Source organism: Micromonospora sp. DT43 (genome assembly GCF_049841645.1).
Classification (GTDB): domain Bacteria; phylum Actinomycetota; class Actinomycetes; order Mycobacteriales; family Micromonosporaceae; genus Micromonospora.
Genome location: NZ_JBNCKR010000001.1, coordinates 546,189 through 602,703 on the forward strand (window position 1 = coordinate 546,189; position 56,515 = coordinate 602,703).

The window sequence follows — 56,515 nt, forward strand, 5'->3', positions numbered from 1 at the left end:
CGCGCAGGGCGAAGCCCTGGGATCCTCGGCCGGCCTGCGGCCACAGCGCGGGAAGCCGGCTGCCGTGGTCGACGCCGACCACCCGCCAGCCACTGCGCACCATGGCGAGCACGGCAGCGCCGTGTGCGTGCTCCGCCTCGGCACGGGCCTTCTCCGGGAGGCTCAACCAGGTGGAGCTGTCCAACAGGAAACCGACGCAGGTCGCGCCGTTGCCCCGCAGCCCGGCCAGCAACTCGGCCTCCGCGACGCTCACCGTGCCGAACAGCCCGATGATCAGGCCGCCGTCGGCGCGCTGCCGGACCCGCTGCACCAGCTCGGCCAGCTCGGCCCGCTGGTCCAGCCGCACCTCGGCCAGGTGGTCGAGCAGCACACCGTCGCCGCCACCCTCGGAGGCGTCCACGTCGGCGCCCGAACCGGTGACCAGACGCAGCTTGTAGCCGGCCTGCCGCAGGTGCACGGCGACGCTCGCGGCGGCGGAGACCGCCCACTCGAAACTCGCCGTCGGGCCGTCGCCCCGGTGGCCGTACGCGCGGGTGTCCAGGACGACTGTGGCCCGACTCTCCCAGGGCTGTTCCTCCCGGCGCACCATCAGCTCGCCGGTGCGCGCCGTGGACTTCCAGTGCACCCGGCGCAGGTCGTCGCCGCGGCGGTACTCCCGGGTCGCCGCGTCGTCCTCACCGTGCACGGCCACCGACCGCGCCCGGCTGTCGCCGCTGCCCGCGTACTCCCCGGGGAGCCGGACCGACGGCAGGGGAGTGACCTGCGGGATGACCGTCAGGTGGTCGGTGCTGGGGAAGGCCCGGGTGAGCTCGCAGAGACCGAACGGGTCGGTCATCCGGACCACCAGCGGGCCCACGTCGTACCGGCCCCGCACGTCGGCGCGGACCGTGTACGCCACGGAGCTGGCCTGGTGCGCGCCGAGCCGCTCCAGTACGACCCGGGGCCGGCTGCCCAACGCGTAGGGCAGCCGGTCCTCCAGCAGCAGGGTGCCGGTGGGCAGCCGGGAGAGGTTCTGCAGGCGCAGGACCACCCGGGAGTTGGCCCCGACCGGAACCCGGTGCGGGTCCAGCGACCGGTTGCAGGCCAGCTTGTAACGGCTGCGACCCACGTAGGCGGCGGCCAGCAACGGCAGGATGGCCAGCAGTACGGCCACCCGGAGCAGGTCCTTCTCGCCCAGGATGACGGCCGAGATCGCCGCCGCGATCGCGGCCGCCAGGAACGAGCGCCCGCGGGTGGTCAGCCCGCGCAGCCCGGCACGCACGTCACGGCCTCCGCGGCTCGTAGGGCGCGCGACCGTTTCCGGTGGCGGGCCGGGTGTCGTAGGGGTTGCGTTGCCTGTCGTGCGGCAACGGCAGTCGGTGCACCAGCTCGGAGACGATCGCGTCGGTGGTGCGTCGCGCGAGCTGCGCGTCGGCCGTCGGGATGATCCGGTGCGCGAGCACCGGCACCGCCAGGGCCTGCAGGTCGTCGGGGAGGACGTAGTCGCGGCCCTCCAGCGCGGCGACCGCCCGCGCCGTGCGCAGCAGTTGCAGGGTCGCCCGGGGGGACGCGCCCAGCCGCAGGTCGGGGGCCTCACGGGTGGCGGTGACCAGGTCGATGGCGTACTGCTTGACGGCGTCCGCGACGTGCACCTGCCGGACGGTGGCGATGAGCTGCCGGACGACGTCCGCGTCGGAGACCGCGCGCAGCTCGTTCAGCGGGTCGGTGCCGCCGTGCCCGTCCAGCATGGCCAGCTCGGCGCCGGCGTCCGGGTAACCCATCGCGATCCGGGCGGTGAACCGGTCGCGCTGCGCCTCGGGCAGCGGGTACGTCCCCTCCATCTCGATCGGGTTCTGGGTGGCGATGACCATGAACGGGGTCTGGAGCTGGTAGGTCACGCCGTCGACGGTGACCTGCCGTTCCTCCATGCACTCCAGCAACGCCGACTGGGTCTTCGGCGAGGCCCGGTTGATCTCGTCGCCGACGACCAGGTTGGCGAAGACCGCCCCGGGGCGGAACTCGAAGTCGTGGGTCTCCTGGTTGTAGACGCTGACGCCTGTGACATCGCTGGGCAGCAGGTCGGGGGTGAACTGGATCCGGCGCACCGTGCAGTCGATGGACCGTGCGAGGGCCTTGGCCAGCTTGGTCTTGCCGACGCCGGGAACGTCTTCGATGAGGAGGTGGCCCTCGGCGAGCAGGACGGCCAGGGCCAGCCGCACGGTGGCGGTCTTGCCCTCGATGACCTGCTCGATGTTGGCCACGATGGCCTCGCTGGCGGCGCGGAACTCGTCGTGCGGCAACCGGCCGCCCACCTCGTCCCAGGTCTGTTGTGTCACGGGCCTCCTCCTCGTCGCCGTCACGGCAGCTCTGTTGAGAGCACCTGGACCCGCCGTTGGGTTCGCGACGTCGAGCCTCGTATGCCGCAGGATTCTCACTGGCCTCTCAGGCTAACCATGTTTGTCGCTATCGCCGACCCCCGCAGGTAGTCCGCCGCTTACGGACGGATATTCGCCGAGTTGGGGGATCGACCCTCTGTCACCCCACGTCTCCGACGGCCCGCACGGCGACGCGGTACACTGCCGGACATGGCCGGAGTCTTCCTGCTTCTTACCGGGCCGTGCTGATGCGCTGAAGGCGCGACAGCACGGCGGCCCCTCCTGCGCGAGGGGCTTTTTTGTGCCCGCCGCCGGTCCGGCCCGGTGGTGCCGAGACGAAGCGAAGCGAAGCGAGGAGAGACGATGAGTGAGGCAGCCGCACCGGCGGGCGACATCCCCCCGTTCCGGTACACCGCGGCCCTGGCCGACGAGATCGAGACCCGTTGGCAGGACACCTGGGCGCGCGAGGGCACCTTCCACGCACCGAACCCGACGGGTCCGCTGGCCGATCCGGGCCACCCCCGAGCCGGGGCGGAGAAGCTGTACGTGCTGGACATGTTCCCCTACCCGTCCGGCGCCGGCCTGCACGTCGGTCACCCGCTGGGCTACATCGGCACCGACTGCTTCGCCCGCTACCAGCGGATGGCCGGCCGCAACGTGCTGCACGCGATGGGGTTCGACGCGTTCGGCCTGCCCGCCGAGCAGTACGCGGTGCAGACGGGCACCCACCCCCGGACCACTACTGTCGCGAACATCGAGCGGTACAAGACGCAGCTGCGCCGGCTGGGGCTGGCGCACGACGAGCGCCGCTCGGTGGCGACCATCGACACCGACTTCTACCGCTGGACGCAGTGGATCTTCCTGCAGATCTTCAACTCCTGGTACGACCGCGACGCCGGCAGGGCCCGGCCGATCGCCGAGCTGATCGCCGAGTTCGAGGGCGGTAACCGGTCCACCCCGGACGGCCGCGCCTGGGCCGAGCTGAGCGTCGCCGAGCGCCGCGCGGTCGTCGACGACCACCGGCTGGCGTACGTGTCGGAGGCCCCGGTCAACTGGTGCCCGGGGCTGGGCACCGTGCTGGCCAACGAGGAGGTCACCGCCGACGGCCGTTCCGACCGGGGCAACTTCCCGGTCTTCAAGCGCAACCTGAAGCAGTGGAAGATGCGGATCACCGCCTACGGTGACCGGCTGCTGGACGACCTGGACGCGCTGGACTGGCCCGAGCCGATCAAGCTGATGCAGCGCAACTGGATCGGTCGCTCGCAGGGCGCGCACATCGACTTCCCGACCGCCCTGGCCCCCGTGCGGGTGTTCACGACCCGCCCGGACACCATCTTCGGGGCGACCTACATGGTGCTGGCGCCCGAGCACGAGCTGGTCGACGCGCTGGTGCCTGCCGCCTGGCCGGAGAGCACGAGGGACGCCTGGACCGGCGGGCACGCCAGCCCTCGGGCGGCTGTCGAGGCGTACCGCAAGGCCGCCGCCGCGAAGACCGACGTCGAGCGGCAGTCCGACAGCAAGGAGAAGACAGGCGTCTTCATCGGCGCGTACGCCACCAACCCGGTCACCGGTGGGCAGATCCCGATCTTCATCGCCGACTACGTGCTGGCCGGCTACGGCACCGGCGCGATCATGGCGGTGCCGGCGCAGGACGAGCGGGACTGGGCGTTCGCCGAGGTCTTCGAGCTGCCCATCGTGCGTACCGTGCAGCCGGCGGAGGGCTTCGACGGCAAGGCGTACACCGGGGACGGCCCGGCGATCAACAGCGCCGCGCCCGAGCGCGGCCTGGACCTGAACGGCCGGGGGATCGCCGACGCCAAGGCGACGATCATCGCCTGGCTGGAGGCGAACGGGCACGGCACGGGCGCGGTGACCTACCGGCTGCGCGACTGGCTGTTCTCCCGGCAGCGCTACTGGGGTGAGCCGTTCCCGATCGTCTACGACGAGACCGGTGCCGCCATCGCCCTGCCGGAGGAGATGCTGCCCGTCGAGCTGCCCGAGGTGGACGACTTCTCCCCGAAGACGTTCGACCCGGACGACGCGGGCTCCAACCCGGAGACCCCGCTGTCGCGACGGCGGGACTGGGTCGAGGTCGAGCTGGACCTGGGTGACGGGCCGAAGCGCTACACCCGCGAGACCAACGTGATGCCGCAGTGGGCCGGTTCCTGCTGGTACGAGCTGCGCTACCTGGACCCGACGAACAGCGAGCGGTTCGTCGACGCCGAGAACGAGCGGTACTGGATGGGCCCGCGCGGCGAGGGCGACTGCGGGGGCACCGACCTGTACGTCGGCGGCGCCGAGCACGCCGTGCTGCACCTGCTGTACGCGCGGTTCTGGCACAAGGTGCTGTTCGACCTGGGGCACGTCTCGTCGTTCGAGCCGTTCCGCAAGCTGTTCAACCAGGGCATGATCCAGGCGTACGCGTACACCGACTCGCGTGGCAGCTACGTGCAGGCCGAGGAGGTCGTCGAGCGCGACGGCGCGTACTACCTGGGCGACCTGACGGTCAACCGCGAGTACGGCAAGATGGGCAAGTCGCTGAAGAACGTGGTGACCCCCGACGACATGTGCGCCGCGTACGGCGCCGACACCTTCCGGGTGTACGAGATGTCGATGGGCCCGCTGGAGGTGTCCCGCCCCTGGGAGACCCGGGCGGTGGTCGGCTCGTACCGGTTCCTGCAGCGGGTGTGGCGGGCGATCGTCGACGAGCAGACCGGGGCACTGCGGATCATCGAGGCCCCGGCCGACGAGGCGACCCGCCGGCTGCTGCACAAGGTGATCGACGGGGTCCGTGGCGACATGGACGACATCCGGTTCAACACCGCGATCGCCAAGCTGATCGAGCTGACCAACGGGCTGACCCGACTGTCGGCCACGCCCCGCGAGGTGGCCGAGCCGCTGGTGCTGATGGTGGCGCCGTTCGCCCCGCACGTCGCCGAGGAGCTGTGGCGCAAGCTGGGCCACGACACCTCGCTGACGTACGCGGACTTCCCGACCGCCGACCCGGCACTGCTGGTGGCCGAGACGGTGACCTATCCGGTGCAGGTCAACGGCAAGGTCCGGGGCCGCGTCGAGGTCCCCGCCGACGCCTCCGAGGAGACCGTCCGCGCGGCGGCGCTGGACGCGGTGGCCACGGTGCTGGCGGGCAAGGAACCCCGCAAGGTCATCGTGGTGCCGGGCCGGCTGGTCTCGGTGGTCGCCTGACCAGAGCGGGCGCCACAACCACGGACGGGCGCTACGGAGCGTGACCTCGTCGGAGGCGGACGCCGCGACGAGCGCTATGACTCAGAGGAATAAGTATGCCCCTGAGTCATAGCGCTCGCCGGACCTGTCGCCCCGGCGAGGACTGTCACGCGCTCAACGCCGCCGCCACGACGTCGCGGTGGACGCGCAGCCAGTCGTGCCACCGGCGTACGCCGTCGACCGCGCCCGCGTCGCGGAGCCGGCGCATGGCCGGCACGTCGCGGTCGGCGTCGGCGTCGATGGTCCGCCAGCGCCGGGTCGGCGAAGAACCTCCGATCCTCGGAGTTCCGCCACGGCACCCGCCCCGCGACGTAGCTGAGCACCTGCCGGCCGCGGTCGTCGACGCCCAGGTGGCGGGGCGCGAGGTCCGCGCCCACCTCGGCCAGGTGGCGCAGCAGCGCACCGACGAAGTCCAGGTTGACGGGCGGGGTACGTCGTACCGTGTCGCCGATCCGGACCACGTCGGCGACGAAACCGCCACTGAGCGGCTCCTCGGCGTCGACGCCGTCGGTCGGCCGGGGCACGGTCAGACCGGCATCCGGCGCCGGCGTCGTTCGCCGCGCCACCACTTGTGGACGAGCACGAGGCTCGCGATCAGGCCGAGGCTGGCCGGGGCGGCGGCGTACCAGTTGATGTGGCCGGGTGAGCTGGCGGCCGCGCCGATCGCCGCGTAGCCGAAGGCGGTCGGCGCGGAGGCGATCACGCTGCCGGCCAGGAACGGCAGAACCCGCGCACCGGTCGTGCCGTAGCCGTAGCTGACCAGCCCGAAGCCGGCGATCGGCAGCAATCGGACGGTGATCACGCCGACCACGCTCTGTCGGGCGAACCAGCCGTCGAGGCGGGCCAGGCGGCCCCGGACCCGCTCGGCGACGAACTCCCGGCCGAGCAGCCGGCCGACAGTGAACCCGATCGCCGCCGCCACCAGCGCGGCGCCCAGGGCGTACGCGGCACCCTCCAGCGGGCCGAAGATCGCGCCCGCGGCGAGCGTGATGAAGGTACGGGGGACCAGCGCCACCAGCAGCAGCGCGCCCCCGAGGATCGCCGCCACCGGGGCGAAGTCACCCAGCCGGTCGGCCAGCAGCGGTAGCTGCGCCGGATCCGGCCGGGGCACCAGGAGCAGCAGCAGCCCGCAGACGCCGATCAGCAGGACGAGCAGGGCGAACCGGGCGGCCGACGGCTGCCGGAGCAGCCGCCGGACGGCTCGGATCATGCCCGGGCGGGGGCCACTGCGGAGCGGCGCTCGTTGCGCAGCCGGTCCGACCAGGTGTCGTCCAGCGGGGGGAGCTGGTGTGCCCCGGTGGCCCAGCGCAGCAGCAGGTCGGCCAGGGCCGGGTTGCGGGCCAGCGCCGGGCCGTGCGAATACGTGCCCAGCAGCTTGCCGCGCCACGCGCCCTCGGTGGCGCCGTCGTTGCCGATCCCGGTGGTCACCCGGGCGAGCGGTGCGACCTCCGGACCGAGGTGCGTGCGACCGCCGTGGTTCTCGAAGCCGGTGAGCGGGGGCAGGCCCAGCCGGGGGTCGATCTCGCCGGCCAGCTCGCCGACGGCCCGGCTCTCGCCCCGGTCGGAGCGCAGGTCGAGCAGCTCCAGCCCGCGACACTGCACACCCTTGGCGAAGAAGGAGGTGCCGAGCAGTTGGTAACCGGCGCAGACGCCGAACACCACCGACCCCTGGGCGACCGCCCGGTGCAGGCCGCCGTCGGCGATCAGCCGCTGGGCGCCCAACGCCTGTGGGCCGTCCTCGCCGCCGCCGACCAGGTAGATGTCGGCGGTCGCGGGCAGCCGCTGGTCGGAGCGGACCTCCAGCACCTCGACAGGCATGCCCCGCTGGCGGGCCCGGCGGGCGAGGATCAGGGCGTTGCCCCGGTCGCCGTAGGTGGACAGCAGGTCGGGGTAGATCCAGACGATGCGCAGACTCTCAGATGACACGGTCCAACTCCGCTCGGATGTCCTGGAACGCGGTGTAGTTCGCGATGACCTCCAGCCGTCCGGGCGGGACCGACCGGAGCGCGTCGTCGAACGTGCGGACGTGCTGGAACGGGACGTCGTTGACGTCCAGTCGAACCGCCAGGTCGTATGCCCGGTCGCCGGTGATCAACACCTGCCGGCCACGGAGCGGGGCGAAGTCGACGTCGTAGAGCCAGGAGGTGTCCAGACCGTCGGGGTCGCGCGCGTTGATGGAGAGCAGTGTCGGCGCCTCGTCGGCCATGTCGAAGGCCTCCAGCCAACTGGCCGGGTTCTTGGCCAGCAGCAGCCGGATGTTGCGCCCGTCCTTGTCGACCTGCGCGTACCGGCCGGCCACCGACGTGACGATGCCGAGGCGGGACACCGCGTCGACCGGGCGTACGCCGAACTCGGCGGCCACCGCCAGCGCGGTCGCCGCGTTGCCGAGGTTGACCTTGCCGGGTAGTTGGAGGGAGACCTTGTGCCAGGCGCCGGTGGGGTCGAGCACGCCCTCGTCCTCGACGACCCAGTGCGGCTCGGGTCGGCGCAGCGCGCAGCCGGTGCACCACCACTGTTCGCCGGAACGCTGGATGGTGGAGCCGCACTCCGGGCAGACCCAGGAGTCGTCGTGCCAGCGCTGGCCGGCGCTGAACCAGGTCACGTGCGGCGGGTTGATGCCCCGGGCCGGGTCACCCGGCGGGGTGGCGGCCCACACCACGAGCGGGTCGTCGGCGTTGGCCACCACCCGTACGTTTGTGTGCCGGACCAGCGCCGCGCGCCAGAGCTGCGCCATCATGGCGACCTCCTTGGCCCGGTCCAGCTGGTCGCGGGAGAGGTTCAGCAGCGCGACAACGTGCGGCTCGGTCGCCTCCAGCACCTGGGCGAGGTAGTGCTCGTCGACCTCCAGCACCGCGTACGGGGTGCTGCCGGCCTTGGCCAGCGCCGAAGTGTGCCCGCTGGGCATGTTGGCGCCGAAGGAGTTGGTGGCGACCCGGCCGAGCACGCCGACCGCGGCGGAGGTCAACCGGGTGGTGGTGGTCTTGCCGTTGGTGCCGGAGACGAGCGCGATGGCGCGTCCTGCCGACAGGTGCGCCAGCAGGTCCGGGTCGATCTTCAGCCCGATCCACCCGCCGATCACCGATCCGTCGCCACGGCCGGCGGCCCGGGAGAGCGCCGCGGCGGTCCGTGACACGGAGCTGGCCACCTTGGCCCGTAGGGGCATTTTCGCGTCCGTCACGCGAGCGAGGTTACCGGACCGCCCGCCTCACCAGATCGCCGCCGACGGTGAACCGTTCGGCCGTGGCATCCGTGCGGGAAGGCGGATCGCGCTCCACCGGACGGAGTCGATCTATGTCGGAAAGCGGACCACGCCGGGCGGGCGCTGGCGCCCTCCACTCCGCTCCACCCCGTGTGACGTGCGGTTTTGCCTTCGGATCGGACGCGCCACGCGGGCGAATCTGGTTGCAGGTGGAGGGAAGTGGAGTAAGGTGGGGCCCAATGGTGAGGCCGGGAGGGCTCACCGGCCCGGGGGGTCAGCGGCGCCGCGAACGCCGCTCAAGGGCGAGGGGGTAGGGCCGGATGTTCCTCGGCACCCACACTCCGCGCCTGGACGACAAAGGCCGGTTGATCCTTCCGGCCAAGTTCCGGGATGAGCTGGCGGGGGGTGTCGTGGTCACCAAAGGGCAGGATCGTTGCCTTTATGTCTTTCCGACACCCGAGTTCCAGCGGATCGCGGAGCAGCTGCGCGCGCAGCCGATGACGCACAAGGCGGCCCGGGCCTACAGCCGGGTCTTCTTCGCCAGCGCGCACGACGAGGTGCCGGACAAGCAGGGCCGCGTGACGATTCCGGCACATCTTCGCCAGTACGCCGCGCTCGACCGTGACCTGGTGGTCATCGGCGCGAGCACGCGGGTGGAGATCTGGGACAGGGTCGCCTGGGAGACCTACCTCGCCGAGAGCGAAGACGACTTCGCCGACATCGAGGAGGGGGTGCTGCCCGGCGGTCTGTAGGGCGGAACGGCGCCCGACGTACTGCGAGATCTCCAGCCGCTTTCGAGTTCCTGGCACCCCTTCCCCGGTGCCAGGCGCACGATCCAGTCATCGGGCGACGGTCCGGTGTCAGGCGGGAGCGGATGGGGATCTGGCGGTACGACGGCAGCGCCGTCGCCACGACAGGCGCGTGAGAAGAACGGACGTTTCAACCAGTGGGGGTCAACATGGGGGAGTTGCGCGGCACGCATGTGCCGGTGCTGCTCGAGCGGTGTCTCGAGCTGCTGGCCCCCGCGCTGGGTCGAGGCGGCCGGACGGTGCACGTCGACGCGACGCTCGGCCTGGCCGGGCACGCGGAGGCGGTGCTGGAGGCGCACCCGGAGACGGTCCTGATCGGGCTCGACCGGGACACCGAGGCGCTCGCCCACGCGCGGGTCCGGCTGGCGCGGTTCGCCGACCGGGTGCACCTGGAGCACGCCGTCTACGACGAGCTGCCCGAGGTGCTGGAGCGGCTGGGCTATCCGGGCATCGACGGGATCCTGTTCGACCTGGGTGTCTCGTCGCTGCAACTGGACGCGCCCGACCGCGGGTTCGCCTACGCCCAGGACGCGCCGCTGGACATGCGGATGGACCAGACGCGGGGGGTGACCGCCGAAGAGGTGGTCAACACGTACGCCCATCCGGATCTGGCCCGCGTGCTGCGGGTGTACGGCGAGGAGAAGTTCGCCGGCCGGATCGCCTCGGCGATCATCCGGGAGCGGGAGCGCACCCGGATCACCTCGTCCGCGCGGCTGGCGGAGCTGGTCCGGGACTCCATTCCGGCACCAGCGCGACGAACGGGCGGACACCCGGCAAAGAGAACGTTTCAGGCTTTACGGATCGAGGTAAACAGAGAGCTGGCAGCGCTGGAGACGGCGCTGCCGTCCGCGCTCGACGCCTTGACCGTGGGTGGTCGCATGGTGGTCCTGTCCTACCACTCGCTGGAGGACCGGCTCACCAAGGTGGCGCTCGCGGACCGGGTCCGCAGTAAGGGCCCGATCGACCTCCCGGTCGAGCTGCCCGGGTCCGGTCCGACGTTCCGGCTGCTCAGCCGGGGCGCGGAACTACCCGGGGAGGCGGAGGTCGCCGCGAACCCGCGTGCCGCCTCGGTGCGGCTGCGGGCAGCGGAACGACTCGACCCGAACGCGACAGAGCAGGGGCGGACCGACCGCGAACGGTCCCGCCGCAGGGTGAAGGGGATGCACCAGCCGGGCACGGGGTCAGCCTGATCCGTGGGGGATCAGGGGCGCCGGCCCGGTAGAGGGACGGATGTTGAGGGGGAGGGGACATGAACATTGACAAGCGCGACCGCCGGGACGTCACCGGCGGCGGGCAGCGCGCACCGCGGTCGGGGGGCCGGACCGCGGCGGAGCGAGCCCCGCGCGTGGGGAACGGTACGCCACGCATCGATCGAGTCAACCGGCAGGGGGAGGCTCGCGCCCGGGGGGCGCGCGAGTTCCCGACCCAGGGCAGCGCGGCGCTGCGTCCGGCCGAGAAGGCCGGCGCGGCGGCGACCGCTCGCTCGCCCCGGCTGCGGGTGGCGCCGCCGCCGCCGGTGTCGGTGCCGCGTGCGCCGTTCGCGGCGCTGATCGTGGTGCTTGTCGTCGGCGGGGTGCTCGGCATCCTGGCGGTCAACACCAAGATCAACGAGAACGCCTTCCGACTGGAGAAGCTGCAGCAGCAGCAGTCCCGACTGGACCTGGAGAAGCAGCAGCTCGACAAGCAGATCGCCGACGCCAAGGCGCCCGGCAACCTGACCGCCGAGGCGCGTCGCCTGGGCCTGGTCGACGCCGGTGAGCCGGCGTACATCCGGATGCCGGACGGCAAGCCCATCGGCGTGCCGAAGCCGGCGACCGGCGAGCCGTCGGTCACCAGCCAGGGCGCGGGAGGCTGACCGGTGTCACCGAGGTCGGACGAGCCGCGCCGGGATCCCACGGGGTCCCGGCGCGGCTCTTCGCGTGCGGCCGGTTCGGCCGACGATGAGTCGCGGGCCGGCGAGCAGGGCATCGGGGGCATCTCCGGCGCCCGGGCGTACACCCCGAGGGGTCGGACCGTCCGCGAGGGCACACCGGCGCGCGGTGGGGCCGCCGAGCAGCGGCGTACCCCGCGTAGCACCCGGTCCGGCGACCCGTTCCGGCCGGCGTTGCAGGTGCTCGACGGCGGCCGGGCCGCCGCCCGATCGGGCCGGCGGGACGCGCCGGCGGCCGGCCGGGGCGGCGTCGTGCGGACCGTCGCGCCGCGCACCCCGCGCGGCCCGGCCGGCGACGAGCCGCCGCCGCGCCGCCGCACCACGCCGCGCGCGCCCGGCCGCGCCGACCGACCGGCGGCCCGGCGACCGTCCCGCAAGCCGCCGCGCCCGCCCAAGCTCGCCGACCCGCGGCTGCGGCTGCGCCTGGGCACCGTGCTCACCCTGACGCTCTTCGCCGTCATCGGCGTGCGGTTGATCTTCCTGCAGGCGGTCGACACCCCGGCGTACGCCGGTGGTGGCGTCGCCGACCGGACCCGCACTGTCGAGTTGCCCGCGCCGCGCGGCGCGATCTACGACTTCCGGGGCGAGCCGCTGGCCCACAGCGTTGAGGCGCGGTACGTGTTCGCCGACCCGACCCTGATCGAGGACCGGACCAAACCCGGGTGGATCGGCGCCGACGCCACCGCGAAGGCGCTCTCTCCGCTGCTGGGCATTCCGGCGTCGAAGCTCATCGAGCTGATGAAGCCCCGCAAGCTGGAGAACGGCGTCCAGTCCCGTTTCGAGTACCTGGCCCGGGGGGTGGAGATCCCGACGGCCAAGCAGGTGCAGGCTCTGGACCTGCCCGGCATCTGGGTGCACCGCGACGAGCGCCGGGAGGTACCCGGCGACGACCTGGCGGCCAACCTCATCGGCTTCACCAGCCAGGACATGGTCGGGCTGGAGGGGTTGGAGGCCCGCTACGACGATCTGCTCGCCGGGCAGGACGGCAAGCGGGTGTACGAGGCAGGCCTCGGTGACCTCGCCGCGCCGATCCCGGGCGGCTACAGCAAGACGACCCCGGCCAAGCCGGGCAGCTCGCTCACCCTCACCATCGACCGTGACCTGCAGTTCCGCACCCAGCAGATCCTCAGCGCGGGGATGGCGGGGCAGCGGGGCGCGACAGCCGCCGCCGTGATCATCGACGTGGCCACCGGCGAGGTGCGGGCGCAGGCCAGCGATCCCACCTACAACGCCGCGAAGCCGGGAGACAGCGACCCGGTCGCCCGGGAGGACGCCGCGACCAGCTTCGTGATCGAGCCGGGCTCGGTGCACAAGGCCATCACCTACGCCGCGGCGCTGCAGGAGGGGGTGATCACGCCGGGCACCACCTTCCCCATCGCCAACGCCATCAAGAAGGGCGACACCTGGTTCCCCGACACCCACCCGGCAAACGGCCGGAAGATGAGCGTGCCAGGGATGCTTGCCTACTCGTCGAACGTCGGCGCCATCACCGTCGGCGACCGGCTCGGCCGGGACCGGCTGATCGACTACCAGAAGCGCTTCGGGCTGGGCAAGCCCACCGGCGAGGGTCTGCCCGGCGAGGCCAGCGGGCGGCTGCTGCCGGCCGACGAGTGGAGCGAGTCGTCGCGCGGGTCGGTGCCGATCGGGCACAGCGTCGACGCCACCCCGTTGCAGATGGCCGCCGCGTACGCCACCATCGCCAACGACGGCACGTACGTGCAGCCGCACCTCGTGAAGGAGACGATCGGCCCGGACGGCAAGCGGACCCCCGGGCCGGCGCCTGTCACCCGCTCGGTGCTCAGCCCGCAGAACGCGGCGGCCCTGCGCACCATGCTGGAGGCGGTCACCACTGTCGAGGGCGCCACCGGCACCCTGGCGGCGGTGCCCGGCTACCGGGTGGCCGGCAAGACCGGCACCGGCTGGCGTCGGGTCGACGGCAAGAGGCAGCCGGGCGAGGTGTCCTCCTTCATCGGCATGGCCCCCGCCGAGAAGCCCCGGTACGTGATCGCTGTCTTCGTGTACGCGCCAGGTGGTGGGGGCGCGGCGATCGCCAACCCGGCGTTCCGCGACATGATGCAGTTCACGCTGCGTCACTACCGCGTGCCGCCGTCCGCGAGTGGTTCCGCACCCAAGTTCGTGGTCTATCCGCGCTGAGCAGCGCGGGCGCGACATCATCGGTGAGTGCCGACGAACCACCGGGGCGGCTGTGCGGCCGGAACCGGACGACCGGGTAGGGTCTGACGCCGTGCCCGGCAATCCACGTCCACGTACCGTGACCGGCGTCCGGCTCGGTGACCTCGCCGTCCGGCTCTCCGTCGACCTCCCGGCGGACGCCGCCGACGTGGTCGTCACCGGTGCCACCCACGCCAGCCAGGAGATCCGCCCCGGCGACCTGTACGCGGCCCTGCCCGGCGCCCGCCGCCACGGCGCGGAGTTCGCCGTCGGCGCCGCCGAGGCCGGCGCGGTGGCCCTGCTGACCGACCCGGCCGGTGCCGAGCTGGCGGCGGCGAGCGGCCTTCCCGCCCTGGTGGTGCCCGACCCGCGCGCCGTGCTCGGCGAACTGGCCTCGGCGGTCTACGGCGACCCGACGGCCGCGCTCACCGTCATCGGCGTCACCGGCACCGCCGGCAAGACCTCCACCGCGTACCTGGTCGAGTCGGGGTTGCGCGCCGCCGGGCACACCACCGGGCTGATCGGCACCGTGGAGACCCGGCTCGGCGACCTGGTCATCGACAGCGTGCGGACCACCCCCGAGGCGACCGATCTGCACGCGATGCTCGCCACCGCCCGGGAGCGGGGCGTCACGGCAGTGGTCATGGAGGTGTCCAGCCACGCCCTCGCCATGGGCCGGGTCGGCGGGGTGCGCTTCGCCGTGGGCGGGTACACCAACTTCGGCTCCGACCACCTGGACTTCCACGCCGACAGCGCCGACTACTTCGCCGCCAAGGCGCAGCTCTTCGACGGCCGCTGCGCGGTCGAGGTGCTCAACCACGACGACCCGGCGCTGAAGCCGCTGTACAAGCCGGCGACGGTCAGCTACTCGGCGCTCGGCGACCCGACCGCGACGTGGTGGGCCGACGGCGTCGACGGCGAGGGGTACGCCCAGCGGTTCACCGCACACGGCCCGGACGGCCTGGCGCTGACCGCCGGGGTGGCGCTGCCCGGGCGGCACAACGTGGCCAACGCGCTGCTGGCGATCGCCGCCCTGGTGGGCGCCGGGGTGGACCCGACGACCGCTGCGGCCGGCGTGGCCGCCTGCGGTGGCGTGCCCGGCCGCCTGCAACTGGTCGACGTCGTCGGCCCGGTGCGCGGGGTGGTCGACTACGCGCACAAGGCCGACGCGATCGTGGCCGCGCTCGCCGCGCTGCGCGAGCTGAGCGCCGGCCGGCTGATCTGCGTGATCGGCGCCGGCGGGGACCGGGACCGGGGCAAGCGCCCGGTGATGGGCGCCGCAGCGGCCGAAGGGGCCGACGTGGTGCTGGTGACCGACGACAACCCGCGTACCGAGGATCCGGCCCAGATCCGCGCCGAGGTGCTCGCCGGGGCGTACCGGGCCGGCACGGCCGCCCGGATCATCGAGGTGGCCGGTCGCCGGGACGCGATCGACGAGGCGGTCCTGCTGGCCGAGCCGGGTGACGTGATCGCGCTGCTCGGCAAGGGTCATGAGCGGGGCCAGGAGGTGGCGGGCGAGATGCTCCCGTTCGACGACAGCACCGAGCTGGCCGACGCGCTGCGGGCCCGCTTCTCCGACCGGGCGGGTCAGCGGTGATCGCGCTGACCCTGGCCGAGGTGGCCGCAGCGGTGGACGGGCGGCTCGTGCACGCCGATCCGGCCGCCACCGTCACCGGTTCGGTCGAGTTCGACTCGCGCAAGGTCGGCCCCGGTTCGCTCTTCGTGGCGTTTCCGGGGGAGAAGGTCGACGGGCACGACTACGCGGCGACGGCGCTGGCTGCCGGAGCGGTGGCGGTGCTCGGCACCCGCGAGCTGCCCGAGGTACCGATGGTGCTCGTCGACGACGCCCTGACCGCGATGGGTCGGCTGGCCCGCGCGGCGGTGGCCCGGCTGCCCGAGCTGACCGTGATCGGTGTGACCGGCTCCTCGGGCAAGACCACCACGAAGGACCTGATCGGCCAGCTCACCGCCCGCCTCGGCGCCACGGTGGCCCCGCCCGGGTCGTTCAACAACGAGCTGGGCCACCCGTACACGGCGCTGCTGGCCGGGCCGGACACCCGCTACCTGGTGATGGAGAAGGGCGCCCGCGGGATCGGGCACGTGCGCTACCTCTGCGAGCTGGTGCCGCCCCGCATCTCGGTGGTGCTCAACGTCGGGACGTCGCACATCGGCGAGTTCGGCTCCCAGGACAACATCGCCCAGGCCAAGGGTGAGCTGGTCGAGGCGCTGCCGGCCGACGGGCTCGCCGTGCTGAACGCCGACGACCCCCGGGTGGACGCCATGGCCCGTCGCACCCGGGCCCGTGTGGTTCGCTACGGCGAGGCGCCGGACGCCGACCTGCGCGCCGAGGACGTCACGCTCGACGAGCGGGGGCACCCGTCGTACACCCTTGTCACGCCGGAGGGGCGCGTGCCGGTGCGGCTCGCGTTGACCGGCCGTCACCAGGTCGGCAACACCCTCGCCGCCGCCGCGGTCGCCCGGGAGCTGGGCATGCCGCTGGCCGACCTGGCCCCGGCGCTCGGCGCGCTGGGGCTGAAGTCCACCCGGCGGATGGACGTCTTCGACCGGCCCGACGGGGTGACGGTCATCGACGACTCGTACAACGCCAACCCGGCCTCGATGGCGGTGGCGCTCCGGGCGCTCGCCAGCCTCGGTCGGGAACGGCGTACCGTCGCGGTGCTCGGTTACATGGCCGAGCTGGGCCCGTTCGAGCGCGACGGCCATGCCGAGGTCGGCCGACTCGCGGCCGAGCTGGGTGTCGACCGGCTGCTCGTGGTGGGCGAGCCGGCCGCGCCGATCCACGAAGGCGCGACAGCGGTAGTGAACTGGGGAGGAGAGTCGGTGCTGCTCACCGATCAGGCGGCGGCCGTCGAGGTGCTGCGGGGCGAGCTACGGCCGGGTGATGTCGTCCTGGTCAAGGGTTCCCGGTATCGGACCTGGGAGGTGGCCGACGCCCTGCGCGCCGACGCCGCCGAGGAGGCCAGCCGATGAGGGCGGTCATCGTCGCCATCGGGGTGGCCTTCATCGTCTCGCTGTTCGGCACGCCGATCGCGATCAAGGTGTTCACCCGGCTCAAGGCCGGCCAGCCGATCCGCTCCGACGGCCCGGCCATGCACCAGGGCAAGAAGGGCACGCCCACGATGGGCGGCGTGGTCTTCATCCTGGCCACGGTGATCGCGTACGTGGCTGGGCACCTGGCGCTGACCACGCTGCCGGACCTGCAGATCGCGCAGGTGGAGCCGACCATCACCGCGCTGGTGCTGCTGGGTCTGATGGTCTTCTCCGGCGCGGTGGGCTTCCTCGACGACTTCCTCAAGGTGCGCAAGCGCAACAGCGCCGGTCTGAACAAGCGCGGGAAGCTGCTCGGCCAGATCCTGGTCGGCGCGGTCTTCGGCGTGGTGGCGCTGTACTTCCCGAGCACGATGACCGACGCGACGGGCGCGAAGACCAACACCGAGACGGTGGGCAGCACCACGCTGAGCTTCATCCGGGACATCGACGCCCTGGAGGTCAGCAAGATCGGCGCGGTGATCATCTTCATCTTCGTGGTGATGGCCGCCACGAACGGCGTGAACCTCACCGACGGTCTGGACGGCCTGGCCACCGGCGCCTCGGTGATGGTCCTCGCGGCGTACGCGCTCATCGCGTTCTGGCAGTACCGGCACTGGTGCGCCGACCCGAGCTACAAGCAGCCGTACTGCTACTCCGTCCGGGACCCGCTGGAGATCGCGCTGATAGCCGGGGCCGCGGCGGGGGCCTGTGTGGGCTTCCTCTGGTGGAACACGTCCCCGGCGCGGATCTTCATGGGTGACACCGGGGCGCTGGGCCTGGGCGGCCTGATCGCCGGCATGGCGATGTCCACCCGGACCATCCTGCTGCTGCCGATCATCGGTGGGCTCTTCGTGATCATCACGATGTCCGTGGTGATCCAGATCATCTCCTTCCGGACCACAGGTAAACGTGTGTTCCGCATGTCGCCGCTGCAGCACCACTTCGAGTTGGCCGGCTGGAGCGAGGTCAACATCGTGGTCCGGTTCTGGATCATCGCCGGTATCGGTGTCGCCATCGCCCTGGGCCTGTTCTACAGCGAGTTCCTCGCCAACATGACCTGATCCATCCCTCGTTCGGCCAACCCTGTTCGGCGGGCCCGCTGGCCGATGCGGCGTGCGTGTCGCCGGCGGAGCCCGACACGCCCGGTGCGTCGTTGTGGGCCTGTCGGGCGCGCCGAGCGGTGATGATGTCCGGGTGGGGGAGGAACCAGGCACCGAGGACAGGACAGCCGGTCGGCCGCGACGGTCACCGGGCACGGCGCGAGCGGCCGAGCCCGGCCGGGCCGCCCGCGAGCCCGATCGCGCGGGGCGTGAGCCCGATCGCGCGGCGCGTGCGGCGGATGGCGCGGCCCGCGAGGCGGACGGAGCGGCGCGCGAGCCGGGCCGGGGAGCGCGTGAGCCGGGCGCCCCGGGGCGTACGGCTGGCACGGCAGGGCGTGAGCCGGAGAGCGTCGCCGCCGTCCCGCTGCGAGGGCTGGATCCGGCCGGCGGGCTGGCCGCGCTGCGGGGCCTGCTGGACCGGCCGCTGGCGTCCTACTACCTGCTGCTGTCCAGTGCCGGCCTGCTGCTGCTCATCGGGCTGACCATGGTCTTCTCGGCGACAAGCGTGAAGGACTACGCCGAGGACGGCAACGCGTCCGCCTCGGTGACCAAGCAGGCCATCTTCGCGGTGATCGGCATCGGGGCGTTCTGGGTGTGTCAGCGCCTGCCCGCCAGCACCTACCGCTCGCTGGGCCGGCCGCTGCTGTACACGTCGGTGGCGCTGCTGCTGGTGCTCAACCTGCTGGTGGCCTACGGCCGGCTCGCCAATCTGAAGTCGGTCGTGTTCGGGCCGGTCGAGGCGCGGCTGAACTGGCTGTTCGTCGTCGGGATCCAGGTGCAGCCCTCCGAGTTGGCCAAGTTCGCGCTGGTGCTGTGGGGCTCGCACGTCATCGCCCGCAAGGGCGCCGCGCTGGGTTGGTGGCGAGAACTGGCCACCCCCCTCTTTCCGGTCATGGGCCTGCTCTTCGTCCTGGTCGGCTACAACGACACGGGCACGATGCTCTGCCTGCTGGCCCTGGTGGTCGGCCTGCTGTGGGCCGCCGGGGTGCGGATGCGGGTCTTCGGCACCCTCGCGGCGGCCGGACTGGTGGGCGTCGGCCTGCTCGTCGCGGTGGCCTCGCTGGGCGCCGGCTCGGGCGACAGCGACGAGGAGAACTACCGCTTCGCCCGGCTCGCCATGTTCTTCAATCCACCGGACCCGGAGAAGTGCAAGCTCGACGGCTGCCTCCAGTTCTACCAGGGCCGGCTGGCCATCGAGCACGGCGGCTGGTTCGGCGTCGGGCTGGGCAAGGGCAGCCTCAAGTGGGACTGGCTGCCCGAGGCCCACAACGACTTCATCTTCGCGATCATCTCGGAGGAGTTGGGGGTGATCGGCTGCGCGGTGGTGCTCAGTCTGTTCGCGGTTCTCGCGTACACCGGTCTGCGCATCGCCCGGCGGGTCGACGACCCGTTCCGGCGGCTCGCCGCCGCCGCGGTAACCACCTGGCTGGTGAGCCAGGCGGTGATCAACATCGGTGGGGTGGTGGGGTTGCTGCCGATCACCGGTCTGCCGCTGCCGTTCATCTCCGACGGCGGAAGTGCCCTGGTCGTGACCCTGGCCGCGATCGGGATGCTGGCGTCCTTCGCGCGCGCCGAACCCGATGCGGCCAGAGCGCTGCATGCCCGTCCGCCGGCCCGGTGGGTCCGACTACTCTGGGCCCCGTTGCCGCCGCTTCCCGGCCGGCGTCGCCGACCGGCGACGCCGCCGGCTGGCCGAGGGTCCGTGCCCCGGTCCCGCGAGCGGCGCGAGGACGACCAGGCCGCACCGCGCGGCGTCCGGCAGGGCCGGAGCCGCCAGGGTACGGCGAGCGAGAGGAGACGCTGATGGGTCCGCTGCGTTCGGTGGTGCTCGCGGGAGGTGGCACCGGGGGGCACATCTACCCGCTGCTCGCCTTCGCCGACTGCCTGCGCCGACACGACCCGGGCGTCCGGATCACCTGCCTCGGCACACCCAAGGGCATGGAGAACGAGCTGATCCCGCCGCAGGGCTACGACCTGCGGCAGATCCCGGCGTACCAGCTGCCCCGCTCGGTGAACATGAACCTGGTCCGTACCCCGGGCCGGATGTGGACCGCGGCCCGCGCCGCCGGCAAGGTCATCGACGAGGTGCGCGCCGACGCGGTCGTGGGCTTCGGCGGGTACGTCTCGGTGCCGGCCTACCTGGCCGCGTGGCGCCGCGAGCTGCCCATGGTGATCCACGAGGTGAACGTGCCGCCGGGTGTGGCGAACCGCCTCGGCATGAAGTTCACCAAGAACATCGCTGTCGGCTTCCCGCACCAGCCGAGCCAGGCCGAGTCGCTGCGCGACGCGACAGTGGTGGGGGTGCCGCTGCGTCGCAGCATCGCCTCGCTGGACCGGTACGCGCTGCGAAACGCCGCCCGCGCCCGCTTCGGGCTCCGCCCGGACCTGCCGGTGCTCTTCGTCGCGGGTGGCTCGTCGGGCGCCCGCTCGATCAACCTGGCGGTCTCCGGGGCGGCCAAGGAGCTGGCCCGCAACGGCGTGCAGGTGCTGCACGTGATGGGTGCCCGCAACGAGCCGGTGCCGATCCCCACCGACCTGCCGGTGCCGTACGTGACGCTGCCGTACCTGTCCGAGATGGAGTTGGGTTACGCCGCGGCCGACCTCATGCTGGCCCGGGGCGGCGCGATGACTGTCGCCGAGGTGGCCGCGATCGGCCTGCCGACGATCTTCGTGCCGTACCCGCACAGCAACCAGGAGCAGAAGCGCAATGCGCTGCCCGTGGTGGAGGCCGGCGGTGGGCTGCTCGTCGACGACGCGGAGCTGACCCCGGACTGGCTGGAGCGCGCGGTGATCCCGCTGATCCGCGACCCGCAGCGGCTCTACGCGATGGGCGCCGCGGCGTCGGCGTACGGGCGGCGCGACGGCGACGAGGCGCTGCGCTCGTTCGTCCTCGAGGCGGTGGCCCGATGACGGCGCAGTTCACCCCGGCCGGCACGCTCACCGCCGAGGACCTGGGTGCCGTCCACCTGATCGGCGTGGGTGGGGTGGGCATGCTCGGTGTGGCCCGGCTGCTGCTCACCCGCGGCATCCGGGTCTCGGGCAGCGACCTGCGGGAGTGGCCGTCGCTGGCCGGTCTGCGGGCGCTCGGCGGCACCATCCACCTCAGCCACGAGGCGAGCAACCTCGACGGTGTGGACACCGTCGTCTACTCGTCGGCCATCCCGCAGGACCACCTGGAGATGGTCGAGGCGCGTCGGCGGGGTCTGCGGGTGCTGCACCGTTCGGAGGCACTCGCCGCGGCGATGACCGGCCGCCGGGCGATCGCGGTGGCCGGCACCCACGGCAAGACCACCACCACCTCGATGGTGACCATGGTGCTCCAGCAGGCCGGGGTCGACCCGTCCTTCGTGATCGGTGGGGAGATCTCCGAGGTCGGCTCGGGCGCGCACCACGGCACCGGCGAGTACTTCGTGGTCGAGGCCGACGAGAGTGACCGCTCGTTCCTCATCTATCGCCCGTACGTCTCGATCATCACGAACGTCGAGGCGGACCACCTGAACACGTACGGCGACTACGCCACGCTGGAGGCGGCGTTCGTCGAGTTCGCCCGGCTCACCGACCCGGACGGGTTCATCATCACCTGCGCCGACGACCCGGGCGGCCGACGGCTGGCGGCGACCCTGCGCGCCGAGGGGCGGCGGGTGCACACGTACGGCGCGGCCGAGGACGCCGACCTGCGGCTCACCGAGATCGTCTCCTCCGCGCGGGGCGTGCGCTACCTGGCCGCGATCGACGGGCGGTCGCTTGGCGAGTTCCGGCTGCCCGTGCCGGGCCGGCACATGGGGCTCAACAGCGCCTCGGCGGTGCTTGCCGCGTACCTGCTGGAACTGCCGCTCGAAGCGGCGGAGGCGGCGCTGGCGGTCTTCCCTGGCGTGCGGCGGCGCTTCGAGCGCAAGGGCGTCGCGGACGGTGTGCTGGTCTACGACGAGTACGCCTACCACCCCACGTCGATGACGCTGGCCATGCAGACGCTGCGGGAGGTGGCCGGCGACGGGCGGTTGATCGTCGTCTTCCAGCCGTACCGGCTGTACCGCACCCGCGACAACCAGGCGGAGATCGCCGAGGCGCTGGCCATCGCCGACGAGGTGGTGCTGCTGGAGGTCTTCGGGCCGGGCGAGCTGCGCCAGCCCGGTGAGGGTTCGGCGGCGCTGATCGATGCGGTGGCGTTGCCGGCCGAGCGGAAGGTGTTCGTCGACTCCTGGGAGGACGCGCCGGTCGAGGTGGTCCGCCGGGCCCGTTCGGGCGACGTGGTGGTGACCATGGGCGCCCCGCCGATCTCGCTGATGGGTGACGAGCTGCTGGCGGCTCTGGGTGCGCGTACCGCCGACGCGGCGCCGACCGCGACTGTCGACCCGGTGGCGACGACACCGGCGATCGGCCAACCGGTGCCCGGCGGGTCCACGACCGGTGGCGACGGAGCGGCCCTCGGTGGCGCCGCCGCGCCGGACGGCGCGGCCCCGACGGCCGGATGAGTCCCGGCCCCGCCCGAGGGCGGACCAGCGGCGCCGACGGCGGTACGCCGCGGCGCGGTCCGGTCCGGCGGTGGCAGTTGGTCCGGGCCGGCAGCGACGCGGTGCCGCCGTCGACCCGCCGCTTCATGGCCCGGGCTCGGCAGCGCCGGATGCGGGCGGCCCTGCCGTGGGCGGTGGCCGCCGGGGTGCTGGCCCTGCTCGGGCTTGTCGCCTGGACGGTGCTCGGTACCGGGCTGTTCGGGGTCCGCGCGGTGACTGTGGAGGGTGCCAAGCTGGTCACGGACGTGCAGGTGCGCGACGCGGTGGGGGTGGCGGACGGGGTGCCGCTGGCGCGGGTGGACCTGGAGGCCGCGGCGCGTCGGGTCGGCGCGTTGGCGCCTGTGGAGCGGGCCACCGTGTCGCGGGACTGGCCGGGCACGCTTGTGGTCCGGGTGACCGAGCGGACGGCGGTGGCGGTGGTGCCGCAGGCGGACGCGTTCGCGCTTGTCGACCGCAGCGGCGTGGCGTTCCAGACGGTGGCCCGCCGCCCCGCCGGGCTGCCGCTGGTGCGGGTGGCCCGGCCGGCCGCCGACGACCCGGACACCCGGGCCGCGCTGGACGTGCTCGGGGTGCTGACCCCGCAGCTACGTGCCGAGTTGGTGGACCTGAGCGTGCAGGGCCTGGCGCGGATCAGCCTGCGGCTGCGCGGGGACCGCACGGTGGTCTGGGGCGACGCCACGCGGGGTACGGACAAGGCCCGGGTGGCCACCGCGCTGCTCGGTGAGGACAGCGACCGGATCGACGTGAGCGCGCCGGACGTGGTGACCTTCCGCTGACCGGTGAGCGCGCGGGAACGTGACGAGTCGCGCTCCGACGGCGACACGCCGGTCGGGTCCTTGGCTCATCGCGTGGTGGCGCTTACGTTGCCCGGAAGAGGTTCAGTGGTTGACATAACTGTAAGCCTCTAGTAGAGGGTGAGGGTTACCCCTGGCTCTCGCTGGTGACAGCTGTCGTCGGCCGCTGGTCTGGCCACGCCGTACCCGGTCGGCCGAAGCCAATCTCGAAGGAAAGGACCGGAGATGACACCTCCGCACAACTACCTGGCGGTCATCAAGGTCGTCGGCATCGGGGGCGGCGGCGTCAACGCCGTCAACCGGATGATCGAGGTTGGGCTCAAGGGCGTCGAGTTCATCGCGATCAACACCGATGCCCAGGCGCTGCTGATGAGTGACGCCGACGTCAAGCTCGACGTCGGCCGGGAGCTGACCCGTGGCCTGGGGGCCGGGGCCAACCCGGACGTCGGCAAGAACGCCGCCGAGGACCACCGCGACGAGATCGAGGAGGTGCTCAAGGGCGCCGACATGGTCTTCGTGACCTGCGGCGAGGGCGGCGGCACCGGCACCGGCGGCGCGCCGGTGGTGGCAAACATCGCCCGTAAGCTCGGCGCGCTGACCATCGGCGTGGTGACCCGCCCGTTCTCCTTCGAGGGCAAGCGCCGCCAGGTGCAGGCCGAGACGGGGATAGACGAGCTCCGCAACCAGTGCGACACGCTCATCGTCATTCCGAACGACCGGCTGCTGGCGCTCGGCGACCGCAACATCAGCATGATGGACGCCTTCCGCACGGCCGACCAGGTGCTGCTCTCCGGTGTGCAGGGCATCACCGACCTGATCACCACCCCTGGTCTGATCAACCTGGACTTCGCCGACGTCAAGAGCGTGATGAGCGGCGCGGGCAGCGCGCTGATGGGCATCGGCAGCGCCCGCGGGGAGAACCGCGCGGTCGAGGCGGCCGAGGCGGCCATCTCCAGCCCTCTGCTGGAGCAGAGCATGGACGGTGCGCGCGGCGTGCTGCTCTCCATCGCCGGCGGCTCCGACCTGGGCCTGTTCGAGATCAACGACGCGGCGCAGCTGGTCACCGACGCGGCCCACCCGGATGCCAACATCATCTTCGGCGCGGTGATCGACGACGCGCTCGGCGACGAGGTGCGGGTGACTGTCATCGCGGCGGGCTTCGACGGTGGCACTCCGGCGTACAAGGCGGCCGAGCCGACCCGCAAGACCAACACCAACCAGCCGGCGCCGCAGAGCACCCCGGTGCCGCCGCCGGCCACCCTGCCGGCCCCGGCCCAGTCGCCGCGCCGGGTGCTCTTCGACGACGTGGACGTGCCCGACTTCCTCAAGAACGGTTCCTGAGCACCGCCGATGACCGACAGCTCAGCCACGGTACGACCGGACCGGCGCGCCGAACTCGCGGCCGGCCTGGCCCAGGTGCGGGCCCGGATCGCCGACGCCTGCGCGAACGCGGGCCGGGACCAGGCCGACGTCACGATGATCGCCGTGACCAAGACGTACCCGGCCGGGGACGCGCTCGCGTTGGCCGGGCTCGGGGTGACCGACATGGGGGAGAACCGCGACCAGGAGGCGGCCGGCAAGGCCGCCGAGGTGGCCGCGGCCGGGGTGCGTCCGCGCTGGCACTTCATCGGGCAGTTGCAGCGCAACAAGGCCCGCTCGGTCGTCCGCTATGCCGACGTCGTGCACTCGGTGGACAGCGTGCGGCTGGCCCGCGCGCTGGGCAGTGCGGCGGCGGAGCGGGAAGGGCCGCTGGACGCCCTGGTGCAGGTGAGCATCGACGGCGATCCGGCGCGCGGCGGCGCGTTGCCCGACTCGGCCGATGAGGGTGCCGGGCTGGAGGCGGTCGCCGCGGCGGTGGCCGACGCGCCCGCGCTGCGGTTGGCCGGTCTGATGGCGGTGGCGCCGCTGGGGTGGGAACCGGAGCGGGCCTTCGCCCGGTTGGCCGAGGTGGCCGAGGCCTTTCGGACGCTCCATCCGGGAGCGACATCGTTGTCGGCGGGAATGAGCGGCGACCTGGAAATCGCGATCCGATATGGCGCGACACATGTCCGCGTCGGTAGCGCGTTGCTCGGAATGCGTCCCACGCTGCGGTAGCCTGACCGCGAGACAGGCAAATTACATCAGTGTTGTTTCAGGGGCGGCGGATCCTTGTGGGGGTCGTGACGCGCGACGCGAATCGCGCGCCAGGGGGATTGCCGTTCCGGTCCGATGGGCATGGTTGTCCACTCGCGACGGGCGACATGGCACGGGGGCGAGTGCCGCACGGCGGACGGAAGGGCGCGGGATGGGTGCACTGCGCAAGGCGGGGGTCTGGCTCGGTCTCGTCGAGGAAGACGACGAGCGGGCCTACGACGACGGTGGCTACGACAAGGGTGGCTACCGCGACTCGCGCGACTCGCGGTACCGGCAGAGCCGGTACGCCGAGGAGTTCGCCGACGAGGACGACGACGACGCCGAGGAGCCGCCGGCTCCCCGGCCGCGCGCCAGCGAGCGGGGCCGGCTCTCCGAGCGGTCGACCGGGCGTGGTGGCGAGTCCGACCGCGGTGACGGTGAGCGTCCGGAGCGGGCCGAGCGGTCCAGCGTGCGGTCGATCACGCGGTCCTCGGCCGGCGACACGTCGGGGGCGCTGAGCTACCACACGCGCGACAATCTGGCCCTCGCGCCGCAGGCAGTGACGCGGGAGCGCGTGGCCGTGCCGGAGGAGGAGCAGCGGTACCAGATCACCACGCTGCACCCGACCACCTACCGCGAGGCGCGCACCATCGGTGAGCACTTCCGTGACGGCGTACCCGTGATCATCAATCTCACCGAGATGGATGAGGCCGACGCCCGCCGTCTGGTTGACTTCGCGGCCGGTCTGGCGTTCGGGCTGCGCGGTACGATCGAGCGCGTGACCAATCGGGTGTTCCTGCTCTCACCGGCCAATGTCCAGGTCACCGCGGAGGACAAGGCCAAGATCGCTGAGGGTGGATTTTTCAGCCTGAGTTGACCCCGCCCGACCCGAGGGACGTCGCTGACCGTGTTGTCGATCTTACTGCAAGTGTTGTACCTGGTCCTTTATGTCTTCCTGCTTCTTCTTCTGTCCCGGTTCGTGTTGAGCGCGGTTCTTCAGTACGGCCGCCGGTGGCAGCCGGGGCGCGGCGCGGCGGCAGGACTGGAATCCGTGTGGAGCGTCACTGATCCCCCTCTCAACGCGTTGAGGCGTGTGATCCCTCCGCTGCGAATTGGTACCGTGAGCATCGACCTGGCCTCCCTTGTGCTCCTGGTTATCCTGTTCGTGCTGATGGAGTTCGTGTTAGAGCCGTCGATCGTCAGGACCGCCTGATGACCGACGCGCTATCGCGGCCGCAACTGACCCGAGGAGTTTCGATGCCGCTGACCCCGGCCGACGTTCACAACGTCGCCTTCAAAAAGCCGCCGATCGGCAAGCGGGGGTATGACGAGGAGGAGGTCGACGCCTTCCTGGACGAGGTCGAGCGCGAGCTCGCCCGTCTCATCGAGGAGAACAACGAGCTGCGCGCCCAGGTGGAGCGCGGCGGCCGTGGCGGCGCCCCCGCCGGCCCCGGCGGCGACGCCCGACTGGCGGCGGAGCTCAACGACGTCAAGGCCCAGCTGGACCGGGTGCAGCGCGACAAGTCCGCTGCCGAGCAGGCCGCCCGCGCCATGCAGGCCGAGCTGGAGCAGGTCCGGGCGACCGGCGGTCCGGCCGGCGGCGTCACCGGTGACGGTGAGCAGCAGGCCCTGCGCGTGCTGATGATGGCCCAGCGCACCGCCGACGACCACGTGTCCGACGCGCGCCGCGAGGCCGACCAGCTGCTGTCCGAGGCCCGCAGCAAGGCCGAGGAGGTGACCCGCGAGGCTCGCGCGAAGGCCGACGCCCTGGAGCGGGACGCCCGCCAGCGGCACCAGGAGGCCATGGGCGGCCTGGACGCCAAGCGCACGGCCCTGCAGAAGCACATCGAGGAGCTCAAGCAGTTCGAGCGCGAGTACCGCACCCGGCTCAAGGCGTACCTGGAGAGCCAGCTGCGGGACCTCGACGGTCGCGGCCAGGGCCTCGAAGCCGAGATGACCCGCTCCGAGGCGGGCCGGGTCGCCGGCGGCAACGGGCTGGCGGCGGCAGGTCTCGCCGGTTCCTACGGCAGCGGGCGCTCCGGCGCCCTCGAAGCCGGACGCTGAGCACCGGCCGGCGATCGCTGTCCGCAGATGGTGACGGTCGCCGGCCCCGCTCGGACGGTACGACGCGGCGGGGGTGAGCCGTGATAGTTGCGAGTCTTCTGCTCATCCTCGTCGCTGTGGTGCTGCTGGTGTTCGGTCTGGCCGGTGGCTCCAGCGTTCTGTTGACCATTTCCATCGCGGCCAGTCTGCTGGCCGCCGTGGCGTTGGTGGTGGGCGCCCGCCAGGCAGCCGCCAACCGCGCGACGGCGGATCCCGGTCGGACCGGTCCGCGGGACCGCGCGACATTCCGCAGGGCCAGCCAGGCCGAGCCGGGTTTCGCGTACGGTCCACCGCTGGCCGAGCCGGAGGTGCCGGTCCAGCACGTACCGTCGACTGTCGGTAACGGCGGCACCGGGTGGCGGCAACCACCCGAGCCGCCGTCCGACCCCGACGCGGCCTCGCCCTATGACGCGGCCTCGCCCTATGGCGCGCCTTCGCCGTTCGAGCCCGAGGCGCCGTTCGTGAGCCCGGCCGACGGCGGGTCACGTTCCTCGCCCGTCAGCCCCGCGTCGCCCAAGGTGTCCCGGGGCGACCAGGCGTACACCTCCGACGCGGCGGCCGCCGACGCCCTGGCCGACGAGCCGGCCGAGCAACCGATCACCCCCGCCGAGGCGGCCCGGGTCTCCCGGCTGCCCGACCCCGTCGAGGTGGTGGACGGGCGACCCCGCTACCACCTGGCCGGTTGCCCGTACCTTGCCGGCCGGGTGCCCGAGACCCTTCCGGTCGCCGAGGCCGTCGAGCTGGGCTTCACGCCGTGCTCCGGGTGCGCGCCGGCCACCGCCCTGCTCACCGACGCCCGGCCGATCTGAGCGCGGTGCCGGTGCCCCCGCAGGACGCGCTCACCGTGGCGGTACGGGTGAAGCCCGGCGCCTCCCGCAACACCGTCGGCGGCCGCTTCGACGGCCCGCACGGCCCCGCCCTCATGATCGCGGTCCACGCTCCGGCTGTGGACGGCCGTGCGACCGAGGCGGCCCGCCGTGCCCTCGCCGACGCGTTGGGCGTCCGGGCGGCAACGGTGTCGTTGCGCACCGGCGCGACCAGCCGGGACAAGCTGTTCCTCGTCGACCGGCCCGGCCCCGAGCTGACCGACGTGCTGCACCGACTGCGCGACGGATCCGCAGGGTGAGGACCCCCCGGGCCCGGCAACCGTGACGCCAGGGCTGGACATCGCGCTGCTGCTCGGCGCGGCGGTGCTGCTGGTGGCGGTCGGCGCCGTCCGGCTCTCCAGTCGCCTCGGCGTGCCGAGCCTGCTGGTCTACCTGGCGCTCGGCGTGGCCATCGGCGAGGCCGGGCTGGGCATCCGCTTCGACGACGTCGAGTTGACCCGGACCCTCGGCTTCTGCGCGCTGATCGTGATCATCGCCGAGGGCGGCCTGACCGCCCGCTGGAGCACGCTGCGCCCGGTCCTCGGGCTGGCCTCCGCCCTCTCCACGGTGGGCGTGGTCGTCAGCATCGTGGTGGTCGGCATCGCCGTACACCTGTTGTTGGGTCTGGACTGGCGGCTGGCGTTGCTCTACGGCGCGGTGCTCTCCTCCACCGACGCGGCGGCCGTGTTCGCCACCCTGCGCCGGCTGCGGCTGCCGCCGCGGCTGACGGCCACGCTGGAGGCCGAGTCGGGCATGAACGACGCCCCGGTGGTGCTGCTGGTGGTGCTGCTGTCACACGAGGGCTGGTCGCATCCGTGGTGGTACGAGGTCGGGCTGGTCTGCTACGAGCTGGGTGTCGGGGCGGCGGTGGGCGTCGGTGCGGGCGTCGCCGGCACGTGGGCGCTGCGCCGGGCCGCGCTGCCGTCCGCCGGGCTGTACCCGATCGCCGCGGTGGGCATCACCGTGCTGGCGTACGCCGCCGGCGCCGTGCTGCACGCGTCGGGCTTCCTCGCCGTCTACGTGGCCGGGGTGCTGCTGGGCAACGCCCGGCTGTCGCACCGGCGGGCGATCCTCGGCTTCGCCGACGGGCTGGCGTGGCTCGCCCAGATCGGGCTGTTCGTGCTGCTCGGCCTGCTGGTCTCGCCGGGCCGGTTGGACGCGGCGGTGCTGCCGGCGGTGGTCGCCGGTCTGGCGCTGGTGCTGCTGGCCCGGCCGCTGTCGGTGGCCGTGTCGGCGTTGCCGTTCCGGATCGGGCTGCGCGAGCAGGCGTTCCTGTCCTGGGCCGGGCTGCGCGGGGCGGTGCCGATCGTGCTGGCCACCATCCCACTCTCGGAGCGGGTGCCGGGCGCGGAGCGCCTCTTCGACGCGGTCTTCGTACTGGTGGTGATCTTCACGCTGGTGCAGACCAGCACGCTCGGTCCGTTCGCCCGCCGGTTGGGGACCACCGCGCCGGCCGAGGCCACCGAGATCCACGTGGAGACCGCGCCGTTGGAGCGGATGCGGGCCGACCTGCTCCAGCTTGAGGTGCCCGAGGGCTCGCGGCTGGCCGGCGTGCACGTCGACGAGCTGCGGCTGCCGCTGGGCGCCTCGGTGACCCTGGTGCTGCGCGACGGGGTGGGCTTCGTGCCCGGCCCGGACACCCGGCTGAAGACCGGCGACAGCCTGCTGATCGTCGCCACCGCTGGGGTACGCGACGCCACCGAACGGCGCCTGCGGGCGGTCAGCCGACGGGGTCGGCTGGCCCGATGGTTTGGCGAGTACGGGGATGAGGCGGACCGTTGATCTGCTAGCGTTCCCTTTGCCCCAGTTAGGCAGGGCTCGGGGCTGTTGAGCGGTGCGACGGTGCGCCACGTTGTCGGACGCCTGTACGTTCCGTATTCTTGCCAACCTCCGGAGTGCGCGGCCATCGTCGCCGTGCGCCCCTTTTTGTACCCAGGGGACGCCTTTGTCGGCGCCCCTGACCAGGTGCCGCGACCGCGCGGCTCCGCGGCCGAGGGAGCGACCCATGGCGAAGCCAGCCGACACCAGGACCGCCGGCCGCAAGCCGGTGGCCAAGGCCACCCGCAGCGCGGCGGAGACCGAGAAGATCCGGGCGGCGTTGGCGGCGCGGCGGGACGAGCTTCGCGCCGAGTACGATCAGACGCTGAGCGAGATCACCGAGCTGCAGCGCGATCGGTTGACGGACTCGGCCGGGGACGACCAGGCCGACACCGGCACCAAGACGTTCGAGCGGGAGCAGGAGATCTCTCTCGCCAACAGCATTCTGGAACGGATCACGCAGGTCGAGCGCGCCCTCGAGCGCCTCGACGAGGGTGGTTACGGCTGGTGCGAGCGGTGCGGCAACCCGATCCCGGTCGAGCGCCTCGCCGCCTTCCCGTCGGCCACCCTGTGTGTGACGTGCAAGCAGCTGGCGGAGCGGCGCTGAGGGCCGCTCCCCATCTGCGATGAGACGGTGAGCGATCACCGCCGAGACACCTCGATGGGGAGCGCATGACCGCAGCACCGCCCGCCGAACCCGGCCGTACCGACCCGGGCGGCGGCAAGCCCCGCCCCCGGGCCGTCGCGATCCTCGCCGGGGTGGCCCTGGTGGCCCTCGTGGCCGACCTGGTGACCAAGCACCTCGCGCTCGCCGCGCTCACCGACCGGGAGCCGGTCCGGGTGCTGGGCGGGCTGGTCTACCTGAGCCTGACCCGCAACAGCGGTGCCGCCTGGAGCATCGGGGCGAACTACACCTGGGTGTTCCCGCTGATCACCATCGGTGTGGTCGGCTGGATCGTCTGGATGGCGCTGCGGCTGCGGTCCCTGCCCTGGGCGATCTCCCTCGGCCTGGTGCTCGGCGGCGCGCTGGGCAACCTGATGGACCGGATCTTCCGGGCGCCCGGCCCGTTCCACGGCCACGTGGTCGACATGATCAGCGTCTTCGGGCCGTACGGCGAGTACTTCCCGGTGTTCAACCTGGCCGACAGCTCGCTGGTCTGCGGTGTGCTGCTGGCCGTGCTGCTGGAGCTGACCGGTCGTCAGCGTGACGGGCGACGGGCCGGCCGTGATGGCGCCCCCGCCGACGCGCAGGCCACCGCCGACGCCGAGCAGAGGGAGCGGGCATGACCTCCGCGTTCGCCGCTGGCGGCGACCACCGTTCGCTGCCCGTGCCCGACGGTCTCGACGGCATGCGCCTGGACCAGGCGGTGTCCCGGTTGTTCGGTCTCTCCCGTACCGCCGCCGCCGCCCTTGTCGACGCGGGCGACGCCCTCGTCGACGGGGCCGCCCGGCCCAACTCCCACAAGGTCAAGGCCGGCTCCTGGCTGGACGTCACGCTGCCCGCCCCGGTCGCCCCGCCGACAGTGGTGCCGCAGGCGGTGCCCGGCCTGCGCGTCGTGTACGCCGACGACGACATCGTGGTGGTGGACAAGCCCGTGGGCGTGGCCGCGCATCCCAGCCCGGGATGGACCGGGCCGACCGTGATCGGCGCCCTCGCCGCGATCGGGCACCGCATCTCCACAAGCGGCGCCGCCGAGCGCCAGGGCGTGGTGCACCGCCTCGACGTGGGCACCACGGGGATCATGGTGGTGGCCAAGAGCGAGCAGGCGTACACGGCGTTGAAGCGGGCCTTCAAGTACCGCGAGGTGGACAAGGGCTACCACGCGGTGGTGCAGGGGCACCTGGACCCGCTGCGGGGCACCGTGGACGCGCCGATCGACAGGCACCCCACCCACGACTACCGGTGGGCGGTGGTGTCCGGCGGCAAGCCGAGCATCACCCACTACGACACGCTGGAGGCGTTCCCGGCGGCCAGCCTGGTCGACGTCCGGCTGGAGACCGGCCGGACGCACCAGATCCGGGTGCACTTCTCCACGCTGCGGCATCCCTGCGTGGGTGACCTCACGTACGGTGCCGATCCCACCCTCTCGGCCCGTCTCGGTCTGGCCCGACAGTGGCTGCACGCCCGCGAACTGAGCTTTGTGCACCCCCGTTCGGGGGACGAGGTCCGGTTCGTCAGCGACTACCCTGACGATCTGGAACGTGCGCTTGAGATCCTGCGTGACTGAGCGGCGACCACCCGACGACGATCCGACGAGGGGATCCCGCCCGTGCGCGCCGGCGACCTGCTGCGGCAGCTGGACCAACGGCTGCTGCCGCAGCTGACCCGGGCGGTGGCCCGTCTCGGTGACCGGTCGGGGCGCTCCGGGGTGCTCACCTGGGCGGCCGTGCTCTCCACTGCGGCGGTGCTGGGCACCGCCGTCTGGGCCACCGACGACGCTCCGGTGGGCGACCGGACGGTGGGCGAGGTGACACGCGTCGGGGTGGCCGACGGCGACTCCGTCCCCGGCTACCTGCGCTCGGCAGCGGCCGACCTGGCCGCGTTGAGCCCGACCGCCCCGACCACCGGGGACGGGACGTACGCCCTGGTCGTGCTCGACGCGTACCTGCCGCCGCAGCGGCTGCCCGCGGTGCTCGGCGACGTGTCGGTCTCGACGGTCTTCGGGCGGGTGCCGCTGCCCGGCCGGCAGACCGAGATCGTCCGGATCCCCGCCCTGCGGGTGCCGGACGACGTGGTCGCCGGCATGGCGGGGGTGGCCGCCCGCAAGGACGGCGAGGCCGCCGACTACCGGGTGCGCGCCGCCGGGGTGCGCGGCGACGGCGCCGCCGACCGCGAGCTGCGGGAGCGGTACGCCACCGACGCCGACGTGGCGAGCGCCGAGGCGGCGGCGTACCGCGTCGGCTGCGCCTGCGTCTACGCGGCGGTGGTGCGCGCGGCGCCGGAGGTGCTGCGGGGCGTCGCCTCCCGCCCGGATGTGCGGGCCGTCGACCCGGCACCCGAGGTGTACCGCCTCGACCGTACGGTCTTCAATCCGCCGCTGCCCGAGCAGCGTGGCGTGGTCCGCCCGCCGGCCGACACCGGGCCGGGTCCGCAGCCGTCGCCGCTGGCGAGCGGTTGGTCGACGCCGAGCACGCCGAGCACGCCCGTGCCGCCGGTGCCGATGGGCGAATCGTCGGAACCCGCACCGCTCGTAACGATTCCGTCACCCGAGTCGCCCTCGGCCGAGCCCACCGAGGCGGCCCCGCCGAGTGTCACCACCTCCCCGGACGCCACAGGCGTCGGGTTGCTGCCACCCTCCCCGTCGTGATCTGCGCCGGGTGGTGTGCGTGCTCAGGTGTGGTCCGAATAGGGTTTGGTTCGTAGCCTGTCAGACAGAGATCGATGGTGCTGGGAGGGCGGGCCGTGGAGGGCAGTGAGACCGGCTGGGGCCGGCCGGCCGAACCAGCGCCGAGGTGGCGGGCATTGCTGGACCGCGCCCGGCTGGGCGGTCGGGCCGCTGAGCAGCCCGAGCCCGAGCGCCGGGCCGACGAGGCGCCGCCGGATCCACTGCCGCGGCGCGCGGCCCCCAACGGCTACGCGGGGCGGGCGTCGGCCATCGGGCATCCGGCCGATCTGTCGTACGGCCAGGAGCCCGGTTACCGGGCCGAGGCGACCTACCGGGTCGACCCCGCCTACCGTGCCGAGCCGGGGTACCGGTCGGAGCCGGACTACCGGGCGGAGCCGGCGTACCGGTCGGAGCCGGACTATCGGGCCGAGCCCGCGTACCGGTCGGAGCCGGACTACCGGGCGGAGCCGACGTACCGGTCGGAGCCGGACTACCGGGCCGAGCCGACGTACCGGGCCGAGCCGGACTACCGGGCGGAACCCTCGTACCGGGCCGAGCCGGACTATCGCGCGGAGCCGGACTATCGCGCCGAGCCGACGTACCGCGCCGACCCGGGTTACCGTGCCGAACCGACCTATCGCGCCGACCCGGGTTACCAGGCCGAACCGACCTACCGCGCCGACCCGGGTTACCAGGCCGAGCCGGAGCCGCCGTCGCGCCGGGCCGAGCCGGAGTCGCGCTACGCCCTCCTGGACAACGGCTACCGGCAGGGCAACCCGGCGGGGGAGTCCCGGTACGCGCTGCTGGAGACCGGTTACCAGCCGGAGACCGGCTACCCGACACAGGCGCCGCCGGTGACCCCGCCGATTGCGGCGGTCGCGCCGCCACCTGTCGCGCCGCCACCTGTCGCGCCGCCACCTGTCGCTCCGCCGCCCGCATCGCCGCCGCCCGCCCCGCTGGTCGCCACGGCACCGGGCTCGGCCATCGCCGAGCGCGGCTACCCCGCCCGGATCGAGTGGCGGCCACAGGGCGTCGACCAGGAGCTGGAACGCGCCACAGGCGTGCTCCGCCGCGATCTGGGCACGCCCCGCGTGTTCGCGTTCGCCAACCCCAAGGGCGGGGTGCACAAGACGACCGCCACGGTGCTCGCCGCCGCCACCGTCGGCAGCGTCCGCGGGCGGGGTGTGCTGGCCTGGGACGACAACGAGCTGCGCGGCACCCTGGGGCTGCGCGCCGGCAGCGCCCGGCACGCGCGCACCATCCGGCACCTCATCGGTGACCTGGCCCAGATCGAGATCCTGGAGGGCGAGACCCTGCTGGAGCGGCTGGACGACTACCTGCGGCACGCCTCCGACGGCTCGTACGACGTGCTGGCCGGCGAGGAGAGCCCTCGCTTCGCCCAGCGGCTCGACCAGTTCACCGTCAAGCGGGTGCTGGAACTGCTGCGGCGTACGCACGACGTGGTCTGCGTGGACACCGGCAACAACGTGGAGAGCGCCAACTGGCGCACCGTGATGCAGGCCGCCGACCAGTTGGTGGTGACCACGGTGCCCCGCGAGGACGCGGCGTTCAGCGCCGACTGGATGCTCGACCTGCTGCACGAGGAGGGCATGGGCGAACTGGCCGACAACGCGGTCACCCTCATCTCCTGCCCCACTCCCGGCCGCTCGTCCCTGCAGGACGACCTGGAGCGGCACTTCGCCACGCGTACCCGCGCGGTGGCGGTGGTGCCGTACGACCCGGCGTTGGAGACCGGCTCGTCGATCGAGTACCACCAGCTCCAGCCGGAGACCCGGCAGGCGTGGCTGCGGGCCGCCGCGGCCATGGCGGAGCCGTTCGCCCGGTGAGCTGGTTCGCCGCCACCGGCGCCCCGGCCCGTCACGGGGCCTGAGAGGATCATCGGGTGAGCCCGGACAACCCCGACCCTGAGCGGCACGTCGACGACGCCGACCGGCCCGCCCCACCCTCGGGTGCGGCACCGGCGGAGGGGGCGTCGGCCGTGCCCCCGCCCGCAGCGCCGCCGCCCGCGTTCGACCCGGGCGAGGGTCCGGCCGCGACGGCGTACCCGGGCGAGGGTCCGGCCGCGACGGCGTACCCCGGCGAGGCGGAGCTCGCCCCCGACGAGCCGCGCCGGCCGCTGCGGACGGTGACGACGGTGCTCGGGGTCGTGGTCGCCCTGGCCGTGCTGGGTGCGCCGCTCGGGCTGCTCTGGGCCGTCCTCGCGCCGGACACCCCGGTGCTCAAGACCGCCGAGGGCGCGATCTACGCCGATCCCCAGCCGGAGCAGCCGATCGCCGCGGACGGCTGGTTCAGCCTGCTCGGGCTGGCCTTCGGGGTGCTCGCGGCGGTGGCCCTGTGGTTCCTGCTGCGCCGCCGGCGCGGCCCGGTCGGGCTGCTCGGCGCGGTGCTCGGCACGCTCGCCGCCGCGCCGGTGGCCTGGCAGGTGGGGCGTCGGGTCGGGCTGGCGACGTTCGATCGGCTCCTGGACAGCGCCCCGGCCGGACAGGCGTTCACCAAACCCGCCGACCTGCGCGCCGGCGGAATCGACTGGCTGCTCGGCGTGGTGCCGGTGCCGCACGGCAACCTGCTGCTGCCGGCGTTCGGCGCCGCGGTCACGTACACCCTGCTGGCCGGCTGGTCGCGCTGGCCGGGCCTGCGGCCGGAGCCGGACCCGGCGGCGTTCAGTTGGGTGTCGGCGGGGACGCCAGCTCCGACAGCGGCACCGGAACCGCCCGCACCTGGCGCAGCAGAGCCGCCTCGCGGTTGAGCAGCCGCAGCTCGGCGCGGAGCCGGGCGGCGGTGTCGTCGATCGCCAGCAGCCGCTGCCTGTCGTCGACTGTCAGCGCGGCGGTGGCCGCCACCAGGTGCGAGAGCACCGTGGGGTCCTCCGGCAGCTGCTCGGAGATCTCCTCCGGGTCGGACCGGATCAGCCCGAGGTACTGCCGGAACACCGCGATCACCCGGGCGGCCAGCAGGTCGGCCACCTCGTCGGACCCGGCCGCCTCGGGCAGCCACTCGACCTCGGCGGTCAGGTAGGGCTCGGTGCTCTCGTCGACCTCGGCGATGCGGAACCGGCGCCGGCCGACCGTGACGATGTCGAAGCCACCGTCGGCCAGCTCGGTGACCTGGCGCAGCTCGGCGGTGCAGCCCACCTCGTGCAGGGTGACGTCGCCGACGCCTGGCGTCGCGCGCCCGCCGGGCCCGGCGGGCGCGACCTCCCAGCCGGACTGGATGGCCACCACGCCGAACTCGCGGGACGCGCCCTCGGGCAGGTCGACCAGGTGCCGGACCAGGGCCCGGTAACGCTCCTCGAAGATGTGCAGCGGCAGCACCAACCCGGGAAAGAGCACCGTTGCGAGCGGGAACACCGGCAGCCGTGCGGTCACGTGGTCGAGCCTAACCAATCGCGCCCGCGGCGGCGTGGCCCGGCTCACCGTCCCGCCGAGCGGGCGGCTGGGTGGGCTCCGGGCGGGCCGCCTAGACTCGCAAGGGTGCTGAATCGGATCGACCTGCGCGACGGTCTCGGTGACCCGCGCCGCCTGCTGCCCCGTGCCCAGCTCGACGTGTCGGTGGCCGTCGAGCGGATCAAGCCGCTCGTCGAGGCGGTCCGGGAGCATGGGTACCCGGCGATCCGGGAGGCAAGCGAGCGGTTCGACGGCATCTCCCCGGAGGTGCTGCGGGTGCCGGTGGAGGCGATCGCCGAGGCCGAGGGGGTGCTCGACCCGGCGGTGCGTGCCGCGCTGCTGGAGTCGATCGCCCGCGCCCGCCGGGTGCACGACGACCAGCGACGCACCGACCACACGACCCGGGTCGTGCCCGGTGGCACTGTCACCGAGCGGTGGCTGCCCGTCGACCGGGTGGGCCTCTACGTCCCCGGCGGTCTGGCCATGTACCCGTCGACCGTGGTGATGAACGTGGTGCCGGCCCAGGCGGCCGGGGTGCGCTCGCTGGTGGTGGTCAGCCCGCCGCAGAAGGACAACGGCGGCCTGCCCGATCCCCGGGTGCTCGCCGCGTGCGCGCTGCTCGGCGTCGACGAGGTGTACGCCGTGGGCGGCGCCCAGGCGGTGGCGATGCTGGCGTACGGCGCCGCGGTGGACCCGACCGGCACGCTGCGGTGCGATCCCGTCGACCTGGTCACCGGCCCCGGCAACATCTGGGTGACCGCCGCCAAGCGGCTGCTGCGGGGTGTGGTCGGCATCGACGCCGAGGCCGGCCCGACCGAGATCGCGATCCTGGCCGACGACAGCGCCGACCCGGCGCACGTCGCCGCCGACCTGATCAGTCAGGCCGAGCACGACCCGCTCGCGGCGAGCGTGCTTGTCACCCCGTCGACGGCGCTCGTCGAGGCGGTCGAGCGGGAGCTGGCCCGGCAGGTGCCGGCCACCAAGCACGCCGAGCGGGTGACCACGGCGCTGACCGGCGAGCAGAGCGGCGTGGTCCTGGTCGACGACCTCGAGGCGGGGCTGCGGGTGGTCGACGCGTACGCGGCCGAGCACCTGGAGATCCAGACGGTCGACGCCCGGGAGTGGGCGCTGCGGGTGCGCAACGCCGGAGCGATCTTCGTGGGCGCCTGGTCGCCGGTGTCGCTCGGCGACTACTGCGCCGGCTCCAACCACGTGCTGCCCACCGGTGGCTGCGCCCGGCACTCGTCCGGGCTGTCCGTGCAGTCGTTCCTGCGCGGCGTGCACCTCATCGAGTACACGGAGGCCGCGCTGCGCGAGGTGGCCCCCCACGTGGTCACCCTGGCGAACGTGGAGGACCTGCCGGCGCACGGCCAGGCCGTGCAGGCCCGCTTCCCGGGAGGGCTGGCGTGACCTCGCTCGACGATCTGCCGATCCGCGACGACCTGCGCGGTCTGTCGCCGTACGGGGCGCCGCAGCTCGACGTGGCGGTGCGGCTCAACACCAACGAGAACTCCTACCCGGTGCCGGAGCCGGTCGTCGACGCGATCGGCAAGGCGCTCGCCGCCGAGCTGCGCGACCTGAACCGCTATCCGGACCGGGACGCGATGGCGCTGCGCACCGACCTGGCCGACTACCTGGGGCACGGCCTGACCGTCGAGCACGTCTGGGCGGCCAACGGCTCCAACGAGATCCAGCAGCAGCTGTTGCAGGCGTTCGGCGGGCCGGGGCGCACCGCGCTGGGTTTCGTGCCGGCGTACTCGATGCACCCGCTGCTGGCCCTCGGCACCGGCACCCGGTGGGTGCCCGCCGAACGCGGCGTCGACTTCGGGTTGACCGCCGAGGAGGCGGTCGCCCAGGTTCGCGCGCACCGGCCCGACGTGGTCTTCCTCTGCTCGCCGAACAACCCCACGGGCACGGCACTGGCCCCGGCGGTGGTCGCCGCGGTGCTCGACGTCGCGCCCGGCATGGTGGTCGTCGACGAGGCGTACGCCGAGTTCGCCCGGCCGGGCACGGTGAGCGCCCTCGCGGTGCTCCCCGGCCACCCGCGGCTCGTGGTCACGCGCACGATGAGCAAGGCGTTCGGCTTCGCCGGCGGCCGGCTGGGCTACCTGGCCGCCGACCCGGCGGTGGTGCGGGCGGTGCAGCTGGTCCGCCTTCCGTACCACCTGTCGGCACTGACCCAGGCCGCCGCCCGCGCGGCGCTCGCCCACCGCGATGCTCTGCTCGGTACGGTGAGCGCGATCATGGCCCAGCGGGACCGGATCGTCGCGACGCTGCGCGGACGCGGCCTGCGGGTGGCCGACAGCGACGCGAACTTCGTGCTGTTCGAGGTCGGCGGCGACCAGAGCGCCGCCTGGCGCGCCCTGCTGGCGCAGGGGGTGCTGGTTCGCGACGTCGGTCTGCCCGGCTGGCTGCGGGTGACCGCCGGCACCCCCGACGAGACCGACGCCTTCCTTTCTGCGATGGAGACACTGTCATGAGTCGGACCGCCCGGGTGGAGCGGATCACCAAGGAGACCAAGGTCCTCGTCGAGATCGACCTCGACGGCACCGGCGCCGCCGAGATCAGCACCGGCGTGGGCTTCTACGACCACATGCTCAATCAGATCGCCCGCCACGGCGGCTACGACCTGACCGTGCGGACGGTGGGTGACCTGGAGATCGACGCGCACCACACGATGGAGGACACGGCGCTCGCGCTGGGCGCCGCGTTCGACGAGGCGCTGGGCGACAAGGCAGGCATCCGGCGGTACGGTTCGGCGACCGTCCCGATGGACGAGGTGCTGGTGCGGGCCGCGGTGGACCTGTCCGGCCGGCCGTACGTGGTGCACGACGAGCCGGTGCTGGCGCCGTACATCGGGCCGGTCTATCCGACAAGCATGACCCGGCACATCTGGGAGTCGTTCGGCCAGGCGGCCCGGATCACCCTGCACGTCGACGTGCTGCGGGCGGCCCGCCCGGGTGGGCACCCGGACGCGCACCACGTGGTGGAGGCCCAGTTCAAGGCGGTGTCCCGGGCGTTGCGCGAGGCCACCGCGATCGACCCACGGGCGGCGGGCGCGATCCCGAGCACGAAGGGGGCTCTCTAATGGGTGCCGCGTTGCCGACGTTGCTGCTGATCCTGGCCGGGGTGCTGGTGGGTGGCGCGTGGTCGCTGCACCGGCAGGGTGCGCCGAGGGGCGCCGTGCTGATCACGGCGCTGCTCGCGCTGCTCGCCACGGCCGCCGGGGTGCTCCGGCTGATCCCGGAGTCGGGGTCGTGACCGCTGACGTGGTGGTGCTCGACTACGGCTCGGGCAATCTGCGCTCGGCGGAGCGGGCGTTGGCCGCGGCGGGTGCGACGGTCCGGGTCACCGACGATCTCGCTGCGGCGGCCGCCGCAGACGGCCTGGTGGTGCCGGGTGTGGGCGCGTACGCGGCGTGCATGGCGGGTATCGAGGCGCTCGGCGCCGGCCCGGTGATCGCGGAGCGGGTGGCCGCGGGTCGCCCGGTGCTCGGCATCTGTGTGGGCATGCAGGTGCTCTTCGAGCACGGCGAGGAGCACGGGGTGGTGACGAAGGGCCTCGGGTTGCTGCCCGGCGGGGTGACCCGGTTGGCCGCGCACCGCCTGCCGCACATGGGCTGGAACACGGTCCGTGCACCCCGGGAGTCGGTGCTGTTCGCCGGGTCGCCGGCGCAGAGCCGGTACTACTTCGTGCACTCGTACGCGATGGGTGACCCGGCGGCGTTGGCGGCTGCGGGGGCGGTGGTGACGACTGCCCACCACGACACCGACTTCGTGGCGGCGGTGGAGCGTGGGCCGCTGTCGGCGGCGCAGTTCCACCCGGAGAAGTCCGCCGACACCGGTGCCGCGTTGCTGCGCAACTGGCTCGCCACCCTGCCCGCCGGTGACTGAGCGCCGGCGCCGCCAGGTGTCCGGCGGGCGGGCGTCCCGGTGAGCCGGGAGCGGGCCCGTCGGCGGGCCGAACGCGAGGCGGTCCTGGCGCGGGAGCGGGCGGCCCGGCAGCGCCGGGTGGCGCGTCGGCAGCGCCGCCGCGCGGTGGTCCGCCGGTTGACGCCGCAGTTGCGGCGGGGCCGCACGGGTCGGCTGGCTCGGCACACGCGGGGTGAGCGGGCGGCGATCGTGCTGCTCACCGGGGCGGCGCTGATCCTGATCTGGACGTTCGTCGACGATCTGGCGCTGCGTGTCGCGCTTATCGTGCTGTTGCTTCTCGTACTGCCGGCGATCGTGGTGATCGCTCTGGACCGTCGTACCTGATCGAGGAGAAGACGTTGAGTCTCACCCTGTTACCCGCCGTGGATGTCGCCGACGGCCGGGCTGTCCGGCTCGTGCAGGGCGCTGCCGGCAGCGAGAGCAACTACGGCGAGCCGCTGGACGCGGCGCTGGCGTGGCAGCGCGACGGCGCCGAGTGGATCCACCTGGTCGACCTGGACGCGGCGTTCGGCCGGGGCACCAACGCGCACCTGCTCGCCGAGGTGGTGCGCCAGTTGGACGTGCAGGTGGAGTTGTCCGGTGGCATCCGTGACGACGAGTCGCTGCGCGCGGCGCTGGGCACCGGGGCGAGCCGGGTGAACATCGGCACCGCCGCGTTGGAGAACCCGGAGTGGTGTGACCGGGTGGTCGGGGAGTACGGGGACCGGGTCGCGATCGGCTTGGACGTACGCGGTCAGACCCTGTCGGCGCGGGGCTGGACCCGCGACGGCGGCGACCTGTACGAGGTGCTGGAGCGCCTGGACAAGGCGGGCGCCACGCGGTACGTGGTCACCGACATCACCAAGGACGGCACGATGCGCGGGCCGAACCTGGATCTGCTGCGCGAGGTGTGCGCGCGTACCGACCGGCCGGTGATCGCCTCGGGTGGGGTGTCCACCCTGGACGACCTGCGCGCGCTGGCCACGTTGGAGCCGCTGGGCGTGGAGGGCGTGATCGCCGGCAAGGCGCTGTACGCGGGCGCGTTCACGGTGGCCGAGGCGCTGCGGACGTTGGCCGAGGCGTGACGGTCACCCGGCTGGGCTCGGGCGGTCCGTGGGAGCAGCAGTACGGCTACTCCCGGGTGGTCCGGGCCGGTGACCTGGCCCTGACGGCTGGCTGCACGGCCACTGTCGACGGCCGGGTGGTGCACGTCGGGGACGCCGCCGCGCAGACCGCGCAGGCGTTGCGGATCGGGTTGGCGGCGCTGGCCGAGGTGGGCGTGGAGCCGGGTGACGTGGTCCGGACCCGGATGTACGTGACCGACCGGTTGCACGCCGACGAGGTGGGTAGGGCGCACAACGCGGTTTTCGGGGCGGTCCGGCCGGTGGCGACGCTTGTGGTGGTGGCAGGCCTGCTCGATCCGGAGCATCTGGTCGAGGTGGAGTTGGAGGCGTACGTCGGCGACAGTTGAGCTGCCGGTGGCGCTCGTCACGGCCGCCTTCCGGCCAGATAAGTTGTGCACAACTTAATTGCGGGCTACGGTTCACGGGTGACCGATGACCTGGTGCTGCGCCGGCAGGTGTGCTTCGCGCTCTACGCCGCGTCGCGTGCCCTGACCGACGTGTACCGGCCGATCCTCGACGAGTTCGGGCTGACCTATCCGCAGTACCTGGTGCTGCTGGTGCTCTGGGAACGCCCCGACGACGCGCCCACGGTGTCCGAGCTCGGCGCCGAGCTGCGGTTGGACTCCGGCACGCTCTCCCCGCTGCTCAAGCGGCTGGAGGGAGCGGGCCTGGTGGTGCGGCGGCGGTCGGCGCGCGACGAGCGGCGGGTCGAGGTGGGCCTCACCGAGCAGGGTCGGGCGCTGCGGGAGCAGGTGTGCGACGTCCCACTGCGGATCGCGCAGGCCACCGGCCTGGGCATCAGCGAGCTCGTCGCGCTGCGCGACACCCTCACCCGGGTCACCGACACCATCCACCGACAGAAGGAGCAGTGACTCTCATGAAGGCTCTCTACACCGCGTCCGCGACCGCCACGGGCGACGGCCGGGACGGCCACGTCGAGACCTCCGACGGCACCCTCGCGCTCGACCTGGCGGTGCCCAAGGAGATGGGTGGCGCGGGTGGCGCCGCCAACCCCGAGCAGCTCTTCGCCGCCGGCTACGCGGCCTGCTTCCACAGCGCCCTGCGCCTGGTGGCCCGTCGTGCCAAGGCGGACGTGAGCGACTCCGTCGTCGCCGCCGAGGTCGGCATCGGCCCGAACGGCAGCGGTGGCTTCGGGCTCACCGTGCGGCTCGTCGTCGACCTGCCGGCCGTCGCCCGCGACGCCGCCGAGCAGCTCGTCGAGCAGGCCCACCAGGTCTGCCCGTACTCCAACGCCACCCGCGGCAACATCGAGGTCGCGCTTACCGTCCGCGAGACCCTGGCCGCCTGACGCCCGCGGATCCGGACCCCACCCGCGGACGAGAGGACGACCACCCGATGACAAGCAACCGCGAGATCCACCTGGCCCGCCGCCCCGAGGGCTGGCCCACCGACGACACCTTCCGGCTCGTCGAGACCGACGTCCCGACGCCCGGACCGGGCCAGATCGTGGTCCGCAACCAGTACCTGTCCGTCGACCCGTACATGCGGGGACGGATGAACGACGTCAAGTCGTACGTGCCGCCGTTCGCCCTCGACGCCCCGCTCGACGGTGCCGCGATCGGCGAGGTGGTGGCCAGCGAGTCGGCCGACGTCGCGGTCGGCGACACCGTGCTGCACGGGCTGGGCTGGCGGGAGTACGCGCTGCTCGACGCCACCGCCGCCCGCAAGGTCGACCCCGCCCTCGCGCCGGCCAGCGCGTACCTCAGCGTGCTCGGCATGCCCGGGCTGACCGCGTACGCCGGTCTGCTGGAGGTCGCCGCGATGAAGCCCGGCGAGACGGTCTTCGTCTCCGCCGCGGCCGGCTCGGTCGGCAGCCTGGTCGGCCAGATCGCCAAGCTCAAGGGCGCGGGCCGGGTCATCGGCAGCGCCGGCTCGGCCGCCAAGGTCGAGCGGCTGCGGGCGCTGGGCTTCGACGCCGCGTTCGACTACCACGACGGGCCGGTCCGCGACTCGCTGCGGGCGGCCGCCCCGGACGGTGTCGACGTCTACTTCGACAACGTCGGCGGCGACCACCTGGAGGCGGCGATCTCGGCCATGAACCTGCACGGCCGGGCCGCGATCTGCGGCATGATCGCCCAGTACAACGACACCGAGCCGCCCGCCGCGCCCCGCAACCTGTCCCTGGTCATCGGCAAGCGGCTCACCCTGCGCGGCTTCCTGGTCAACGATCACAACCACCTGCGCAACGCGTTCGTCAGCGACGTCGCGGGCTGGCTGCGCGAGGGCACGCTCTCCTACGACGAGACGGTCGTCGACGGCATCGAGAACGCCCCGGCGGCGTTCCTCGGTCTGCTGCGCGGCGAGAACCTGGGCAAGATGCTCGTTCGTCTGTGAGCGGTTCGTGGTGCGCGGCGGTCGGCCCGGTCGGGTCGGCCGCCGCGCCTCGCGCGGAGGATAGGGTGGCGGCATGACGGTGGCGGTACGCGTGATCCCCTGCCTCGACGTGGACGCCGGGCGCGTGGTCAAGGGGGTCAACTTCCTCGACCTGCGAGACGCCGGCGACCCGGTGGAGCTGGCCGCCGCGTACGACCGGGCCGGCGCCGACGAGCTGACCTTCCTCGACGTCACCGCGTCCTCCAGCGATCGGGGCACCATGCTCGACGTGGTGCGCCGCACCGCCGAGTCGGTCTTCATCCCGCTGACCGTCGGTGGTGGGGTCCGGCAGGTCGGCGACGTCGACACGCTGCTGCGGGCGGGAGCGGACAAGGTCGGCGTGAACACCGCCGCCATCGCGCGGCCGGAGCTGATCGCCGAGATCGCCGACCGGTTCGGCCGCCAGGTGCTCGTGCTCTCCCTCGACGTCCGCCGTGCCCCGGCCGGCGTCACACCCAGCGGGTTCGAGGTCACCACCCACGGCGGTCGGCGCGGCACCGGTCTCGACGCGGTGCGCTGGGCGCGGCAGGTGGCCGAGCTGGGTGCGGGGGAGATCCTGCTCAACTCGATGGACGCCGACGGCACCAAGGCGGGCTTCGACCTGGAGCTGATCGGCGCGGTGCGGGCCGTGGTGGACGTGCCGGTCGTGGCCAGCGGTGGGGCCGGCGAGGTGGCGCACTTCCCGCCCGCGATCGGGGCCGGCGCCGACGCGGTGCTCGCCGCAAGCGTCTTCCACTTCGGCGAGCTGACGGTGGGCGAGGTCAAGGACGCGCTGCGCCGCAGCGGCCACCCCGTGCGCTGAGCGGGCCGGCGGTGACCGTCGGTAACCGCCGTGGGCGCGGATGCGGTCGTCAGCGGTATACCTCAGAGTCATATTTATACCTCTGCGGTATACCGCTCAACAGCACGTCGACACCCACCGCCTGGCCGGCGTGCCGCAGACCGGGCATCGCCCGTACCGCTGCTCATGTTCGGCCAGAATCCGCCACCCGCCGGCCAGTGGTGGAGCAAGCCGTCAGTGCCCGCCGGAGTGGCCCTCGGATGACCGGCGGGGGGTGGGGATCGACCGGACCGCGTACTCCTGCACGGCCGCCGCGTGCTCGGCCTCGTCCAGGATCCACTCGGCGCGTCCCGGCGCGTGCCGGCGGCTCAACACCCCCTGCACGGTGTCCACCATCGTCGCCACCCCGGCGCGGGGCCGGGAGCGCCAGAGCTGCTCACCCTCCGAGGTGATGCGGAACCAGCCGTCCGCGACGGTGACCAGACCCGCCCCGACCAGCCGCTGGACCGCGACCTCCACCTCGTGCCGCTGCGGAATCGTCTGGTTGAGGTGATCGGCGGTGGACAGCACGTCGGTCAGACGTACGCCCTCCGGCCGGCGACTGGTCGCGGACCGTCGGTGCCGCCCGGCCCCGCTCGCGATCACCAACGAGACGAAGATCCAGGCGTCGCTCCAGCGCCAACCGTTCTCCCCCATGCAGAGATGATGACGGCGAGCGTCGCGGAAGGGAACACCCACCCTCCAACGAGCCCGCTCGCACCAGCACGGCGTGCCGGGCTGTGAACGGTAGGTGAGCACTCAGGCTGCCGGGGCGGGAGCGGCGCTCGGCGGGTCGCCCGTGACGGCAGCCGGCGCGGGCACCGCGACGAGCGGGATGAAGAACTGTGCCAGTGGGCCGATGGCAAGCGCGTACGCGACGGTGCCCACGCCCACCGTGCCGCCGAGCAGAAAGCCCAGCGCGAGCACGGTGACCTCGATGACCGTGCGTACCAGCCGGATCGACCACCAGGGCCGGCGGGCGACGAGGCCGGTCATCAGCCCGTCGCGCGGGCCGGGACCCAACTGGGCACCGAGATAGAGCGCGGTGGCGGCACCGTTGGCGACGATCCCGGTGATCAACAGAGCGATGCGGACGCCGAGGGGGCCACCGGTGGGCAGCAGGGCCAGGGTGGCGTCCACCACCAGGCCGATCACCACCACGTTGCTGACGGTGCCGAGGCCGGGTCGCTGGCGCAGCGGGATCCACAGCAGCAGCACCAGCGCGCCGACGCCGATGGTGACGGTGCCGAAGGAGAGCCGGGTCAGCTCGGACAACCCCTGGTGGAAGACGTCCCACGGGTCGAGGCCCAGGTCGGAGCGGACCATGAGGGCCATGCTGACCCCGTAGAGGACGAGCCCGGCGTAGAGCTGGGTGAGCCGCCGCACCGGCCGTTGCCGCAGATTGCCAATCAGTGCCATGCATGCCACCCTAGGTGCCAATTCTCGCCTAGGAAGAAGCCAATATCCGAGGAGTGGCCATGACAGGTCAGGTGCGAGGCGTCCAATTGGCCCGGTTGCTGGGGCAGTGGCACGCTCTTCCGGGCCGTCGCCGCAGCCCGGACTACGCCGCCCTGGCCGCGGCGGTGCGTGGCCTGCTCGCCGACGCCCGGCTTCCGCTGGGTGTCCGCCTCCCGGCGGAACGCGAACTGGCCGAGGCGCTGCGGATCAGTCGCACCACTGTCACCGCCGCGTACCGGGAGCTGCGCGAGACCGGGCACCTGGCCAGTCGCCGGGGCGCCGGCAGCTGGACGATGCTGCCCGGCAACCACCGGGTCGCCAGCACGGGTCTGTGGACCCCGCTGGACGACCGGGAGATGATCGACCTGGGCGTCGCCGCGCTGGCCGCCCCGCCGCAGCTGCTCGGCGCCGCGCGGGCCGCCGCCGAGGATCTGCCCCGCTACCTGGGCGGGGCCGGATACCACCCGACCGGGATCGGGGAGCTGCGCGAGGCCGTGGCTGACGGCTACACCGCCCGCGGGTTGCCCACCTCGGCCGACCAGATCATGGTCACCAGCGGCACCCAGCACGCCCTGGACCTGGTGCTACGCCTCGCCCTCGCGCCCGGCGGGAGCGTTCTGGTGGAGTCCCCGACCTACCCCAACGCGCTCGCCGCGCTGGCCGGCCGACGGGCCCGGATCACGACCCACGGGCTGTCCGCCGACGCCGGTGGCTGGGAGCCCGACCTGCTGCTGGGCAGCCTGCGGCAGACCCGGCCCAAGCTGGCGTACCTGATTCCGGAGTTCCAGAATCCGACCGGGCACCTGATGCCGTCGGCGTTGCGCGAGCGTGTGGTCGCGGCCGCCCACGCGGTCGGCACCGACCTGATCGTCGACGAGTCCTTCGTGGACCTGCCGCTGGACGGCACCGAGCTGCCCCCGCCCACGGCCACGTTCGACAGGCACTCGCGTGTGGTGAGCATCGGGGGGATGAGCAAACCGTACTGGGGTGGCCTGCGGATCGGCTGGGTCCGCGCCTCCGCGCCGCAGGTGCAGCGGCTGGCCGCCGTCCGGGTGGGCGTGGACATGTCCAGCCCGGTGCTCGACCAGTTGGTCGCGGTGCACCTGCTCGCCGACGCGTCGGCAATCGTCGCGGCCCGCCGGGCCCAGCTCGCCGCCCAGCGTGACGCGTTGCTGGCCGCGCTGGCGCACCGACTTCCGGACTGGCGGGTGACGGTGCCGCGCGGTGGCGTGACCCTCTGGGTAGAGCTGGACGGCCCGGTCTCCAGCGCCCTCGCCCGGGCCGCCGAGGAGGTGGGCGTCCGCCTCGCGCCCGGCCCCCGGTTCGGTCTGGACGGCACCCTGGAGCGGTTCCTGCGGCTGCCGTTCACCCTGCCGGCCGCCGACCTGGTGGAGGCCGTGGAGCGGATCGCCACGGTCCGCTACGACCTGGATCGGACCGGCCGGCAGCGCTGGCGGGAGCCGTCCGTCATCGCCTGAGCACCCGACACACACGCCGATGGCCCCACACCCGGGCGGGTGCGGGGCCATCGGCGCCGCTGCTACAACTCGGCGAGGGTGCCGGCGTACATCTTGTCGATCTCGGCGGCGAAGTTGCTCTCCACGCCGCGCCGCTTGATCTTCAACGACGGGGTGATCTCGCCGTCCTCGATTGTCAGGTCGCGCGGCAGGATCGCCACCTTCTTGATCGTCTCCCAGCGGTTGAGCTTGGCGTTGAGCTGGGCGACGTACTCCTCGACCATCGCCTGCGCCTCCGGCGAGGCGACGATCTCGGCGTAGTCGCGGCCCTCGAGGGGGCCGCCGGCCACCCAGCCCCGGATGGCGTCCGGGTCCAGCGTGACGAGCATCGTGCAGAAGTTGCGGGCCTGACCGACCACGACCGCCTGCGAGGTGTACGGGCAGATGGCCTTGAACATCCCCTCGATGTGCGAGGGCGCGATGTACTTGCCGCCCGAGGTCTTGACCAGGTCCTTCTTGCGGTCGGTGATCCGTAGGTAGCCCTGCTCGTCCAGGCTGCCGATGTCACCGGTGCGGAAGAAGCCGTCCTCGGTGAACGCGGCGGCGGTCTCCTCCGGCAGGTTGTGGTAGCCGCGCATCACGGGCCGGCCGCGGACCAGGATCTCGCCGTCGCTGTCGATCCTGCACTCCAGATCGCCCATCGCCTGCCCGACCGTGCCGATCCGCAGCCCGGAGGGCGGGTTGACGAAGTTGCCGGCGCTGGTCTCGGTGAGGCCGTAGCCCTCGGAGATCGGCAGGTTGGCGGCGGCGAAGAAGGTGGCGATCTCCGGGCTCAGCGGTGCGGCGCCGGAGACCAGCACCCGCATCCGGCCGCCCAGGCGGGCCTGGAGCTTGCTGAACACCAGCTTCTCGGCCAGCCCGTAGCGCAGCTTCAACCCGGCCGGCACCGGCTTGCCGGCCTGCTCCAGGGCGACCTTCTCCTTGCCGACCTGGACACCCCAGGCGAAGATCTTCGCCTTCGCGCCGCCGGCGCCCTGGGCGGTGGTCACCGCGCGGTTGTAGACCTTCTCGAAGACCCGGGGAGCCCCGCACATCAGGGTCGGCTGGATCACCGCGAGCAGGTCGACGAGCTTCTCCACCCGCCCGTCGACGTAGGTGGGCAGACCGACGTGGATCGCGCCGCAGAGCAGCGTCTTGCCGAAGGAGTGGGCCAGCGGCAGCCACAGGTACTGCAGGTCGTCGTCGCGCAGCAGCCCGACCTCCGCCTGCGCCACGGCCTCCCAGCACCAGCCGCCGTGCAGCAGCTCGACACCCTTGGGCTGACCGGTGGTGCCGGAGGTGTAGATCAGCGTGGCCAGGTGGTCCGGACCGATGCCGGCCACCAGCATGTCGACCAGATCGGGCTCGGCGGCCAGCACGTCGGTGCCCCGCGCCTCCAGCTCGGTGAGGGTGAGCTGGGGCACCGCGGCGCTCGGGTCCGGGGTGCCGTCGAAGAGCACCACGTGGGTCAGCGCCGGCAGGGCCGCGCCGGCGATCTTGGCGGCCTGCGCCGGGTTCTCCGCGAAGAGCACCCGTGAGGCGGAGTCAGCGATGATGTATGTCGCGTCCGCCGGCTCGGTGGTCGGGTAGACGGTGGTGGTCGCTCCGCCCGCGCACATGATGCCGAGATCGGCGACCACCCAGTCCAGCCGGGTGTTGGCGAGGATGGCGACCGGGTTCTCCTGGCCGACGCCGAGCGCGTGCAGGCCGGCGGCCACGGCCTTGGCGCGCTGGCCGACCTGCTCCCAGGTCAGCCAGTCGGGGCCCGAATCGTCGGGGGTCGGGGACGCGAACGCGTGCTGGTCGGGGGTGGCCGCCACGCGCTTGAGGAACATGTCCGGGATGGAACGGTACGGTACATCGAGAGCCATCGCTGTAGCCGCCTTCGGGGGTGGTGGCGTGACGGGCGTCACGTCATAGTGGTTACCGAAGAGTATTGCCTGCCACCGGGCATCGGCTAGTGCGGGTGATCGACCGGCGGCCCCGTTCCGCCGGCCGGTGCCCCACATCAGGCGTAGCGGGCGGCCACGAGTGACCAGTCGTAGGTGGCCCGGACCCAGTTGCGCCGCGTGGCCAGCGGCGGGTGCAACGCGTCGACGCCACTGGCCAGCAACCTCTCCTCGGCCACCAGGTACGCCGCCAACCCCCTGTTGAAACGGTCGGCGGCCGCCCGCAGCGCGTCCGCCTCGGCCAGACCGCTCTCCTGCGCGATGACCGTCACCAGATTGTGCGCGTCCGGGTCGGTCCGGCTCTCCTTGCCGTACGAGAAGAGGTCGTTGCACCAGCAGACCAGGTCCACCGCCAGCAGGTCCAGGGCGGTCAGGGCCGGGTCGGCACGCCGGGTCGGCCCGGGTGGCTGCTCCGACGCCAGATCGGTCAGGGTGAGACAGGGGTGTACGCCGCCGATGTGCCGACGCAGTTGGACGTACTCCGTCACGCTCGGTACCCGCCGGCGTTCCCGGTTGGCGGCCTCCCAGAGCAGCGCAAGCAGGTACTGGCGCACCTGACTGACGAAGCGCAGCAACATCGGCGCCCGGCCCTGTGCCCGGGTCCGGCGGCACAGGTCGTGCAACGCGGCCCCCAGTGGGCCGGCGTCCGACGGCGGTGTCGCGAGCGGGTCACCGCACCGGTCCAGCACGTCGAGCAGGGCGGCGACGACAGGCGCCAGCCGGCTCGGGTCCGCGCCGAGGCCGTCCTCGTCGCAGGCGTCGTCCATGACGAAGAGCCAGGAGATCAGGTCGGTGAGGAGCCGCAGCCCTCGCGTCGGCCCGTCCGGGCAGGCCCGGCCGGCCAGGCCGGCGGCGTCGGCCCGTTGAAGTCGGTGTACCTGGTGACCGGAATTGACCAGGCCGAACGCGCGCGCCCACTCGACGCTCTCGCTCGCCACTCGATCCGTGGACTTGTGGCGCCCCGCCGTGAAGGAGGGTTCCCGTAGCGCCGAGATCGCGAAGCTCCGCATCGTGTGCCCCCACATCGTGCCGCCCCGGCGCGGAACGGCGCGCTGAAGCGTACGGGAGGAGGTATCGGCATGCATCGCTGGGACTGAGGCGAATGCCCGCTTTCGTGTGACCGATTAGGTGCAGTAAGTCACATGCCCAGGCTGGCGTTGCGGAGCTGCCGCGCGGACGTCGGCGAACCGTCCAGTTGCACCCGGGCCACCCGTTGCCGCCCGGAGAGGAACAGGGTCAACTCGGCGGGAGCGCCCACCAGACGCAGCCGCTCGCCGCCGCGGCCGACGGAGACCTCGCCGTAACCGGGCGCCTGCACGTAGAGGTCCGCCGGAAAGCGGCGCAGCGTCAACCTGGCCAGCGGGGCGACCCGCTTCCACAGGGTCGTCTGCACACCGCGGGACAGCTCGCGCGGCTGCCACCCCGCAACGGCCCGCCGCACGTCCTCGTGGTGGATGAAGAACTCCATCGTGTTGACCAGCTCGTCGGTCAGCGGGTTGCTGATCGGGCTCCACACCGGGGGCCGGCGCACCCGCTCCACCAGATCGGGGTAGGGCCCGGCGGCGAGCCGTCGGCGAACCCGTTCGGCGTGCCCCCGCAACGGCGCCAGCAGGATCCCGCCGGCCGCGTCGGGACGACGCTCCCGCAACACCAGGTGCGCGGCGAGGTCACGGGTCGCCCAGCCCTCGTTGATCGTCGGCGCGTCGGGCCCGAGGGCCAGGAGGAGATCGGCCAGCGCCTCGCGCTCGGCTCGGGCGTACCGCGACATGGTCCGATCGTAGGCCCGCGCACGCGCCGCCGCGCGGCGGCGGGCAGCCGGCTCGCGCCGCCGCTTCCGCGCGTCCGGTACGTGACGGTCGACATATCCCGTCCGGGTCGGCGGTGCCGGCCCGCACCGGTAAGGATGAGGGAGATAATTGTGGCTTACGGCGGGGGAGAGCGTGGCGAGCAGGACAAGCCGAGACGTGCTCGGCAGAGGGCTGGGGGTTCTGCGGCAGGCGATCCGGGAGCAGCCGCGGATCTTCGCGGTTGCCGTGCTCGGCAGTGTGCTGTTCGGCTCGATGGTCATCGTCAGCGCGTACGTGGTGGGCGCGGTGGTCGGTGACGTGGTGGTGCCGGCCATCGCGCGGGGCGACGTGGGCGTCGGCACCCTGGCGCTGGCGGCGATCGCCCTCTTCGGGATCAGCGTGCTGCGGGTGGTGGGCATTTTCGGCCGCCGGCTCGGCGCGGGTTACATGCAGTACCGGCTCCAGGCCGCCTACCGTCGCCGCGTCACCCGCCGTTACCTGGAGCTGCCGCTGTCGTGGCACCACCGCAACGCCACCGGCACGCTGCTCTCCAACGCCAACTCAGACGTGGAGGCGGCCTGGTATCCCATCGCCCCGTTGCCCTTCGCGGTGGGCACGCTTGTGATGCTTGTCGGCGCCATCGTCTCGCTGTTCGTCACCGACTGGGCCCTCGCCCTGGTCGGCCTCGCGGTCTTTCCCGCGCTGTTCGCGCTCAACGTGGTCTACTCCCGCCGGATGGCGCCCCGGCAGGCCCGGGCGCAGCGGTTGCGCGCCGAGGTCAGCAGCATCGCGCACGAGAGCTTCGACGGCGCGTTGGTGGTCAAGACGATGGGCCGCGAGGCGCAGGAGACGGCCCGGTTCGCCGGCCGCGCCGGTGAGCTGCGCGACGCGTTGATCTCGGTCGGCCGGCTGCGGGGCGTCTTCGACCCGCTGCTGGAGACGCTGCCCAGCCTCGGCACCCTGGCGGTGCTCGTGGTCGGGGCGTTCCGCCTGCGCCAGGGCGCGATAAGCGTCACCGAGCTGGTAAGCGTCGCGTTCCTCTTCACAGTGCTGGCCTTCCCGGTGCGGGCCATCGGCTGGGTGCTGGCCGAGCTGCCGCGCAGCGTCGCCGGCTGGGACCGGGTGCGCCGGGTGCTCGACGCCACCGGCGAGATGCCGTACGGGGAGCGTGTGCTCGACCCGGCCCTCTCGGGCCCGGCCACGCTCACGTTCACCGACGTGCACTTCTCCTATCCGCCGGCCGAGGCGCACCAGCCCGGCGCACAGGTGCTCGGCGAGGTCGGCTTCACCGTGCCGGCCGGCCGCACGGTCGCCCTGGTCGGGCCGACCGGCGCCGGGAAGTCCACCATCGCCTCGCTGGCCGTCCGCCTGGTGGACCCGGACTCCGGCGTCGTCGAGCTGGACGGCGTGGATGTGCGCGACCTGACCGCCGCGTCGCTTGCCGGCACCGTCGCCCTGGTCGCGCAGGTGCCGTTCGTCTTCGACGACACCGTGCGGGCAAACGTCGCCCTGGACCGGGCGGGCATCGACGACGAGGCCGTCTGGGCGGCGCTGCGCCTGGCCGAGGCGGACGGGTTCGTCGCCGCGCTGCCGGACGGGCTGGACACGATGGTCGGCGAGCGGGGCACCTCGCTCTCCGGCGGCCAGCGGCAGCGGCTCACGCTGGCCCGCGCGTTGGCCGGGCGGCCACGCCTGCTGGTGCTCGACGACGCGACGAGCGCCGTGGACCCCCGGGTGGAGGCGGCCATCCTCGCCGGGCTGCGGGCGTCGGCTGGTGAGCCGGGAGTGCCGGCCGCGTCGATCCTGGTGGTGGCGTACCGCCGGGCGACGATCGCCCTCGCCGACGAGGTCGTCTACGTGGAGCAGGGCCGGGTGGTCGCCCGGGGCACGCACACCGAGCTGCTGGCCACCGTCGCGGGCTACGTGGACCTGGTCACCGCGTACGAGCAGGCGGAGGTCGACCGCGCCCAGGAGCGCGCGTACGACGACGAGGTGGCGCAGCTGCCGTCGGGCCTGGAGATCGAGGTGGACCGGTGAGCGCGAGGAGTGCAGCGCAGCGGAGCCCCGCAGTCGCGAACGAAAGGCTGGCCCGGTGAGTACGACGGTGACTAACGACGAGCGGGACGCGCGGGTGGAGACCACCTGGCAGACCCTGCGGCGGGGGTTGGCGCTCTCCCCGGAGCTGCGGACCGGCCTGGCCGCCACCCTGGGTCTGGCCCTGGTGTACATGGTGGGTCGGGTGGCCGTGCCGGTGGCGGTGCAGCAGGGCATCGACCGCGGCCTCGTCGGTGGTCTGAACCTCGACGTGGTGTGGTCGGTGGTGGCTGTCACCGCGGCGATCCTCGTGGTCACCACGGCGTGCGGCTATCTGATGATGCGCCGGCTGTTCACGGTCAGCGAGACGGCGCTGGCGAATGTGCGGACGCGGGCGTTCCGGCACGTGCACGACCTGTCGATGTTGCACCAGCAGTCGGAGCGGCGTGGGTCGCTGGTCTCGCGGGTGACGAGCGACGTCGACCAGATCACCCAGTTCCTCCAGTGGGGCGGGGTGATCCTGCTGGTCAACCTGGGTCAGCTGGTGGTGACGACTGCCGTCATGCTGGCGTACTCCTGGCAGTTGACCCTTGTGGTGTTGGCGGCGTTCCTGCCGGCGGTGCTCGTCATCCGTCAGTTGCAGCGTCGTCTCGGCGCGGCGTACGCGACGGTGCGTCAGCGCACCGGCACGCTGCTGGGCGCGATCGGCGAGAGCGTGGTGGGCGCGCCGGTGATCCGGGCGTACGGCATCGCGGGGCGCACGGCGCGGCGGCTGGACGACGCCATCGACAATCAGCGCCTGGCGCAGCAGCGGGCGATCCGGATCAGCATCGTGGGCAGCTCGGTAGGCGAGCTGGCGGCCGGGTTGGCGCTGGCGGGCGTGGTGGTGCTCGGGGTGACGTTGGGTGTGGACGGCACGCTGTCGATCGGCCAGCTGACCGCGTTCCTCTTCCTGGTGACGCTGTTCATCCAGCCGGTGCAGATCGCCACCGAGGTGCTCAACGAGGCGCAGAACGCGATCGCGGGCTGGCGGCGGGTGCTGGACGTGTTGGACGTCGCCCCGGACGTGGCGGACCCGGGGGAGCAGGGCCGGGATCTGCCGGTCGGTGCGCTGGACATCCGGTTCGCCGGGGTGCGGTTCGCCTATCCGGGTGGTCCCGCCGTGCTGCACGACATCGACCTGGAGATCCCGGCGAAGAGCCGGGTGGCGGTGGTCGGCGAGACGGGCAGCGGCAAGACGACCTTCGCGAAGCTGCTCACCCGTCTGATGGACCCGTCGGCGGGGGCCGTGCTGTTGTCCGGGGTGCCGCTGGCGGACGTCCGGTTCGACTCGTTGCGCTCCCGGGTGGTGATGGTGCCGCAGGACGGGTTCCTCTTCGACGCGACGGTGGGGGACAACGTGCGGTTCGCCCGGCCGGAGTTGACAGACGAGCAGCTCGCCGCCGCGTTCACCGAGTTGGGCCTGGCGGACTGGTTGGAGGGCCTGCCCGCCGGTCTGGACACGCCCGTCGGTGAGCGTGGCGAGGCGTTGAGCGTCGGGGAGCGGCAGCTTGTCGCGCTGGCCCGGGCGTACGTGGCCGATCCGGACCTGCTGGTGCTGGACGAGGCGACGAGCGCTGTGGATCCGGCGACCGAGGTGCGGCTGCAACGCACCCTGGACGCCGTCACGCGGGGTCGTACGACGCTCGCCATCGCGCACCGGCTCTCCACCGCCCAGGCTGCCGACGAGGTGATCGTGGTGGACCGGGGGCGCATCGTGCAGCGCGGCCCGCACGACGAGTTGGTGCGCGACGCCGACTCGGTCTACGGGCTGCTGTACGCCTCCTGGCTGGAGCAGACCCGATAACGAAGCGCACTGGCTGGTGGACGTGGTGGACCGGGTGCTCTACGCTCCGGGTTAGGTTAGCCTAACCTCTGAAGGAGGTCGTGCCATGCGGCCCAGCCCCGCCGAGATCGTGCGTACCCTCGTCGCCGGCCGGCTGCCCGGTCTCGTCCACCTGGCCCGCCGGCCGGGCCCGCACCACGCCCGGCACGTGACCGACCCCGACGGCCGGGTGCTGCTGCTGGTGCCGGTGGCCAGCCACCTGGGCGCCGCGCTGCAACCGGTCGCCGGGGGCGCCGACGTCGCAGTGGTCCTGGACGTCCTCGACCTGCCGCCCGCCGCCGGCGCTCCCGGGCTGGGGCGGGCCTGGGTCTCCGGCTGGGCGACCGAACTGCACGACGAGGAGGCGCGCCGCGCCGCGCTCGACTTCGCCGCTGTCGAGCCGACCGGCGACCTGCTCGACGTGGGCGTCCGGTTCCGGCTGTTCCGCTTCGAGGTGGCCGAGGTCCGCTGGGAGCGGGCCGGCGTCGTGCACCGGATCGACCCGCTGGAGTACGCCGAGGCCGAGCCGGACCCGGTGCACCCGTTCGAGGCGCTGCTGCTGGCCGACCTCGCCGAGCGCGACGCCGACCAGGTGACCGACTACTTGCGCCGGCAGCTCGGGTTGACCGAGCAGACCCCGGACGGGCCGCCCCGCGTGGTACGCATCGACCGTTACGGCCTGGTGGTCACCCTCGGGCGCCCCGGCGCGCGGCGACGCGTCCGGCTGGCGTTCCCGTGTCCGGTGGCCGATCCGGACGAGTTGGGCCGGCTGCTGCCGCCGCTGCGTCGCCCGGCCGACGCCCGCCCACCGCGCTGACCCACCCCGCCCGGACGGCATGGTCCTAGGTGGGCAGCTCTCCGGTGACGTACCGCTGGATGGTGGGGC

At 73.0% G+C, this 56,515-nt stretch carries 54 protein-coding genes and 1 pseudogene (2 of these 55 only partly in view); 42 read left to right on the top strand and 13 right to left on the bottom strand.

Translation table 11 applies throughout. The features are described from left to right. Positions 1-1,261, bottom strand: partial view of a DUF58 domain-containing protein gene (locus ACLQ26_RS02555; protein WP_425742915.1) — the 5' portion only. It extends 38 nt beyond the left edge of the window; the window shows 1,261 of its 1,299 coding nt (coding positions 1-1,261); it begins with the start codon at positions 1,259-1,261; its stop codon lies off the left edge, out of view. Position 1,262: 1 nt separating this feature from the next. Continuing rightward, a complete protein-coding gene (locus tag ACLQ26_RS02560) occupies positions 1,263-2,315 on the bottom strand; it encodes an AAA family ATPase (RefSeq protein ID WP_425742916.1) in 1,053 nt (350 codons plus the stop codon). Positions 2,316-2,717: 402 nt separating this feature from the next. Here ACLQ26_RS02560 and leuS point away from each other — a divergent pair, with 402 nt between their 5' ends. After that, positions 2,718-5,558: a leucine--tRNA ligase gene (leuS, locus tag ACLQ26_RS02565; RefSeq protein WP_425742917.1), complete on the top strand. Its 2,841-nt coding sequence runs from the start codon at positions 2,718-2,720 to the stop codon at positions 5,556-5,558. A gap of 74 nt (positions 5,559-5,632) precedes the next feature. On the opposite strand, the gene ACLQ26_RS02570 is transcribed toward leuS, so the two are convergent. The 4 genes from ACLQ26_RS02570 to ACLQ26_RS02585 are packed head-to-tail and all read right to left on the bottom strand — an operon-like array spanning position 5,633 to position 8,760. Then, positions 5,633-6,121 (bottom strand): hypothetical protein, encoded by a 489-nt coding sequence (locus tag ACLQ26_RS02570; protein ID WP_425742918.1) that lies wholly within the window; start codon positions 6,119-6,121, stop codon positions 5,633-5,635. A gap of 2 nt (positions 6,122-6,123) precedes the next feature. After that, on the bottom strand, positions 6,124-6,807 hold the full coding sequence (locus tag ACLQ26_RS02575; protein WP_425742919.1) for a TVP38/TMEM64 family protein: 684 nt from the start codon (positions 6,805-6,807) through the stop codon (positions 6,124-6,126). Continuing rightward, positions 6,804-7,523, bottom strand: coding sequence for a type 1 glutamine amidotransferase (locus ACLQ26_RS02580; protein WP_007463036.1), 720 nt, complete (start codon positions 7,521-7,523; stop codon positions 6,804-6,806). Before ACLQ26_RS02580 ends, ACLQ26_RS02575 begins: the two co-directional genes overlap by 4 nt. After that, positions 7,513-8,760 (bottom strand): MurT ligase domain-containing protein, encoded by a 1,248-nt coding sequence (locus ACLQ26_RS02585; RefSeq protein ID WP_363683607.1) that lies wholly within the window; start codon positions 8,758-8,760, stop codon positions 7,513-7,515. Before ACLQ26_RS02585 ends, ACLQ26_RS02580 begins: the two co-directional genes overlap by 11 nt. A gap of 356 nt (positions 8,761-9,116) precedes the next feature. Between ACLQ26_RS02585 and mraZ the strand changes: the two genes are divergently transcribed. From mraZ to ACLQ26_RS02710, 25 genes and pseudogenes are all read left to right on the top strand, one after another. After that, a complete protein-coding gene (gene mraZ, locus ACLQ26_RS02590; RefSeq protein WP_363683012.1) occupies positions 9,117-9,548 on the top strand; it encodes a division/cell wall cluster transcriptional repressor MraZ in 432 nt (143 codons plus the stop codon). 206 nt (positions 9,549-9,754) lie between these two features. Further along, a pseudogene (gene rsmH / locus ACLQ26_RS02595) lies at positions 9,755-10,792 on the top strand (16S rRNA (cytosine(1402)-N(4))-methyltransferase RsmH); the annotation flags it as partial. Between the two features lie 62 nt (positions 10,793-10,854). Continuing rightward, positions 10,855-11,460 (top strand): hypothetical protein, encoded by a 606-nt coding sequence (locus ACLQ26_RS02600; RefSeq protein WP_363683010.1) that lies wholly within the window; start codon positions 10,855-10,857, stop codon positions 11,458-11,460. Between the two features lie 3 nt (positions 11,461-11,463). Continuing rightward, positions 11,464-13,689, top strand: a complete 2,226-nt coding sequence (locus ACLQ26_RS02605; RefSeq protein WP_393296347.1) for a penicillin-binding transpeptidase domain-containing protein — start codon at positions 11,464-11,466, stop codon at positions 13,687-13,689. 52 nt (positions 13,690-13,741) lie between these two features. Next, the gene (locus ACLQ26_RS02610; protein ID WP_425742920.1) at positions 13,742-15,304 is read left to right on the top strand and encodes a UDP-N-acetylmuramoyl-L-alanyl-D-glutamate--2,6-diaminopimelate ligase; all 1,563 of its coding nucleotides are present in this window, start codon (positions 13,742-13,744) and stop codon (positions 15,302-15,304) included. Beyond that, positions 15,301-16,698, top strand: coding sequence for a UDP-N-acetylmuramoyl-tripeptide--D-alanyl-D-alanine ligase (locus ACLQ26_RS02615; RefSeq protein WP_425742921.1), 1,398 nt, complete (start codon positions 15,301-15,303; stop codon positions 16,696-16,698). Before ACLQ26_RS02610 ends, ACLQ26_RS02615 begins: the two co-directional genes overlap by 4 nt. After that, positions 16,695-17,819 (top strand): phospho-N-acetylmuramoyl-pentapeptide-transferase, encoded by a 1,125-nt coding sequence (gene mraY, locus ACLQ26_RS02620; RefSeq protein ID WP_425742922.1) that lies wholly within the window; start codon positions 16,695-16,697, stop codon positions 17,817-17,819. The genes ACLQ26_RS02615 and mraY overlap by 4 nt, the downstream gene beginning before the upstream one ends. A gap of 430 nt (positions 17,820-18,249) precedes the next feature. Beyond that, complete coding sequence (locus tag ACLQ26_RS02625; protein ID WP_425743134.1) at positions 18,250-19,662, top strand: FtsW/RodA/SpoVE family cell cycle protein; 1,413 nt, start codon at positions 18,250-18,252, stop codon at positions 19,660-19,662. Beyond that, positions 19,662-20,768 carry an undecaprenyldiphospho-muramoylpentapeptide beta-N-acetylglucosaminyltransferase gene (gene murG / locus ACLQ26_RS02630; RefSeq protein WP_344365962.1) on the top strand — a complete coding sequence of 369 codons (1,107 nt, stop codon included), beginning with the start codon at positions 19,662-19,664 and terminating at the stop codon, positions 20,766-20,768. The genes ACLQ26_RS02625 and murG overlap by 1 nt, the downstream gene beginning before the upstream one ends. Continuing rightward, positions 20,765-22,330 carry a UDP-N-acetylmuramate--L-alanine ligase gene (murC, locus tag ACLQ26_RS02635; protein ID WP_425742923.1) on the top strand — a complete coding sequence of 522 codons (1,566 nt, stop codon included), beginning with the start codon at positions 20,765-20,767 and terminating at the stop codon, positions 22,328-22,330. The genes murG and murC overlap by 4 nt, the downstream gene beginning before the upstream one ends. Beyond that, positions 22,327-23,145, top strand: a complete 819-nt coding sequence (locus tag ACLQ26_RS02640; protein WP_425742924.1) for a cell division protein FtsQ/DivIB — start codon at positions 22,327-22,329, stop codon at positions 23,143-23,145. Before murC ends, ACLQ26_RS02640 begins: the two co-directional genes overlap by 4 nt. 243 nt (positions 23,146-23,388) lie before the next feature. Next, on the top strand, positions 23,389-24,504 hold the full coding sequence (gene ftsZ, locus ACLQ26_RS02645) for a cell division protein FtsZ (RefSeq protein ID WP_234588050.1): 1,116 nt from the start codon (positions 23,389-23,391) through the stop codon (positions 24,502-24,504). Positions 24,505-24,513: 9 nt separating this feature from the next. Next, positions 24,514-25,257, top strand: a complete 744-nt coding sequence (locus ACLQ26_RS02650) for a YggS family pyridoxal phosphate-dependent enzyme (protein ID WP_425742925.1) — start codon at positions 24,514-24,516, stop codon at positions 25,255-25,257. A 190-nt stretch (positions 25,258-25,447) separates the two neighbouring features. Beyond that, positions 25,448-26,152: a cell division protein SepF gene (locus tag ACLQ26_RS02655; RefSeq protein ID WP_425742926.1), complete on the top strand. Its 705-nt coding sequence runs from the start codon at positions 25,448-25,450 to the stop codon at positions 26,150-26,152. A 30-nt stretch (positions 26,153-26,182) separates the two neighbouring features. After that, the gene (locus ACLQ26_RS02660; RefSeq protein WP_393296363.1) at positions 26,183-26,488 is read left to right on the top strand and encodes a YggT family protein; all 306 of its coding nucleotides are present in this window, start codon (positions 26,183-26,185) and stop codon (positions 26,486-26,488) included. Between the two features lie 44 nt (positions 26,489-26,532). Next, the gene (locus ACLQ26_RS02665; protein WP_363682988.1) at positions 26,533-27,339 is read left to right on the top strand and encodes a DivIVA domain-containing protein; all 807 of its coding nucleotides are present in this window, start codon (positions 26,533-26,535) and stop codon (positions 27,337-27,339) included. 80 nt (positions 27,340-27,419) lie between these two features. Further along, a complete protein-coding gene (locus tag ACLQ26_RS02670; RefSeq protein ID WP_425742927.1) occupies positions 27,420-28,187 on the top strand; it encodes a hypothetical protein in 768 nt (255 codons plus the stop codon). A gap of 5 nt (positions 28,188-28,192) precedes the next feature. Beyond that, a complete protein-coding gene (locus ACLQ26_RS02675) occupies positions 28,193-28,504 on the top strand; it encodes a DUF167 domain-containing protein (RefSeq protein ID WP_425742928.1) in 312 nt (103 codons plus the stop codon). Positions 28,505-28,526: 22 nt separating this feature from the next. Beyond that, positions 28,527-30,026: a potassium/proton antiporter gene (locus ACLQ26_RS02680; protein WP_425742929.1), complete on the top strand. Its 1,500-nt coding sequence runs from the start codon at positions 28,527-28,529 to the stop codon at positions 30,024-30,026. Positions 30,027-30,249: 223 nt separating this feature from the next. Continuing rightward, positions 30,250-30,669, top strand: coding sequence for a TraR/DksA family transcriptional regulator (locus ACLQ26_RS02685; protein ID WP_334561368.1), 420 nt, complete (start codon positions 30,250-30,252; stop codon positions 30,667-30,669). A 65-nt stretch (positions 30,670-30,734) separates the two neighbouring features. Continuing rightward, a complete protein-coding gene (lspA, locus tag ACLQ26_RS02690; RefSeq protein WP_425742930.1) occupies positions 30,735-31,349 on the top strand; it encodes a signal peptidase II in 615 nt (204 codons plus the stop codon). Further along, positions 31,346-32,290, top strand: coding sequence for an RluA family pseudouridine synthase (locus ACLQ26_RS02695; protein WP_425742931.1), 945 nt, complete (start codon positions 31,346-31,348; stop codon positions 32,288-32,290). The genes lspA and ACLQ26_RS02695 overlap by 4 nt, the downstream gene beginning before the upstream one ends. Before the next feature lie 42 nt (positions 32,291-32,332). Beyond that, the gene (locus ACLQ26_RS02700; protein ID WP_425742932.1) at positions 32,333-33,370 is read left to right on the top strand and encodes a hypothetical protein; all 1,038 of its coding nucleotides are present in this window, start codon (positions 32,333-32,335) and stop codon (positions 33,368-33,370) included. A gap of 95 nt (positions 33,371-33,465) precedes the next feature. Further along, on the top strand, positions 33,466-35,235 hold the full coding sequence (locus tag ACLQ26_RS02705) for an AAA family ATPase (protein WP_425742933.1): 1,770 nt from the start codon (positions 33,466-33,468) through the stop codon (positions 35,233-35,235). A 56-nt stretch (positions 35,236-35,291) separates the two neighbouring features. After that, the gene (locus ACLQ26_RS02710; protein WP_425742934.1) at positions 35,292-36,155 is read left to right on the top strand and encodes a DUF2567 domain-containing protein; all 864 of its coding nucleotides are present in this window, start codon (positions 35,292-35,294) and stop codon (positions 36,153-36,155) included. On the opposite strand, the gene ACLQ26_RS02715 is transcribed toward ACLQ26_RS02710, so the two are convergent. Continuing rightward, the gene (locus tag ACLQ26_RS02715) at positions 36,070-36,774 is read right to left on the bottom strand and encodes an LON peptidase substrate-binding domain-containing protein (RefSeq protein WP_425742935.1); all 705 of its coding nucleotides are present in this window, start codon (positions 36,772-36,774) and stop codon (positions 36,070-36,072) included. The genes ACLQ26_RS02710 and ACLQ26_RS02715 overlap by 86 nt on opposite strands. A 105-nt stretch (positions 36,775-36,879) precedes the next feature. Here ACLQ26_RS02715 and hisD point away from each other — a divergent pair, with 105 nt between their 5' ends. From hisD to hisF, 12 genes are all read left to right on the top strand, one after another. Continuing rightward, the gene (gene hisD / locus ACLQ26_RS02720) at positions 36,880-38,202 is read left to right on the top strand and encodes a histidinol dehydrogenase (RefSeq protein WP_425742936.1); all 1,323 of its coding nucleotides are present in this window, start codon (positions 36,880-36,882) and stop codon (positions 38,200-38,202) included. Further along, a complete protein-coding gene (locus ACLQ26_RS02725) occupies positions 38,199-39,272 on the top strand; it encodes a histidinol-phosphate transaminase (RefSeq protein WP_425742937.1) in 1,074 nt (357 codons plus the stop codon). Before hisD ends, ACLQ26_RS02725 begins: the two co-directional genes overlap by 4 nt. After that, positions 39,269-39,880 carry an imidazoleglycerol-phosphate dehydratase HisB gene (gene hisB, locus ACLQ26_RS02730; protein WP_007462985.1) on the top strand — a complete coding sequence of 204 codons (612 nt, stop codon included), beginning with the start codon at positions 39,269-39,271 and terminating at the stop codon, positions 39,878-39,880. The genes ACLQ26_RS02725 and hisB overlap by 4 nt, the downstream gene beginning before the upstream one ends. After that, on the top strand, positions 39,880-40,053 hold the full coding sequence (locus tag ACLQ26_RS02735; protein ID WP_007462983.1) for a hypothetical protein: 174 nt from the start codon (positions 39,880-39,882) through the stop codon (positions 40,051-40,053). Before hisB ends, ACLQ26_RS02735 begins: the two co-directional genes overlap by 1 nt. Next, positions 40,050-40,685, top strand: coding sequence for an imidazole glycerol phosphate synthase subunit HisH (gene hisH, locus ACLQ26_RS02740; protein ID WP_425742938.1), 636 nt, complete (start codon positions 40,050-40,052; stop codon positions 40,683-40,685). Before ACLQ26_RS02735 ends, hisH begins: the two co-directional genes overlap by 4 nt. A 39-nt stretch (positions 40,686-40,724) precedes the next feature. After that, positions 40,725-41,048, top strand: a complete 324-nt coding sequence (locus ACLQ26_RS02745) for a hypothetical protein (RefSeq protein ID WP_007462979.1) — start codon at positions 40,725-40,727, stop codon at positions 41,046-41,048. A gap of 14 nt (positions 41,049-41,062) precedes the next feature. After that, complete coding sequence (gene priA / locus ACLQ26_RS02750) at positions 41,063-41,788, top strand: bifunctional 1-(5-phosphoribosyl)-5-((5-phosphoribosylamino)methylideneamino)imidazole-4-carboxamide isomerase/phosphoribosylanthranilate isomerase PriA (protein ID WP_363682960.1); 726 nt, start codon at positions 41,063-41,065, stop codon at positions 41,786-41,788. Then, positions 41,785-42,174 (top strand): RidA family protein, encoded by a 390-nt coding sequence (locus tag ACLQ26_RS02755; RefSeq protein ID WP_425742939.1) that lies wholly within the window; start codon positions 41,785-41,787, stop codon positions 42,172-42,174. The genes priA and ACLQ26_RS02755 overlap by 4 nt, the downstream gene beginning before the upstream one ends. Positions 42,175-42,252: 78 nt before the next feature. Further along, a complete protein-coding gene (locus tag ACLQ26_RS02760) occupies positions 42,253-42,699 on the top strand; it encodes a MarR family winged helix-turn-helix transcriptional regulator (protein ID WP_425742940.1) in 447 nt (148 codons plus the stop codon). Positions 42,700-42,704: 5 nt separating this feature from the next. Further along, the gene (locus tag ACLQ26_RS02765) at positions 42,705-43,136 is read left to right on the top strand and encodes an organic hydroperoxide resistance protein (protein ID WP_425742941.1); all 432 of its coding nucleotides are present in this window, start codon (positions 42,705-42,707) and stop codon (positions 43,134-43,136) included. A gap of 47 nt (positions 43,137-43,183) precedes the next feature. After that, positions 43,184-44,182 carry an NADP-dependent oxidoreductase gene (locus ACLQ26_RS02770; protein WP_425742942.1) on the top strand — a complete coding sequence of 333 codons (999 nt, stop codon included), beginning with the start codon at positions 43,184-43,186 and terminating at the stop codon, positions 44,180-44,182. Positions 44,183-44,255: 73 nt separating this feature from the next. After that, positions 44,256-45,023, top strand: coding sequence for an imidazole glycerol phosphate synthase subunit HisF (gene hisF / locus ACLQ26_RS02775; RefSeq protein ID WP_355134849.1), 768 nt, complete (start codon positions 44,256-44,258; stop codon positions 45,021-45,023). A 213-nt stretch (positions 45,024-45,236) separates the two neighbouring features. Here hisF and ACLQ26_RS02780 read toward each other — a convergent pair whose 3' ends face one another. Together ACLQ26_RS02780 and ACLQ26_RS02785 are read right to left on the bottom strand one after the other, a co-directional pair. Next, positions 45,237-45,698 carry a hypothetical protein gene (locus ACLQ26_RS02780; RefSeq protein WP_393302173.1) on the bottom strand — a complete coding sequence of 154 codons (462 nt, stop codon included), beginning with the start codon at positions 45,696-45,698 and terminating at the stop codon, positions 45,237-45,239. 102 nt (positions 45,699-45,800) lie between these two features. Then, entirely contained in the window at positions 45,801-46,460 is a 660-nt protein-coding gene (locus ACLQ26_RS02785) for a YczE/YyaS/YitT family protein (protein ID WP_425742943.1), read from the bottom strand. 59 nt (positions 46,461-46,519) lie between these two features. Here ACLQ26_RS02785 and ACLQ26_RS02790 point away from each other — a divergent pair, with 59 nt between their 5' ends. Further along, positions 46,520-47,977: a PLP-dependent aminotransferase family protein gene (locus tag ACLQ26_RS02790; RefSeq protein ID WP_425742944.1), complete on the top strand. Its 1,458-nt coding sequence runs from the start codon at positions 46,520-46,522 to the stop codon at positions 47,975-47,977. 62 nt (positions 47,978-48,039) lie between these two features. Here ACLQ26_RS02790 and ACLQ26_RS02795 read toward each other — a convergent pair whose 3' ends face one another. The 3 genes from ACLQ26_RS02795 to ACLQ26_RS02805 all read right to left on the bottom strand — a co-directional run bounded on the left by ACLQ26_RS02795 (position 48,040) and on the right by ACLQ26_RS02805 (position 51,712). Next, positions 48,040-49,866, bottom strand: coding sequence for an AMP-dependent synthetase/ligase (locus ACLQ26_RS02795; protein ID WP_425742945.1), 1,827 nt, complete (start codon positions 49,864-49,866; stop codon positions 48,040-48,042). A 137-nt stretch (positions 49,867-50,003) separates the two neighbouring features. Then, positions 50,004-50,954: a terpene synthase family protein gene (locus ACLQ26_RS02800; protein WP_425742946.1), complete on the bottom strand. Its 951-nt coding sequence runs from the start codon at positions 50,952-50,954 to the stop codon at positions 50,004-50,006. A 128-nt stretch (positions 50,955-51,082) separates the two neighbouring features. Further along, on the bottom strand, positions 51,083-51,712 hold the full coding sequence (locus tag ACLQ26_RS02805; RefSeq protein WP_425742947.1) for a TIGR03085 family metal-binding protein: 630 nt from the start codon (positions 51,710-51,712) through the stop codon (positions 51,083-51,085). A gap of 172 nt (positions 51,713-51,884) precedes the next feature. Here ACLQ26_RS02805 and ACLQ26_RS02810 point away from each other — a divergent pair, with 172 nt between their 5' ends. From ACLQ26_RS02810 to ACLQ26_RS02820, 3 genes are all read left to right on the top strand, one after another. Further along, positions 51,885-53,768, top strand: a complete 1,884-nt coding sequence (locus ACLQ26_RS02810) for an ABC transporter ATP-binding protein (RefSeq protein ID WP_425742948.1) — start codon at positions 51,885-51,887, stop codon at positions 53,766-53,768. Between the two features lie 55 nt (positions 53,769-53,823). Further along, positions 53,824-55,611 (top strand): ABC transporter ATP-binding protein, encoded by a 1,788-nt coding sequence (locus ACLQ26_RS02815; protein WP_425742949.1) that lies wholly within the window; start codon positions 53,824-53,826, stop codon positions 55,609-55,611. Positions 55,612-55,696: 85 nt separating this feature from the next. Continuing rightward, on the top strand, positions 55,697-56,446 hold the full coding sequence (locus ACLQ26_RS02820) for a DUF2470 domain-containing protein (RefSeq protein WP_425742950.1): 750 nt from the start codon (positions 55,697-55,699) through the stop codon (positions 56,444-56,446). Between the two features lie 25 nt (positions 56,447-56,471). Here ACLQ26_RS02820 and ACLQ26_RS02825 read toward each other — a convergent pair whose 3' ends face one another. Then, positions 56,472-56,515, bottom strand: the end of a protein-coding gene (locus tag ACLQ26_RS02825; RefSeq protein ID WP_425742951.1) for a TetR family transcriptional regulator. The gene runs 553 nt beyond the window's last position; the window shows 44 of its 597 coding nt (coding positions 554-597); the start codon falls outside the window, past its right edge — the gene reads right to left on this strand; its stop codon occupies positions 56,472-56,474.

Excerpts from the sequence above, each read along its gene's own strand:
- ACLQ26_RS02800 (WP_425742946.1), bottom strand. The coding sequence starts at position 50,954 with ATGCGGAGCTTCGCGATCTCGGCGCTACGGGAACCCTCCTTCACGGCG.
- ACLQ26_RS02785 (WP_425742943.1), bottom strand. The coding sequence starts at position 46,460 with ATGGCACTGATTGGCAATCTGCGGCAACGGCCGGTGCGGCGGCTCACC.
- hisF (WP_355134849.1), top strand. The coding sequence starts at position 44,256 with ATGACGGTGGCGGTACGCGTGATCCCCTGCCTCGACGTGGACGCCGGG.
- murG (WP_344365962.1), top strand. The coding sequence starts at position 19,662 with ATGGGTCCGCTGCGTTCGGTGGTGCTCGCGGGAGGTGGCACCGGGGGG.
- ACLQ26_RS02685 (WP_334561368.1), top strand. The coding sequence starts at position 30,250 with ATGGCGAAGCCAGCCGACACCAGGACCGCCGGCCGCAAGCCGGTGGCC.
- ACLQ26_RS02585 (WP_363683607.1), bottom strand. The coding sequence starts at position 8,760 with ATGCCCCTACGGGCCAAGGTGGCCAGCTCCGTGTCACGGACCGCCGCG.
- ACLQ26_RS02820 (WP_425742950.1), top strand. The coding sequence starts at position 55,697 with ATGCGGCCCAGCCCCGCCGAGATCGTGCGTACCCTCGTCGCCGGCCGG.
- mraY (WP_425742922.1), top strand. The coding sequence starts at position 16,695 with ATGAGGGCGGTCATCGTCGCCATCGGGGTGGCCTTCATCGTCTCGCTG.
- leuS (WP_425742917.1), top strand. The coding sequence starts at position 2,718 with ATGAGTGAGGCAGCCGCACCGGCGGGCGACATCCCCCCGTTCCGGTAC.
- ACLQ26_RS02735 (WP_007462983.1), top strand. The coding sequence starts at position 39,880 with ATGGGTGCCGCGTTGCCGACGTTGCTGCTGATCCTGGCCGGGGTGCTG.
- ACLQ26_RS02805 (WP_425742947.1), bottom strand. The coding sequence starts at position 51,712 with ATGTCGCGGTACGCCCGAGCCGAGCGCGAGGCGCTGGCCGATCTCCTC.
- ACLQ26_RS02575 (WP_425742919.1), bottom strand. The coding sequence starts at position 6,807 with ATGATCCGAGCCGTCCGGCGGCTGCTCCGGCAGCCGTCGGCCGCCCGG.
- ACLQ26_RS02695 (WP_425742931.1), top strand. The coding sequence starts at position 31,346 with ATGACCTCCGCGTTCGCCGCTGGCGGCGACCACCGTTCGCTGCCCGTG.
- murC (WP_425742923.1), top strand. The coding sequence starts at position 20,765 with ATGACGGCGCAGTTCACCCCGGCCGGCACGCTCACCGCCGAGGACCTG.
- ACLQ26_RS02770 (WP_425742942.1), top strand. The coding sequence starts at position 43,184 with ATGACAAGCAACCGCGAGATCCACCTGGCCCGCCGCCCCGAGGGCTGG.
- ACLQ26_RS02600 (WP_363683010.1), top strand. The coding sequence starts at position 10,855 with ATGAACATTGACAAGCGCGACCGCCGGGACGTCACCGGCGGCGGGCAG.
- ACLQ26_RS02780 (WP_393302173.1), bottom strand. The coding sequence starts at position 45,698 with ATGGGGGAGAACGGTTGGCGCTGGAGCGACGCCTGGATCTTCGTCTCG.
- ACLQ26_RS02665 (WP_363682988.1), top strand. The coding sequence starts at position 26,533 with ATGCCGCTGACCCCGGCCGACGTTCACAACGTCGCCTTCAAAAAGCCG.
- ACLQ26_RS02655 (WP_425742926.1), top strand. The coding sequence starts at position 25,448 with ATGGGTGCACTGCGCAAGGCGGGGGTCTGGCTCGGTCTCGTCGAGGAA.
- ACLQ26_RS02795 (WP_425742945.1), bottom strand. The coding sequence starts at position 49,866 with ATGGCTCTCGATGTACCGTACCGTTCCATCCCGGACATGTTCCTCAAG.
- ftsZ (WP_234588050.1), top strand. The coding sequence starts at position 23,389 with ATGACACCTCCGCACAACTACCTGGCGGTCATCAAGGTCGTCGGCATC.
- hisB (WP_007462985.1), top strand. The coding sequence starts at position 39,269 with ATGAGTCGGACCGCCCGGGTGGAGCGGATCACCAAGGAGACCAAGGTC.
- lspA (WP_425742930.1), top strand. The coding sequence starts at position 30,735 with ATGACCGCAGCACCGCCCGCCGAACCCGGCCGTACCGACCCGGGCGGC.
- ACLQ26_RS02790 (WP_425742944.1), top strand. The coding sequence starts at position 46,520 with ATGACAGGTCAGGTGCGAGGCGTCCAATTGGCCCGGTTGCTGGGGCAG.
- ACLQ26_RS02640 (WP_425742924.1), top strand. The coding sequence starts at position 22,327 with ATGAGTCCCGGCCCCGCCCGAGGGCGGACCAGCGGCGCCGACGGCGGT.
- ACLQ26_RS02650 (WP_425742925.1), top strand. The coding sequence starts at position 24,514 with ATGACCGACAGCTCAGCCACGGTACGACCGGACCGGCGCGCCGAACTC.
- mraZ (WP_363683012.1), top strand. The coding sequence starts at position 9,117 with ATGTTCCTCGGCACCCACACTCCGCGCCTGGACGACAAAGGCCGGTTG.
- ACLQ26_RS02765 (WP_425742941.1), top strand. The coding sequence starts at position 42,705 with ATGAAGGCTCTCTACACCGCGTCCGCGACCGCCACGGGCGACGGCCGG.